Source organism: Paenibacillus sp. Soil766, assembly GCF_001428105.1.
Lineage (GTDB): Bacteria > Bacillota > Bacilli > Paenibacillales > NBRC-103111 > Paenibacillus_E.
In genome coordinates this window covers 275-57,945 of sequence record NZ_LMSJ01000020.1, presented here as the reverse complement: position 1 = coordinate 57,945, position 57,671 = coordinate 275, and the positions used below count along the sequence as shown (strand labels likewise).

Here is a 57,671-nt window from a genome sequence, read left to right as displayed (position 1 = left end):
TGCCTACGCCGTTATCGGACACTTCGAGATATAGAACGTCTTCCTTGATCCAGCAGCCGATACTGACAACCCCTTTACCTACTTTCTCTTCAATGCCATGCTTGATCGAGTTTTCTACGAGCGGCTGGAGAATGAATTTAGGAACCTTAAAGGTCATCAGGCTACTGTCAAAATAATAATTGACCTCAATTCGATTGCCATAGATGATTTGATGAATAGATAAATAACTCCGAATAAAGTCCACTTCTTCTTGCAGGTAGATGATATCCCCCTTCTTGCTAATGCTCTCTCTGAGCAGCTTACCTAGAAGGTAGATCATTTCACTGACTTGTTCATCCCCACGCAGCTTGGCTAAGCTATGTATTGACTCCAGCGTATTATAGAGAAAATGAGGGTCTATTTGCGCCTGCAGTGCTTTATATTCGAATTGCAGCGTGCGATACTCCGCTTTTTGCTTCAGCAGCTTCTCCTCATAGACCGTGTGGATTAACTCGCTGATCTTCGTAGCCATTGAATTGAATTTCTCCGCAAGCAGCCCTACCTCGTCTCTGCTCCTGGGAACGATGACCTTATGGGTGAAGTCCACGGAGAAGTGGGTCATACTCTGGAGCAGCAAGCGAACGTTTCCTGTTATGTTTCTAGAAATGATCACGGCGAGGATGAACGCTAGGAATAGCGAGACAAGAATGGTGCTTAATGTCCACAATTTGATAACTTCCGTGCCGCGTGTTAATTCGTTGACAGCAATGACTTGGATAATCATCCACTTGTCATAGGGTGTTGAAATTATAGTAGAAATGTACGTTTGCCCTTCAGATTGAAAACCCTGATTAAGGCTGGGATTCTGAGCGTACATCTTGTTTTCGATGAAATAGCGGGTCGGCTCCGAAACAAGCCTGTCAAACATCAGCGGCTCGAGTACCTCGTTCAAGATGACGATGTTCCCCTTCGTTAGTTCGTCTACATTGGTGTAGATGCTGCCGATCAAATTAATGTCTACACCGACGATAATGATACCCACATAGCGGCTAGACGTAACGTCATATACAGCCTTTTCCATGAAGATAACGTTGCTCTTTCCCGGAATCCAGGAAGTGCGGCCACGCTGATCTTTAATCCGCTCAATATCCAGATTCACCAATTGTTTATTGTAATTTTGTATCGCACTGCGTTCGAATCCGAATGGGTTGCCTGCCGTATCGATGACCATGACCGACAAGTAATCATCTTTGGAAAACACTAAATCTTTCATGAATTCACTAATTACCTTATTTTTCATATACAAATCTGATTCGCTTGCGTCCTCAGAAATACCCAGCGTCGTATTGAGTGTGGAATTGCGGAATTGTTGGAATACATGCTCCTCAATATCCTTGGTCCGTTTCTCGAGGTTAATTCCAATTTGTTCAATTAAATATTGAGAAAAAACGGACGTATTCTGTTTGATTACGCTTACAGATACATAATAATTAACGATGCTAATCATAAGCACCGTTACCAAAATCAGAACTGTAAAGGACAGCAGAAACTTCGTACGCAGCTTCAAACTCAGAAATTTGGAAATGACATTAGACAAACACTTCACCTGCATTCTGATGGAATGGCAAGTGCGTGAGCCAACAGCTCACGCACTTATTGTTAGCATTATAAACCTTTCCACGGTAATCGGCTATGGATTGTGTTCATTAATACTTATCATAATTAAGCTCCATCGTTGCAAATCCACAAAACTCCGGAAAGCTGTGCAGCACTTTATTAATCTCATCCTGGCTGTAGCCCATTTTGCGCAGATGCATCTGTTTAACCGTTTCAGCGGCATTCTGTGCAGATATGAAGTCATCCATATGCTCGAATAGCTTTGCGCCCCATTTCTGCCCAAACCCTACATGAAGGCGCTCGTCTGCAATATCATATTCGGATTGGATAGACGATAAAGGATCACCGTGCTTCATGAATGCAGTAATCGACTTCCGTTTCTTAATGAAAGAACAGGGCTCCATCACCATCGTCAAACTGGCATAGAACTCTGGAAACACCTGCTTCATCGTTTCCGGCGTCGGAGCTGTGGACGGATGCCAAGAGAAATCCTCCGTGCGATAGCCCATCTGCTTTAACCGGCGAACACCCATCTGACTGTGACGAACCTCATCCCACGTATGCCTTGCTACATCTAGGTAGAAATCTACTGGCATTTTCTGCACACCGTAGTACAGATAGGTCAGGCTTTCCACAGCCGACATTTCACTAGCATTGATGAAGATCATATGTTTCAAGCTATCGTACGTGGGCGATTTCGGATCGAACATGGCGCTTTTATATTGGGTCAGATCGACATGCGGATACTTCGGATCGTTAGCAGGCTTCAGAGGAATTGGGCCCGCTGGCTCGCTCACCGGATGGTCAGGCCAATCGATCTTGGTCCCTGAAGATGATTTCTCGAGCGCCTTCCATACGTGATCGATATAAACTAGCCAACTATGATACGCATCACGCTTCTGCCCATCTTCTACATAAGCAAACTTCACGTAAGGAATACCCCAAGAAATCATCTGCTCCTTATCCAGCTCGATATATCGCAGTTTATCAAACGTCGGTCCATCAAGGATCGGATCCAGCGTTTCATGAAATGCGGTATACTGCTCATAAAGCTTCTGAACGATGAACTTATAGCCCGCAGCAAATTCGATTAGCCCTCCCGCTTGTGTAATACGTTGACAAGCTTCTTGGAGGCAACTCGGCGTCCAGGCTTTATCATTGATATCCGCGCCAGGAAGCTCGCTGATTCGTTCACGCAGCTGCACCATATGCTGCGTGTGCAGATATGACAAGCGCACAAGCTCCCCTTTCAGATCCCAATCTGGGACTGATGAGACCCAGCCCATCGTCATTCGTGACAGCTCGAACTCCAACCAGAAGCACATCTTCAGCAGCTTCGCGGTATCTATCGGTCGCAGCAACGAGCCTCTATAGGAAGATGCAGCCTCAAGGAAGCTGTAATCCGTTACGTCCACTTCAATTCTCTTCGCCATTGATGATTACCCCCATAAGAAGAAATGACATACTTTCACTCTATCGTATAAACCGCACGGTACGCTGCTCCACACCCATGCCTTCTCACTAATACACCGGATCGTTTCTTAGCTGTTGTATCTTCATAGCCCTCGAATACATAAATGTCAGTACCCAAGCACCCTTCCATCCGAAGCGTTAACGTGCGTTCTGCCATAACCCACCGTATCGACCAGCTATCATCCGTCGTGCATACACGTAAATTCATGAGATGCTGATAACCAAACTCGCTCCCAATTGGTGCACATGGCTGCGTTTCGAACTCCGTCTCCATCTTCCCTTGGCAGTGAAACAGCCAATCGGTCTGATGTTTGTCTGCGCTGATGACCTCAAACGTATCCGAGAGGCATCCTTCTTGAAGTTGAATATCGCGCACATAATCGACACCAGGATATACCTCCTTGGCTTGGGCACGAATTCGGTTTCTCTCCGGATCGAATTGTTCCACAACTCCCCGTTCCGAACAGACCTGATCGACACCATCGACGATGACCGTATTATGGGCGATTGTCTTCCGCTGCCACTCTAGAAACAAGAAAGAGCCATAGCCATTTGAGGAAATATCGTGAGACCATAGGCAATCCGCGTCGAATAGCTCGATATTCATTAAATCAGGGTGCGCATGGCTCCGCGTATTCAGTCCGTATTTCATAAATAAAACTGTTTTCCCTGCACGTAACGAGCAAATATGAGAAGCAGGATAATTTTTCGTTAAGCGGATCAACTCTTCCCCAGCGTATTTCCCTTTGCCGAAAAGAAGACGCTGAACCCACCCCTCCGGAGAATTCTCGATCATCCCTCCATAGGCCATCGTTGGTCGGTAGTACGTCTCGTAAGATCTGGAAAGCGCGTACTCGAAGGCTGCATCTGGAAACAATTGATTCGCGTACTCGTACTGACCCGCATAGTGCGTCAGTGCGATATTCGGCCAGCCGTCATTCGGATTGGGGAAAACACCGTTATCAAACACAAGCTCAGCCGGAAACACATACATCCGTTTAACGATCTCTTCCATTCCCTTACATGTCACATGATAAATGCGGGCGAACAACAGGAAATAAGTGAACGGTTCTACACAATAGAAATGATAGTGAAATGAACCTTCGTACCAGAATCCTTCCGCTGTTACACCTTCCTGCAATTGCTGCAGCAAGCCGAATGGTCCTTCCAAGGCTCTCTCTACGTAGCTGCTATCACCGAAGAACATGCCCGTCATGCCCACTGCTGCCTTCATCCAACACGAAATGTTGTGAATATTCGTACAGTGGCTATCCAGCAGCTCTACCTGGGGGTCGAATAGATGGCTTTTGTAGCGCCGCAGCTCATCTGATCTTAACGTCTCCTTAATCATCTCCATTCCCTGCAGCAGCCAAATCATTCCGACCGCATCGCAGAGATAGATGCCGGCTATTTTGCCGGCATAGCCAGTGGGAACATCTACCTGGAGCTGCTCATAATGATCGCAATAAAATGACAGCACCCTGCGGATGTAGGCCGGATAACGATCGTCGCCTGTGAGCCGATACAGCACGCCTGCGTAAAAAGCATGTTTATGCGCTTCATCCCGGTACAAATAATTCCATGCTTGATCAAAGCGGGCCCCCTTGTTGGCGTGGCCGCAGCTTCGGCAGCTATTCGCATGAGGGGCCTCCCGCTCAAAATCAATCCTGCTCCCGCAAGCTTCACAGAAATAGTTGTGCCCCCATCCCGTAATTCTCTCTGGATCATCTGCATAATGATGGACCCACCATTCCGTGGTCTCAAGCAGGGTGTCATAGACGATCTTCGCCCAAGCTTCCGTCCGAATCTTCTCTTGAACAGCCTGCCAATCCTGTACATAGCTCACGTTAACACTCGTCCCCTCTATACTTCGTACAATTAACGATCGACGGTTTCGCCTAAAAACTATCGTGTCATTCCGATTAGTGCGCGATCTAGATCTTCGATAATCGAATCCGCACTCTCCAGACCAACTGAGATACGCATCAGACCGATCGGAATTCCTGACAAGAGAGATGTCTCCTCGTTGACCCATAGCCCGGGTGAATTGATGAGACTCTCGAAACCGCCCCAGCTTGGGCCTTCTTCGAAATAGCGCAAGCTTTTCATCATCTTCATAATCTGCTGCTTGTCGCCTTTAGGTACGAAGCTCATCAATCCCGAGTAACCGGACATCTGCCTGCACCCAAGCTCGTATTGCGGATGGCTGGGCAAGCCTGGATAGTAGACAGTGGATACTTGAGAATGACCTTCGAGGAAAGCGGCGACCTTCTTACCATTCTCCTCATGCTGCCTCATTCGAACCGTGAGGGTCCGCAAGCTCCGAATGAGCAGCCAGGATTGGTGCGGATCCATAACAGCCCCAAACAAACTTCTTTCGTTATTTGTAATCGTTTCTAGAATCTGCTTACTGCCTATGATGACACCACCTAGAATATCGCTGTGCCCACCCAAATACTTCGATGCGGAGTGAACCACGAGATCAATGCCATAGGCAAGGGGGTTCTGATAGAGCGGCGTCGCCCAGGTATTATCAATAATCGTCGCAATCCCGTAAGATTTCGCAAACGCAGAGATTGCCTGCAGATCCTGGAGAGAGAAAATGTTCGACAGCGGACTTTCCAAATAAATAACTTTCGTATTCGGGCGGATTGCTTGTTCGAATTCCTCGATGCTTTCCCCTGATACGAGCGTAACCTCACAGCCGAACTTCTTCATGTAAGTTTCTAGGAAGGCTTTCGCAGGCACGTAGGCCGCACGAGGGCATATGACATGGCTATCTTTCTCGAGATAGTAGGACAAGGCAGCGCTGATAGCCGCCATTCCCGAAGAGAAACAACGCGCTTCCTCTCCTCCCTCGAGCGCAGCGATTTTCATCTCAGCTATCTCCGTCGTCGGGTTGGCAACTCGCGTATACGTATACCCGTGATTAGCCGATTTCCTTGTGAACAACGTGTTTTGAAAAATAGGTGGTACTATGGCACCCAAATAACGGTCATAGTCGTCACCGAGATGAGCAAGAAGGTCTTCCTTACTCGTGATATCATCCTTGTCCATAGCTGACCTCCTCCTTACGATCTGGAGGCTAATAGCGGGAACATCCGACCCGCCAATGGTTGATTTTCCTGCAAGTTCAAATCCATCGTGATCGCATGCTTCTTCCCGTTGAAGGTCGTTCCGTCCGGCATGTAAATGATCGCTAGTGCACGCCTCGGTTTATCCGTGACATTCGAATGAGCATAGTGAAAGGTAAGTCCATTATGAAACGTACAACTTCCTGCTTTTAACGACACCTTCACAGGCTTCGCATTCTCATAATCGGTCCCCTTCACGAACTCGAATAAATCCTGTGGATTTGCCAAATCGATATGGTTCAGTTTACCGGCATTTTGTGATTTCGGTACGAACATCATGCAACCATTCGACTCATCCACGTCATCGAGCGCGATCCATATCGACATGGCTCCCTGTTCTGTCATCGGCCAATATGGGTAATCTTGATGCCACGGTGTTGGCTTGGAATCACCTGGCATTTTCCACAGGGCGTGATCGTGAAAGAGACGAATGCCGCTAGCCCCCGTAAGCTCGAGTGCCATTTGTGCAAACCGCTGGTTAAACGAATACTTATGCATACCCCCGTGGTCCCGCCAGACATTAACACGCTGGTTAAGCACGCGGTAATAGCTGCCGCCTTTTTTATCCGTTTGCAATGACAGCGCTCCCGAGTCCTCGATCATCACTTCTTCCATGTATTGACGAAGCTCAATTAATTCTTGCTCGTTCAGAACATTATCCACTTGTACGAATCCGTTTTCTTGATAAAATGCGCATTGCTCTGCGGTTAAAAGCGATTGAATAGCGTTGGTCATGGCAGCCAGCTCCTTTTGTACTTTCTGTACTATAATTTCACTTTATCATGTGGACAAGGGAGCAGACTTGGTGAATCCGTCAGAGTTTCAAGGTGATTTGCCAGCTTTCCTTCTATCTGGATATCCTCTATGATAAAAAGACAATGAAGCACTTATCTTCCTTTCCGGAGGTCTTGCATGATGACCCGATTTGCAAATGAAACTTACTTGGAAGCGTACGAATTCCCCTTTCATCTCGAGCAGTACACGTTCAAAAAAAAAGAATCCGTCCAGCCACATTCACACGAATTCATCGAGTTTGTGTATGTGGTAGAGGGATCGGGTCGCCATATCTATGCAGGAGCGGAATACCTTATTCAAGAAGGTGATGTCTTCGTCATCGAGCCGGATGTCGAGCATGCGTATTTCGTTGATGAACATCTCATCGTTTACAACATACTGTTTGCTCCTTCAATCTTAAGTCATGAGCTGCAATCGTTATCCAACGTAACGTCGTTCGTCGACTTTTTCTATGTGGAGCCTTTTCTGCGGCAATCCGTGCATTTCCAGTCCCATCTCAGACTGAATCCACACCAAAGGATCGAGATGAAACAGCTGCTTGATCGCATCCTTAGCGAATACACCGAGAAGATGCTCGGTTATCGCCTGCTCGTGAAGACCAGACTCATCGAAATGTTCGTATTCCTCAGCCGCTGTTACGATCAAATGCTGCATAAACCGATGACGGCGCTAGCCTCTGAGCATAAAATAATTGAGCGTGTTGCCGAGTTCATCGAGCTGCATCATGCGAATCCGCTGTCACTTGCCCAAGTCAGCCAGATGTGCGGCATGAGCCAGTCTGCTTTCACATCTCGATTTAAGCTCTACATGGGCAAGACATTCATTGAATTCCGTAATGAAATTCGCATACGGATAGCGAAAGAGCTCATGCTTTCTACCAATAACAACATTTTGCAGATTGCCCAAGAGGTCGGATTCGACGACTTAAGTTTTTTCAATAAACTATTTAAACAAATGCATGGAATATCACCGGGGAAATTCCGCAGGAGTCAGAAGGAGGATTAACCGCAGCACCTGCCTGAACAGAGCCCTTCGGTTTTATCCGATCACATGAATCTGAATATCCCAATCCGCCAATTGCTCATGGTGTGCCTCAACTTTAATATCAAGCGGAACAGTTACATGCATCAAGCATTTTCCCGCTTCCTTCGACCACGATACATCGATACGCCCATAAGACGTCGGAACGCTTCCTTCTGCCCAGAGCAGTTCAGTCACAGGCGGGACGATTCGAATTTTCCGGTAGCCCTCCTCTACTCTCTCAATGCCTAACAGCTGATTCCCAAGGACAAAAGCCGGCGCTGCCGACCATGCATGCGCATGACTCCTTGGGAATACTTGAAAGGTTTCCCACGTTGTCGTAGCGCCATATCGGATCATTTGACCCCAGTCTGTCTTGATCTGCGCCAGTGTGCGATCGAGTTCACCGAAACGTCTCCACACTTCAAATAAATAGAACGAGAAGAACGGAGAGCCAATTTGAACCCAATCCTCCGGCGGATTCAGCAACTGAGGTTCAATAATGCCTGCCTGTCGCTCTCCTAGGCAGTCCGCCAAATACAGTAACACATGTGTCTGCAGGCTTGTCGTCGTCGAAGGCTTACCGTTACGGTGGATACCGTCTAGGTAAACCTGAGCCTCATCGTCCCATAAATGCTCATCAATCGCTCGCTTCAACTGCTCTGCATATTGAAGCAGATCCCCCGCTTCGCCTTGAAGTCCCAGCGCTTCCGCCATCTCCGCTGCGATTCGGTGGCATTGCGCCAATTGCGCCTGCTGGGCAGTTACTACACCAACTGAGGGAATATCGATTGGCGCCCAATCGAGCATATTCCAAGAGCTCGTATCAAACAGGCCATCCTCATTGAGAAATCCCCTATACACTTCAAGTGTTAGCCTGATTTCGGGATAGATGGCCTCGAAGAATGTCTGATCGCCGCTATAGTCGACATACTCCTTACAGGCAATAATCCAACTGAAGGTCCACATCGGAATCGCCGCCTGCCAATCCGTAGGGAATAAGGCAAGCAGCAGCGGACTTTGACTGCGCGAACGCGGCACCATTTCCAAGCAATGCCTGACAAGCTCGTAGGAACCGAACAACTGATAGTTCACAAGTGCGCTCACTCGGCAGTCCCCTACCCAGAATACCTGCTCATAGGTGGGGCAATCGACGAATGTATCCTCCATGCACATATGCGACGTATGCCTGGATATTTCCCAAATATCATTCAACAGAGGATCTGAGCAGCGGAATAACGCTTTATCTGTGGCTGGGTAGCTAGATTGGTGCAGTTGGATTCGGTAAATCCGAATCTGCGTATCCGCTTGGCGCACTGTGACGATCACATACCGGAAGCCCATCCGGGTAAAGCTCTTGAACACCTGTCTACCTTCACGACATATGTACCGGAATGAATTATTGCAGCCGGATGTATAGGCATTAGCACCATTGATGCGGTTTTCGAAGCCGTAGACATCGATCACCGTCCCTTGTGGCGCATCAACTTCTAGTTCAATGGTTCCAACGTAAATTTTCCCGAAATCCAATACGATTTCAATATCCCCACCTTCCACGGTAACGGGAAGCACTGTCGGCAGCAGATGGTCATGGAGCATTCGTTCCAACTGGTTCGTAATGGGATAGTGCTTAACGAATCGTTTGCGCATCATCAACGAATAGATCATTTGGTTAACGAGCACCTGCCTAGGATGAACATTCTTACACATCTCATGGTACGCCTCGAATGCCTCCAAGGTGGAGCATGCCCCGATTTCCAGCAGCAGCGGATGCTCATGATTCAGACCCGTTCTCTTCTCAACGCCCCCGTATACAGGCTGAAAGCCATCGGCATACGACTCGATGGTCTCGATTGGGCCGATGGTTACGAATGAGGCATGCTGATCGCCACCCACAGGATGGGAGAATGCCAGTTCCCTATCGAAGTCGAATTCCATATGGCAGAACAAATCATTATGAACGCCGCAAATCTCCATCATAAATAGATGTTCACCAGCCGCAAGCTGTATCTCGTCATGATGAACATGCCAGCGGTCATCGATCTTGAATCGCCCCTGGACGCCGTTCCACTTGGAATGTGCGAACGTTAAACGACCGCGGGTTTCTGCCTCAGCCACCAGCCTAACGGCCAAAAATCCGCTGAATATCTTCGCATTGGCATCACGTGAGCCTGGATACAGATTATCCCGCATATTGACAGATATCGCTTGGCGGATGGGTACAATTTCACTCAGTGCGAGGAGCTGCTTCGGACTGACGATCTGTGTCGACAATGGCTCTATGACGCGGGGGTACAGTCCTCCCCAAGGCGCACCTCCGTAAGGAGCAACAACTTCACTCTGCATCCAACTCCTGTCATCGTAGTCAGGAAGTACCCATTGTTCGCTCAGCGCATTGGCATCGAATATTTCCATCCAACCCAAATTTACATTACGCTTAACGACATCGACTTCGTACCCCTCATGCCTGCAACAAAGCCATGTTTCATCTGTGCCAATCACTCGAATGCCTGCGGAGCCATACAACGATAATTCAGCAATAAGTCCCGCTTCATTCTCTATATATTGATAATTGGAATGGCCGTAATGCCAGACCTTTACGGCAATCACATTCGTGCCAGGCCGCAAGAGGTGCGTAAGTTCAAACTCATCGTAATACCAGTGATCCGCGGTAGAACGAATAGGACCTTCTCCAAGTTCCGTCCCATTTACCCATAACCTATATTTGGTATCCGCAGAGATCGACAGCATCGCTCGATTGGATACCTCAGACTCGTACACGAACGTTTTTCGAAAAATGATGTGCTCATTAATCGGTCTTCGGTCTCCTGACTTCCATATCCAATTCGCCTGTTCGAACATGAGGCTCTCCCCTTTTTCTATTGAAGTTATTCGCGTGCTTCGAATATCCGGGCTTCGATCCGTTCCGCCAGTTGGGCATGCAATGCGCGATCCGGGTGATTGATGCCATTGGCCAATCTAGCATGAGGTTCTTGCCCCTTCAGTAACCAATCCTCGAATAGCGCATATACGTCCACATAAGCCAGCTTTTCTTGCTCCAAATACGTCCTAAGCGCATGCGTATACAGCCTTAAATACCCCTTCTCTGCCACATTTAAGAAGCCAGGCAATACAGCTCTATCCTTCTCATGCATGGAATCGTTGTCGTGCAACATCATCATGTTTGGCGTAAGCAACAGGAGATCTGCTTCTGTATCTCGCTTCACAGTTCGCACGAACGCATCCATTTTCTCCAAATAAGACGCAAGCCCCGCCTCCCCAGCATGACAATCATTCACGCCGAAGCCAATCGTAACCAGATCCGGTTGATACGCAATCACATCTCGCTGCCATCTCGGCTCCGATTTCACAATCGTATCACCGGATACGCCAGCATTGATGACATTCAGAATAGTCATAGGATACCGTTGCACGATCCGCTTCTTAAGCAGATTGTGGTAGACTTGCTCATGCTCGATGGTAGCGTATTCCATACATCCCTGGGTCACACTATCACCGAAAGAAACGTAAGTGACAGGGCGGGCTCGGACATCGTCCGCTTTCTCCTTCAGGCGCTTCTGGAATCTGGCAAAAGCACTCATAACGGATCCACCAACGTATCCGGATTATGATAATTGCGTGGCCAATTGAACGGTTTCAATCGCTGCAATAGCTCTGTCGGCAATGGCTTTCCGTCCGACACTTTGAGATTGAGTTCCACTTCCTGAGGGTTGCGCATACCCGGAATGACACAGCTTACAGCCTCATCCGACAGACAGAATCGAAGCGCAACTTCGGCAAGCGTCATCGTCGCATCGTAGTCACGGATCATCCGTTTGATCGCATCCACCTTCTCCAGCGTCCGCAGGAAACGCTCGCCCTTGAAATAGCTCCGTCTAACATCGCCTGGCGCGAAGGTCTCGTAGGTTTCTGGTACCCAGCTGCCGATCAGCGAGCCTTCATCAAAGGGGACCCGGGCAAGAACAGCCACGCCATTCTTCTTACATGCAGGTAACAGTGCCTCCGCCGGCCTCTGTTCAAAAATATTATAAACAACCTGCTCAGCTTGGATCAGCCCAGCCTCGGCAAGCGCAATACCGTCCTGCGGACGATAATCGCGAATGGACACACCGAATTCACGGATTTTGCCTTCCTTCTGGAGTTCCGTCAACGCCTCATGCCATTCGCGATCCTCCAGCCCTTGAGGGAACCAACCATGCAACTGATACAAATCAATCGTGTCCACACCTAGCCTTGTCAAGCTGTCCTCGCACTGCTTGCGAATGTGAGCTTTGGGATAACGCCCTGCCATAGCGGGATCATTCTCATTTGGATGCGGCCATTGAACGGGCTGCACCTTGGTAGCGATATAAATATGATTGTGATGCCATTCCTTCAGTGCCTTACCGATGACTTCCTCAGAGTGGCCTTTTCCGTACATTTGAGCCGTATCTACCAGATTGATCCCCCGCTCCCATGCTTCAAGCAGAGTTTTAACTGAATCGCGGTCATCCACTTGTCCGAAAGCTCCGCCACCGCCAATCTGCCAGCCTCCGAAACCAATCTCAGATATATCCCATTGGGTATGACCAAATTTTCGATATCGCATAAGTTGCAGCCTCCTCCCATCAAATCACCTTTCAGTATAAGGCGTCTAGGAAGAGACTTTCTTGGTCGATCTGCCAGAAAAAACACGCTAAATTCGAGCTTCACAGCTCCTAAAGGATGCGGTAGAATGTAGGAAATTCTGGACATTCCATGTATCCCGCATCCGCGTGCATGCAGGGACGAAACGTATAGGAAGGAGAAATGAATGGCTATGCAAGGAGAAAATCATTCAAGTTTTACCGAGGATGGGGCGTGGTGTTTCTTCGCTGACCCGCGGGCAGTCCGTTATGTTGGGCAACAGGACCGTACCTATGTTGGTTGGTTAACGAAGCAGGGCCACGTCATGATCGGGACTTATGATCATCGTGACGGGTCCGTCAACTCCGTCATGATGAAGCCAAGTCTGCAGCAGGATGACCATGCGAATCCCGCGCTGTATATCCCTTCCGATGGACGTGCGATCATCTACTATTCTGCTCATAATGGGAAGACGATGTATTACCGTCAGATGGAAACGGCAGAGGATATCGCATCCTTTAGCGCCGAACAAGAACTTCCGGAGAATACGAGCGGCATGCACGGCTATACCTACCCCAATCCGATATATCTCCGTCAGGAACAGCAACAGTATTTGTTCTGGCGTGGCGGTAATTTCAAACCCAATTTCAGTTTCTTACCCGATACAGAGGGGATATGGTCAGAACCCCAAACCTTAATAATGGGAGACGGAGCCCGCCCTTACGTCAAGTACGCTGGCAATGGGGAGGATACCATCTGGTTCGCTTTTACCGACGGACACCCCAATATAGAACCGCATAACAGCATCTACTGCGCTTGCATCCAAGACGGAAACCTCTATCATGCGGATGGTTCAACCATTAAATCGTTAGCTAACCTGCCTATGCTTCCTCGTGAAGCCGATGTGGTGTTCGACGGAATCCTGCACGATGCGAAGGCTTGGATCTGGGATATCACAGTAGATGCTGATGGTCGTCCCGTCATCGTATATGTCGTCTTTCACGCCAATACGGACCACCGCTATTGGTACAGCTATTGGAACGGAGATTCCTGGGAGAATCATGAAATGACAGCCACCGGCTCTTGGTTTCCGCAAACCGAGCAAGGCGCCGTGGAACGGGAGCCCTTCTACTCCGGCGGTCTTATACTTGATCATGCCAACCCGGCCAACGTTTACCTGTCTCGTTCAGTGAATGGTATATTCGAAATTGAGCATTGGCATACGGCCGATTATGGTAAAACGTGGGTAGCAACTGCCGTGACCAGCGGTTCTTCACGCAACAACGTGAGACCCGTCCTCGCTAGGAGCAACGGCCAAGATGACGCTCTCCTTCTGTGGATGCATGGGGATTATGTGCATTTTACGAACTATGAGACGGCTTTGAAGATGAAGTTGGTTAAGGGGAAACGGTAGGTTACACAACAAATAAGCCCCTCATCCTTCTTATGGAAGGACGCAAGGGCTTTCTTCATGTTCTTATTTTGGCTCATTTCACCTCAACGACAAAAGGCACTGTAAACACTTCTCCGTTATGCTGGAATTGTCCCCACAGCTTATAGATTCCTGCTTCTGGGAAGGAAGTCGCGAATTTAGCAACAGGGCCTGTCGCCTTCTCCGCAAGGGGATGTACATGAATGTACTGCTCGGCATCGGCTGACAGAATCACAACATGACCTACAGCGCCTAAGTAAGGCTGCAGATTCGTGATCTCTTTGTTCGTCTGAGCATCTCGAATCGTAAAAGTAAGCGTCACGTCTTCTTTGGGCTTCGTGCTGCTCAGAGAAAGCTCAACGGCTTTACCGCTAACCTCTTGTCGTAGTTTGGCGTCCGCTTTAAGCACGGTATGCTCCGCCTCTTTACCGGCCACTTTGACCCATTGACTAAGCGTGGTGCTACTTCCGCCAGTAGGGATAAAATCAGCGATAAGCTTATAGTCCCCACCTGCATCGAAGCTTGCGCTGACCGTAAACTTGCCATTTCCTTGGTAGGCCGGATGGATGTGTTGAAACGACGATAGATTGTGATTAACTATAATCAAGTGCAGCAATTTCTCATGATTCACTTGATAATCAGTGACTGGTTTGCCGGTATCGTCCGTAATTAGGATCGTTAATTCCGACTTCTCCTTCGCTTTCAGACCTGTCGATCCGAACGCAAACGAAGCTTTCATGTTCGTGGATGCCGGCTTCGGCGTTTCGCCCCCGTGTCCACCGTGTTCACTTGCACCTGCTGGGCTGGAGGCTGCCTCATGACTGCCATGCTGGCTCTTGCCCGAGGCCTCTCTTACACTGCCGCATGCGCTCAGAAGCAGTACTGCGAGCACAGCTGAGATAAGTCCTATTTTCTGAATATTCACGCGCTTCTCTCTCCTATACCTTGGACAATTCGTTACGGATCTTCACACGTTGAAGACGTAGTGCATTAAGAACGACAGAAACCGAACTTAGTGCCATCGCTAGCCCCGCCACCCAAGGCGCCAATAAACCAAGCGCAGCAATGGGTATCCCTAACGTATTGTATCCGAGTGCCCAGACCAAATTTTGTTTGATGTTGCGCATCGTTTGGCGGCTCATGTAGATCGCATCCGGTATGCTGGATAAGTCACCACGCATCAACGTTACATCAGCAGCTTCCATAGCCACGTCCGTTCCTGTTCCGATCGCCATCCCGATGTCAGCCGTTGCAAGCGCTGGTGCATCATTAATACCATCTCCAACCATCGCTACTTTCTTGCCTAGCGCCTGAAGTTTCTTCACTTCTTCCGCCTTACCCTCAGGTAGAACTTCAGCACGGACATGCTCAATACCCACTTGAGCAGCAATCGCATTTGCCGTGCGCTCATTATCGCCAGTGATCATGATCACTTGAATGCCCATAGCCTTCAAACGGCTAACCGCGGCATGAGACGTTTCTTTCACCGTATCCGCTACAGCTACTATACCCCCGTACCCTTTATTAATGGCAACAAGCATAGCTGTTTTACCAGACTCCTCAAGCTGCGACATCGTGTCATAAGCACCCTGTGCATCTACACCGAGTTGCTCCATAAGACGTCGTGTTCCTATGAGCAGCTCTTTTCCTTCAACGACAGCTTTAATGCCATAGCCGGGGATGGCTTCGAAGGCTTCTACCGCGGGTAGTTCAATACCCTTCTCTCTAATCCCTGCAACAATGGCTTCAGCAAGGGGATGCTCCGAATTATTCTCCGCGGCGCCTACAAGTCGTAGGAATTCCGCTTCATCCCCCTCAGCATACACATCCGTAAGAGCTGGCTTTCCTTGCGTGACAGTACCTGTTTTATCTAAAATGACCACATCAATCTGATGCGTCTTCTCCAGATGCTCGCCGCCTTTAAATAAAATACCCAGTTCAGCTGAGCGCCCTGATCCCGCCATAATCGAAGTTGGCGTCGCTAAGCCTAGCGCACAAGGACAGGCAATCACTAAGATCGCTATTGCTTTCTCCAACGCACCTGCAAAATCCCCCGGCGTCACCACGAAATACCAGACTAGAAAAGCGATGAGTGAGATCCCCACTACGATAGGGACGAAAATCCCCGAAATGACATCGGCTACCCGTTGGATCGGCGCTTTCGAGCCCTGCGCTTCCTCGACGACTTTAATAATTTGTGCCAGCGCCGTTTCTTTCCCGACCTTCGTTGCTTGGATGCGCAGCATGCCATTTTTGTTAATGGTTGCTCCAATAACCGCATCACCAGGTACCTTTGCTACGGGCAGACTTTCGCCTGTGAGCATCGATTCATCCACGGAAGATAGACCTTCGAGCACTTCTCCGTCCACCGGTATTTTATCTCCCGGACGGACGAGCACGATGTCCCCCGTCATCACTTCTTCAATAGGTATGATGAGCTCTTGACCTTCGCGGATGACCAATGCTGTCTTCGCTTGCAGCCCCATCAAAGACTTAATCGCTTCCGATGTCCGTCCCTTAGCTAGCGCTTCAATCAGTTTCCCCATGATAACTAACGTAATCAGCACAGCGCTTGTTTCATAGTACAGAGACGGTCCGTGATGTACGCTGGCCCCCCTGATAACCCAATCGATCGTCAAATACAGACTATAAAAGTAAGCTGCTGACGTTCCTAGTGAAACCAGTACATCCATGTTGGCAGAGCCATTGCGCAGCGCTTTATAAGCACCTTCATAGAATTGTCTTCCGATATAAAACTGAACCGGCGTTGCCATAATTAATTGAAACCACGGATTCATGAACAACTCTGGTATCCAAATCCATGTGGTAAACGAAAAGTGGCTGACCATCGACCACAGTAACGGCAATGAGAGGATCGCAGATAAGAGAAGCTTACGCTTTTGCTTACTAATCTCCTGTTGTCTGTGCGCTGAGGGGTCGCCTTGCTCTTGTTTAGGAACTGCTTTGTAGCCGAGCTTCACCACCCGCTTCTGCATATCAGATATCGTAAGCTCGGCTGGATTGTACACGACATGGGCCGTTTCCATCGCAAAATTAACCGTAGCCGTCCTCACACCAGGCAACTTGTTCAATGTCTTCTCAATTCGCTGAGCACAGGCCGCGCAGGTCATGCCTTCAAGCTGCAAATCAACGGCTTCCTTCGCCGTATCATAGCCTAGTTTCTGTATCCTTAGTTCCATCTTGGCAGCATCGATGCGACTGGGGTCATAAGTTACCGTTGCTCGCTCCATCGCGAAATTAACATTGGCTTCCGTGACCCCTTCCAGCTTGTTCAAACCCTTTTCAATCCGATTCGCACAGGCGGTGCATGTCATACCTGTGATCTGCAGTGATGTTTGCTTCATATCTGTTGCAGTATCAGCAGTTTGCATCATCTACACCTCTTTTAGTTGACGTCGTAGCCTTGATCTTCAATTGCTTCTTTAATCGCATCTTGCGTCAGCTTAGTTTCATCAAATTCCACATGGACCGTTCCGCTCGCTAAGTCCACTTTCCCTGTAGCGCCTATTGTTTTCAGAGCTCCCTCAACAGAGTTTACACAGTGATTACAAGACATGCCTGCTACTTTTAACGTTACATTTGACATTCTTCATTCTCCTTTATATGTTTTTTACTTAGTATACCCCCCTACCCTATATTTGTCAAGTCAAAGACATAACGTGTCTGAGGGTTCCCCATTGCATTGCCATCCACCTACGTTCCCACAGTGTTGCAGTTGTATACCAATTTCGATTATAGCTGACTTTAAGAGGATGATTTCGTACCTTTGAGCATATCCTATTCCATAAAGCACCTTCGGAATATCCTGCCTAATTGGTTTAAAAACAATAGCTTCGTGTAATTAAACACAGGAGGTGTTTTAATATGAAGATCATGATCACAGCTGCAGAGGCTATAGAAAAAGGGGTGTGGTTAGAGCTCCTTCGTCTCTTCGGTAGAGATGCAGATGAAGACATATGGCCTCAACAGGAGTTTATTCTAACGGAACAGCAAGCGCTTCATTTGAACCTTATCAAGAAATAACTCACATAAGGACCTCATCTATAGGATGAAGTCCTTTTACATACATTGGCAGGACATCTCGGTCCCTTATTTCATCAATTTATTTATCGTCGTTAGTAACTCGATTATAACTTCTTCATCGCCTTCTTGAATGCGATCAATGACACAGCTCTTCATATGATGCTCAAGTAATTGCTTACTTACCCCATTTAACGCGGATTGGATGGATGAAATCTGATTCAGCACATCATCACAATACGTATCCTTCTCAATAAGCCCCTTAACCCCACGAATTTGCCCCTCGATCCGGTTCAGTCGGGTGATCAGATTACTCTTGGCTTTCTCTGAATGGTGGCTCTTGCGTTCGCTAGATGTTCCACACATCTCGTGTGTGTTGCTCTCTTCTGTCATCACAATCACTCCCTAATGATTGCATTCTATCATAGCCCCCCACCCTATGCAAAGGGCAAAAAAATAAAGATTGTGACTACAAAAAGAAGCCGCGGGCGGCTTCTCCATTCCCTACTTTTTGAAATCCTTCGACCTTGACTCCAAGAGCTCCCTTTGTTCGTTCGTTAACTTATACACCTCAAACAATTTCCCCGAACGCGCTTCCTCAAGCAAGCTCATCAACCACAGCTTCTCCGTTTCACCAAATTGAATGAAACCTTGGATCATGAGCAAACTTCCGCGAGGGAGGAAATCCCCTTTCAGCTCCAATACCGCTTGCATGCGAGCTATGCGTGTTTCACACACGTCTAGCTGCTTCATGATGAGATCCTCAATCATAGCGGGGTCACCGTGGCGAACAAACGGCATGGCGAGGAAGAGCGGATGCTGTGGATACGAAGTTAGCTTAAACTGCTCCTCGAGCAGCTTCAAGAAGGCTTCGCGTCCACGAGTCGTGATTCGGTAAATGGTCTTATCTGGCCTGTTATTTCCTTGAATCGCGACAACTTCTGCCGCTTCGATCTGGCCATCCTCACGTAGTTGATCCACAGCATAATAAAGTGACCCGTCCCTGAGCTTGAAGCTTTCGCTCCAGTTGCGCTGCTTGATGGTTTGCCGAATCTCATAGGGATGCATGTCCCGCTCCATTAGCAAACCTAGAATTAAAAGCCTGATCGACATGAGGTCTTATCCTCCGTTATAAGAAGGCTCGGGCTTGCCGCCGCCACCTCCACCACCTGGAGAACCAGGTTTACCTGGACCACCTTGTGTACCAGGGCCGCCTGGACCTCCAGGAGCTCCCGTTTTATTCAACTCTAAGCGCGCGCGTCCCATCAGAAATACAAAAATCAGCGCAACCAACGGCAGAAGGAGCGACCATTGAAAAATAGCAATGACCGAGTTTGCAAATTGTTGCAGCATCACTTGCACAACATCCGCGCTAAGGCCCATTTGTTTCTGAACGGTTGGATCAAGCAGCGCTTGACCGCCTTTAATCTGTTCAGCCAACTGAGGATTCAGATTCGGCAACAGCTTAATATCCGTTTGGAACACAGATTTCTGAATGGCACCGAAAACGGTAATACCAAGCGCAGAGCCGATTGTGCGGAAGAACGTAATCAAGGACGATGAAGTCCCTTTATATTGCGGAGGCACAGCATTCAGTGTTGAAATGTTCAACAGGGAGAAGGAAACCCCGATTCCAAGCCCTACGATGATCATAAAGAGTGAAATGACGAGACGGCTTGATGCCGAGTCCATCACGAAACCGAGTAGTGAAATACCGATAATTAGTGTCAGCGCAGATACCAGCATAACGTCACGATAGCGGAACTTCGTCACAACACGCCCACCAATTTGACTGCTCGCCACAACACCAAGCATCATCGGAATCATGACCGTGCTCGTTTGTGTAGCCGTTTTGTGGAATACGCCTTGAATGAACAGCGGAATATAAGAAGCCGCAGCGATCATCACGCCGCCATAAAGCATCGAGATGACCATACTGCTCGTGAACACCTTATTTTTGAATAGACTCAGCTTAATGATTGGATCTTTCGCAACTCTTTCAGCAAGGAAGAAAGCAATAAGGAATACAACGCATGCGATGAAAAGAGATATCGTTTTCACAGAGTCCCATGCCCATCCGTCCGTTCCACCAAGCTCAAGACCGAACATCAGGAAAAGCACACAGCCTGTAAGCGTAATCGCACCGATCCAGTCGATCGATTGTTTACGTGTATTTTTATTCTCATGATACGCATTAGCAATGAAAAGCAGAGAAAGAATACCTAGAGGAACATTGATGTAGAAAATCCAGCGCCAGCTGATATTATCCGTTATCACTCCGCCTAGAATAGGGCCAAACACGCTTGAAATACCGAATACAGCACCGAAGAGCCCCATCATCTTGCCGCGTTTCTCAGCTGGGAACAAGTCGAAAATAATCGTAAATACAATCGGCATCAGCGCCCCGCCGCCAATCCCTTGGATGGCACGATAAATGATAAGCTGCATCATATTTTGCGCAGTTCCACAAAGGATGGATCCAAGCATAAAGAGAACAAGCCCGATTATAAAGAACGACTTGCGCCCAAACATATCCGAGAGCTTACCGAAGATCGGTGTGGAGACAACCATAGCGATCATATAGGCGGAATACACCCATATAAATTTATCCAACCCTCCAAGTTGTTTAATAATCGTGCCCATAGCCGTCGATACAATCGTCTGATCGAGCGCGGCGATAAACAAGCCGAGAAGCAGACCTGCGATGACAAGCTTTACATTACTGCGATTAGCGTCCACAGATTTTTCAATCCTTTCATTTCAAAGTTTTACTCAAATTTGATTACCTTTTGTAATTATACTCAAATTTGAGTTAATAGCAATATGAAATGAAAAAGAGCCGCGCAATTTTATTCCATCATCATATAAATCCAAAAAAAAGAGAGGGACTTATGTCCCTCCCAAAATTAATTCCTCAAGTTAGAAATTTGACTAACAATTTGGCTCAAAGCCTCTTTAATTGGTGTTGCTGGGCGACCAAGTAATTTCTCCAAATTGCCGCGAAAACCTCAGCATTCGTATTAGGCGGATACTACTCTTCCGATAAATAATTGGGGGAAACATCAACGATGATTTAATCCATAAAATGCAACTTCAACCAGTTGTTTTACCAACGTATCGTGCAATGGTTCTCCCGTAACAAGCAGGCGATAAAAAAGAGGACCATAAATCAAGTCAACACAGATCGCTAAATCAAGCTCCTTTCTCAATTCTCCTCGTTCTACCCCTTTATTCAAAATCGTAAGAGCTTCTGACCTGCGAGGCAGGATATAGCGAGACCGGCAGGCTTCAATTAAGACAGGATCCACTTGACCCTCGCCGATTAGCGCTGCAATCATATGCCCTTCTTGACTAACCATGAATTTACATAAGTTTGTAGTATGGATTAACACGTCTTCGAATACGTTACCAGAATCAGGGACTGGCAGCCTGTCGGTTGCCGCGTCCAAGAAACCATCCATCACCACAGCGGCTTTATTAGGCCACCATTTGTAAATAGTAGCTTTACTGACTCCCGCGCGTTCCGCAATCTTCTCGACCGTGACACCTTTGAATCCATGCAGCAAAAGAAGTTCGTAGGAAGCAACCAGAATGGACTTTTGAGTATTCGGATCTCGTGGTCTTCCTCTTTTCGATGACATCATAGTCTCTCCTTCATTCGTAAATATCTATAACTTAGTATAATAAGTTTCTTAATCTGGATAAAGTTATAAATACCCCTATTTACAAAACGATACGTTCAGTATATATTAATCTCATCCGAATAAGCAAACGGACCGTTCAGTAATTAGCATTTTTTTTTCATAACTGACAAAGGGTGATGACTATGATGCAATCGAATGTTCATGATTCCAACAGCATTTCAAAAGGCATGATGTTTCTTCTAGCCGCGGCATGCGGTCTTATTGCTGCCAACCTCTATTACTCACAAACACTTGTTGGCCCCATCAGCTCGGATTTGGACCTTCCTTCCGGAATCGCGGGGCTTATAGTAACCATTACGCAAATTGGTTATGTCGCTGGCTTACTATTCATCGTGCCTTTGAGTGATATGCTAGAGAATCGCCGACTTATCGTTTCCCTGCTCGTTTTTATAGTGCTCGCCTTACTTATTGCTGCCTTTTCCAAAGGGTCACTTCTGTTCATGACCGCAGCTCTGATGATTGGGCTAAGTTCTGTTGTCGCGCAGATTCTTGTGCCCTTCGCCGCTTATTTATCAACCGAAGAGCAGCGTGGCAGCGTGGTCGGCAATGTGATGAGCGGGCTCTTGCTCGGCATCATGTTGGCGCGTCCGATTGCAAGCTTAATCGCTGGCGTGTGGGGGTGGCAAGCGATCTTTGCCATATCGGCTGGAATCATGGTACTGTTGGGGCTTTTGCTGCTTCGTCGGTTGCCTGAACGGCGGCCGGGGAAAGGTCTAACCTATGGACAACTGGTGGCTTCTCTACTCCGATTATTCAAACAAACACCTTTACTCCGACGTCGTGCCTTCTATCAGGCTAGCCTATTCGGCGCATTCAGCTTATTCTGGACGACAGTTCCATTGCGGTTAGCGGACGAATACGGGATGTCTCAGCAGGGGATAGCGTTGTTTGCCTTAGTAGGTGTTGCCGGAGCTATTGCAGCTCCAATCGCAGGAAGGTTGGCTGATAAAAACTGGACCCGAGCGCTTACGCTCAGTGCCATAACAATGGCTGTTCTATCTTTCATTATGCTTGCACTTGTTCACAGTAAATCCAATGTTTCACTCATCTTACTTGCCCTTGCAGCGATTACATTAGATATGGCTGTTTCTGGCAATCTCGTTGTCGGACAACGGGCGATCTATTCACTGGGGAATGAAACGAGAGGGCGGCTCAACGGCCTTTTCATGGCCATCTTCTTTATCGGGGGAGCCGTAGGATCGTTCGTAGGTGGCCTAACCTATGCGCATGGGGGTTGGGTGATAACCGCTTGGATCGGTGCCTTGCTTCCTTTCCTTGCACTGTTATACTTTTTCACTGAATCCAAAGCTACTGCTTAAAGTACCGGACAAACTCAACTACTAAGAAGAAGGCATATGGACTGCAGCAATTGCATTCCATATGCCTTCTTATGCCTTCTTATGCCTTCTTCTAATATTGAATATATTATAATTTCGGCTAAAAAAGGGCAAACATACCGAAGTTAAGTTTGACATAAACTTACTATTCGCATATTATATGAGCATATAATCATATGTTAATGAAAGAAGGGTTCACGATGAGTGAATATCGAGTGAACGGCCTCTCTTGCGGTAATTGTGCAATGGGACTGGAACAGCAGATAAAAATGCTGGAATACGGTGAGTCTGCAACACTTAGTTATAATTCCGGTAAGTTAAAACTTGATCCCCGCGTCTCTTTAACAGCTGTAGAACGAATTCTTAAATCAGACAATGCTTTTATTGATCGTACTCATGAGCATCATAATCAGCATACACATGAGCATAGGGATCATGATCATAAGCATAATCACTCTCATGATCATGGCGATGGACACTCACACAGTCATGATCACGGCAGTTCTAACAAATTAATGAAGCTGCTTATTGTATCCTTTGTTATTTATGTCGCGGCATTTATCTTTAACAATCAATTAAACGATGCTGAGCAGATTGGCATGTATGTTATTGCTATCGTATTAAGCGGATACTCCACTTTTATCAAAGGGCTTAAAAACTTATTCGCTCTACGTTTTAATATTGATACGCTAATGACGATTGCCCTTATTGGTGCTGTTTCCATAGGTGAATGGAAAGAAGCCACACTGGTCGCCATTCTCTTTGGGCTGAACGAACTGCTTGAGGGGCTTGGTATGGAAAAAGCTCGCCGATCTATGGAGACGCTGCTCAAAGTAGCACCCAAAGAAGCCATTCTATTGGAAAATGGCATTGAATCCGTTGTTCCTATTTCAACCTTAAAAGTTGGAGACTTGGTAGTTGTAAAACCAGGAGAGAAAATTCCGTCCGACGGTACGGTAAGAGAAGGAAAAAGCTCGGTCAATGAAGCCGCTATTACAGGCGAATCTTTACCCGTTGAAAAGGCTAGTGGAGAACCCGTCTTCGGCGGGAGTATTAATAACGAAGGCGTTCTTCATATCCGGATTGAGAAGGCATATAAGGATTCCTCATTGGCCAAAATCTTGCACCTTGTTGAAGAAGCACAAGAGACCAAAACACCTACCGAATTGTTCATTAATAAGTTTGCCAAATACTATACCCCCATTATTATGGCGATTTCAGCCCTTGTTATCTTAATTCCGCCACTTCTACTTGGTGGCGACTGGAGTAAATGGGTTTATCAAGGTCTAGCGGTGTTAATTGTGGGTTGCCCATGTGCGCTTATCCTATCTTCTCCAATCGCCATCGTCTCCGGGATTACCCGAAATGCGCGCAACGGTATTTTGATTAAAGGCGGCGTGTTTTTGGAGCAGCTTGGCAAAATTGATACGCTCGCTTTTGATAAAACGGGCACTTTAACAAAGGGTGAACCACATGTCGAAAAGACCATAGTGTTTGATGAAGATCAATTCCTTATGGTCGCAGGATCTATAGAAAAATCATCTTCCCATCCTCTAGCTAAAGCAATCATGAAGAAAATTAACGAAAGCGCAATTGATGTGCCAGCACCGGATGAAATCCAAACTGTTTCTGGCCGCGGCATCGTGGCGCTCGTACAAGGAAAGCGATATTGGCTCGGCAATGAAAAAAGTATGGAGCATATTGAAATTCCTAAGGATATTCAACAACAAATTAACGATTTGAAGGAACAAGGGTTAACACTCGTAGTCGTTGCTGACAATCAACAAGTTCTCGGCATGTTCGGCATAAGTGATGAGATCCGAGAAGAAAGCAAGTCTGTTATTGAAGCCCTGCATCGTGCTGGCATAAAACGTACGGTAATGTTAACTGGTGATCATCAAAAGACAGCTGAAAAAGTAGCCAATATTGTTGGCGTGACTTCCTACTTCGGCGGACTTCTCCCTGAAGACAAAGTAAATAAAATTAAAGAGCTAGCTAAAAACGGTCGTGTCGCGATGATTGGCGATGGTATTAACGATGCCCCTGCCCTGGCGTCCGCTCAACTAGGCATAGCGATGGGAAAAGGAACCGATAGCGCTATTGAAACTGCGGATATCGTGCTCATGCAGGATCATTTAGGGAAACTTCCTGAAGCCGTCTCTATTTCTAAAAGGGTTAATTCCGTCATTCGATTTAACATCATCGTTGCTCTTGGATTAAAACTTATTGCCTTGTTACTCACAATTCCAGGATTGCTTACCTTATGGATTGCCATCTTATCTGATATGGGCGCTACGATCTTTGTTACGCTGGTCAGTTTAACCGTATTGATACAGAAGAAATCATGAAAAAAGCGGGGATTGTTTATACAATCTCCGCTTTTTTTATCTTGAAATTGCCTTTAATTGTGTTTCATGTGTTGCAGCATCTGTAAGAAAATTTGCTCGATATGTTCATCATCTAATGAGTAATAGACTGTTTTCCCTACTTTACGACGTTTAACAATTCTAAGATTACGTAAATATCTCAACTGATGAGAAATAGCAGACTGACCCATTTCTAGGACCTGAACAATATCGTGAACACATAGCTCTCTATTTAACAAAGTGTGAATGATCTTCAACCTTGTGGGATCCCCAAGTGCCTTGAATACCTCAGCTACCCCTGTAGCAGTTTGCTCCGATATCAGTTGTTCTTTCAATACATCAATATTTGAAGTCCCATTACAAGTATCCTCACAAAGATCTTGAACAGGTTTTGGCATGATTTCTTCCATAATCGCTCTCACTTTCTGATCATAACATTTACTCTTATTATAACAGAAAATAAGGGGACGGGTTTGAAGTGGCTCTATATCTACTAAAAGACGAACTGTTCTGTCGGGGACTGGAGACCTGCGGTGCTTACCACAATACCCGCTTCAAACATCGCTTTAACATAATGTGTCCAGCTTGCAACATATGCCTCCTTGTGAATCGGATCGATCCGTTTGGCGAAATCTTCCATCGATTCATACAACTTTATTTCAGTCTAGCACTTTATACAAATATCATGTTACCAAAGTTGTAAAACTTTGTTCAAACCGTATTCACACATTATGTGAAAATAATCACATACATAGCGTAAGATAGCCTTATAAAGCGAAAGCAATTTATTAACCGGTAGGTGATGCAACTTGGACCGCTCTCGAAAACATGAAAAACGATTGATGTACCTTATGTTCGGCGTTGCTTTTATCATGTTACTGTCTTTTATCCGCAAGTTTTTTTGAATATTAGAAATTACAAGGAGATGAGCCCATGCCTACCTACGATTCTGTCTTTTATAGTCGTTTACTCACCGAGACTACGTTGGCCTTTCATATCATTTTCGCTACAATCGGTGTTGGTGTTCCCGTCATGATTATGTTGGCCGAGCTAGCTGGCATTAAACGTAAAGACCCTTATTATTCCCTTTTAGCTAGAAGATGGGCCCGCGGATTCGTTATCACTGTGGCTATAGGCGTTGTTACGGGGACGGCTATTGGTCTTCAACTTAGCTTATTATGGCCTAAATTTATGGAGATTGCTGGGCAAGCCATTGCGCTCCCCCTATTTCTAGAAACGTTCGCCTTCTTCATCGAAGCTATCTTCTTAGGCATCTATTTATACACATGGGAACGATTAAAACCTATGCATCATCTCTTACTTCTCGTGCCTGTTGTCATCGGCTCCTCTGCTTCAGCATTTTTCATTACCACCGTAAATGCCTTCATGAATACACCTCAAGGATTTACGCTCAAAGATGGCCTAATTACGAATGTGCAACCAATACTAGCCATGTTTAATCCTTCTATGCCTACTAAAGTGGCACATGTTCTTTCCTCATCCTATATGACCAGCGCATTCATCTTGGCTGCGATAGCTGCCTACTCCCTTCTTAAGAAAAAGGGAGACACCTTGTACGCTAAAAAAGCTTTAAAATTAACCGTCACAGCTGGACTCGTGTTCTCTATCACTACAGCATTGATTGGAGATTTATCAGCTAAGTTTCTAGCACAAAATCAGCCCGAAAAGCTAGCTGCAGCCGAGTGGCATTTTGAAACAACAACGAATGCTCCACTCATTCTAGGCGGTATTCTGACTGATAATAATGAGATTAAATATGCGCTAAAAATTCCATATGCTCTTAGTATTTTGGCAGGTGGAACTCCTGGATCTGAAGTAAAAGGTTTGAACGATATTCCGGAAGATCTTCGCCCTCCGTTATATGTGCATTATTTCTTTGATGCCATGGTCGCTATCGGTATGTTTGCGATTGTTGTTGGCCTTATTCATATGTGGTATTCACGGAAAAAATCCCGTAAACCCTATCCTAAATGGCTCTTATGGCTGATCGTTGTATCCGGTCCGCTTTCCATGCTAGGTATTCAATGCGGGTGGTTTTACGCAGAGGTTGGTCGTCAACCATGGATTTTACGAGGCTATATGAAGGTTGCAGATGCCGCTACAACAGCACAAAACGTCGATAAGATGTTACTTCTGTTCTGTTTACTTTATCTTGTTCTTGCCTTAACCGCAGTGAAAGTACTATCGAATCTTTTCAAAAAGAACGATGGGGCAGATGAACTGATGGCACTCGGCATTTTCGCGGGGAGGACAAAAGAATGAGTCTTGAACTAATCGGGATTACCGTACTTTGGATTTTTCTATATGGCTATGTCATTGTGGCATCGATTGATTTTGGTGCAGGTTTCTTCAGCTACTATTCCGTTATCACGATGAAAAAGCATATCATTCATAAAATCATTGATCGATATTTGTCACCCGTCTGGGAAGTAACAAACGTTTTCTTAGTTTTCTTCTACATTGGTATGGTAGGCTTCTTCCCTGAAACAGCACGTTATTATGGCACTGCGTTACTTATCCCAGGTAGTATTGCGATCGTTTTGCTCGCCGTACGCGGGGCTTACTATGCTTTCAGTAATTATGGATCCAAAGATAACAAATGGTACATGCTCCTCTACGGTGCAACTGGTTTGCTTATTCCTGCAACCCTTTCTACGGTTTTGACCATTTCAGAAGGTGGCATCATCACCGAACAGAACAACTTCATTTCTCTAGATTGGCAAAAGTTATTTGGGAGCTTCTATACGTGGTCCGTTGTATTGCTTTCACTGGTTAGTGTCCTTTATATTTCAGCCATGTTCCTTTCCTTTTATGCCTTCAGAGCCAAGGATCTTCCTGCTTTTAAAATATTAAGAGGCTATGCTCTCTTTTGGAGCTGTCCTACTATTATTGCAAGTATCCTTGTTTTTTTCACGATCAACCAGCAAAATCCAGATCATTTTCAAAATATGCTTAACCTAGGTTGGATGTTTGGAGTCTCTCTTCTCTGCTTTATTATTGCAGTCTATTTCCTATGGAAGCAGATCAAACTTGGTATAGCGTTCATCTTCGTTCTTTTGCAGTTTGCCTTTGCTTTCTTCGGCTATGGTAGGGCTCATTTACCCTACATCCTATATCCTTATATCACCATTCACGAAAACTTTACGAATCAAACAATGGGAACAGCGTTGGTCATTGCTTTTATCGCAGGGATTGTTATTCTACTACCATCTCTATACTTACTGATGCGTCTCTTCCTTTTTGACGCTGATTATGTTCAAGGTAAACTTATCAAGAAGGGAGATTAATTTCATGGAAACCATTCTAATTCAATCTGCTCCAATGTTTGTTCTCTTTTCACTCGTATTCATGGTTCTTTGGGTAATTAGGGCAAGTGATGTGACAGAATAATCACACCTAAACTCTGCATTTAACCGGCTCATAATGGACATGAACGTCAATCACTTCTGAAGATTTCTTTAATTCATTCTCTACATTCGTTGCAATCTCATGTGCTTCATGAAATTCCAGTTCCCCTTTAATCGACAAAACAACATCAACAACTGTATTACTGCCATAATTCCTTGCCCGGAGCTCCTTAACAAGCTCAACGCCATCAACCATTTGAACCGTATCTTTATAAGCTTGTAAGGCTTTTTCATCATACCCATCAGACAAGTGATGGGAAGCTTCACAGAAGATGTCCCATGCAGTCTTGCAAATCATTAATCCAACAACTATCGCTGTCACAGGGTCCAGCCATGACAATTGAAACTGTGAACCCATGATTCCGATCACCGTACCCATACCGACTAATACATCTGATAAATTATCTTTAGCGGCCGCCATTACGGCTTGACTATTTATCTTTTTGGCAAGATTCCTATTGTACCGATATACGAAAAACATAATAATTGCGCAGAATAGACCTGTCCAAACAGAAATTAGATCTGGAGACTGCTCATTCGTTCTGAAGACAGACATGACTGCCGTAAATAAAACTTCTAAACCAACCGCCATCATTATGAAAGAGGCAATTAATGAGGCTATCGTCTCTGATTTCCAGTGACCATAGGGATGATCCTCATCCGCTGGTCTTTGAGCTAACCTCAATCCTATTAGCACAGCAATGGAAGCCACGATATCCGTTGCGTTGTTTAGACCATCAGCACTTAAAGCTTCTGATCCTGATAAGTTTCCTATTATTAGTTTAAGTAGAGAAAGACATATATAAGCAATAATGCTGACAATTGCTCCGCGTTCACCCATTTTTAAATTTTCAAATCTCTGGTGCATCGGGTCAGACACCATAAGACCACATCTCCAATCAAAGTTTTCTAAATATCACTACACTTTTTTCCTTTATTAACAAGATGCTGCCCGTTTACTTCAATGGAACAAGGGACAGCCGCCTGTCGCGGCGATCTGACCCTTGTTTATGCACTATCGTTCCTCATTAATTAAGCGTCTTTTGAAGCATACAAAGTGTTTGCAACTCTCACTAAATCTCCATATTCTACTTTCAATTCTTCAAATGCTTTCAGTACTTTAGCAGGAATATCAACGTGTGCAATATAATTTTTTCCGTTAGGCCCATATCCATTAGTATCATCTAATAATCTTGGAATTTCCCCCATCAATAAAGAGATATATCTTTCTATGTCCCACATACCCCAAATATCTGTCGGTTCAATTACCAATTTTTCGCTTTTCACTTCAACTCTAACCTTGTACGCGGCAAAATTTATTACTTCAACTTTTGAATCTAGGAGATATTTACGAAAACCAGCATCCATCCTACATTGCATTGTTGCGTCCTGGACAATAACAATGTTGTTAGGGAAGAGATTATTTTGTTTTATAACATCTAGCGCGTAAGTAATGTTATTTCCACAATTCGTTGAATTACGCTCGATCAAAATGTTGCCAATTCCATACTTTCGTTTTATATATTCACTCATAATATCCGCTTCCATTTTTTCCATAGTTTCTATTTCAGGAATATTAGTATGAATTGCTCGACGTAAACTCTCTGTTGTATGTCCCTCCCCACCAACAATCATAAAGTTTTTGGCAATATTATTTGAAACGGCTTGACCTACTACATCACAGCCGTAAGCTACACTGGCACCAAATAAAATAAGCAGATCCGTTTGTGTAATTTGATATTTCCCCTCTAAAGCATTACTCGTTAAAGTATCTATATCCCGTTTCCCAAGAAAGTCACTTAATACATTTAAATTGTCCGCAATTTTATATAGATCCATTTTAACGACCTCCATAAATAAAATTCTTTCGCAGCTCTATATTAACATTTTGTTCAAGTATTCTGTCCGTTTATAGTGTAAAATTGATCCGGCGTGAACGTGAATTCGTTTGCCCTCCGTAACTGGCATCATTCAACTCTATATTCAAATTACTATCCGTTAACGAAAACGTTTAGTCTAATCATACTTATAGCTTGATTTTCAAATACCTCATGCATCATCTTATAGCGAAATTCCAGCAACAATACTCCAACGCAGCTGTACAGACGCAATAGGGCCCGGGACCATGAACCATGTCCCGAGCCCTTTTTGCTATCCCTCTATTGCAGCCGCTCCAGCAACGCATTGTCGAATCGCGCCTGCGCATTCGTCGCCCTGAACCCGAAGCCGCCACGCGGCAGCGTCGTGTCGTAAGCGCTCAGCTCAAGCGTCCCATTCACGTAAAGCTTCAGCACACCGCCCTCTACGGTGGCCTTCAGCGTGTAGTACGTGCCGGTGGAGATCGTGTACGTCTTCTCCGCAAGCACGGTCGACGCCGAGATGGCCTGCAGGCCGCTCAGCACCTTCTCGATGCGCAGCTTCGTGCCGCTGCCGCTGTTGTACAGAAGGAAGCGGTAACCGTCGTTGATGCCGAGCGAGCGGGCGACAAGTCCGGCGCTGGCCGGCGTCGCGCCCCAGGCGACGACCTTCACCTTCGCCTGTCCGCTGTAGGCGTACAAGTCGTTCTGCTGCCGCGTCCGCACCTCCGAGTGACCTAAGCTGAGCGAGTCGGTATACAGCTCGGAGTTGTCGATCGACCAAGGCCCGCGGTGGATTTCCCAGTCGTCTCCGATAATCTCCGTCACTTTGACATTGTCGAAGTACACATCGCGTCGATGCGTGCTCAGTCCGACATACCCTTCGGTAATGTCCCTATCGATCGCCGTCAAATAGAGGGTCCCGTCGACGTACAGCTTGAGCGTATTGCCGCTAATCGTGCCCTTCAGCTTGTACGTAGTTCCGGTCGCCATCGTGAACGGCGTGGTCGCGAGCACCGTAGTCGTGCCGGCAAATACCTTCTCAATTCGCAACGAAGCGGTCCCACTCAGCACGTAATAGCGGAATGTGTACGTATTGAGCTCATCCTGGTACCGGGCCATCAGATGGACCCCGTTCGTGGCGGTCGTAGACGACACCGTCGTCACGTCCGCCTCCACGAGCACGTCCGTCCACTTAGACGTCGTGACCGTCTTGGCGTTCACGCTGGCGTCGTCCGTCTGGCGATATACTTTGCCCGCGCCTTGCGTCACGACGCTCCATGTCTCGTTTATTGGCTGCCAGCCGGTCGCCGAACCGTTCTCGAAGTTATGCAGCTCGTTCGTCAGCGGATCGTCTCCGATGATCTCCGCTACCTTGACATTGTCGAAGTACGCATCACGTCGGTGCGTGCTCAGTCCGACATACCCTTCGGTAATGTCCGTATCGGTCGCAGTTAATAAGAGTGTCCCATCGACGTACAACTTGAGCGTATTGCCGTGGATCGTGCCCTTCAGCTTATACGTAGTGCTGTTGTTCATTGTGAACGGCGTGGTTGCGAGTACCGTAGTCGTACCGGCCACTATCTTCTCGATCCGCAACGATGCGGTCCCGCTCAGCACGTAATAGTTGAACTTGTACGTATTGAGCGCGTCCTGGTACCGGGCCATCAATTGGACCCCATTCGTAGCGGTCGTGGACGACACCGTCGTCACGTCCGCCTCCACGAGCACGTCCGTCCACTCGGACGTCGTAACCGTCTTGGTGCTCACGCTGGCGTCGTCCGTCTGGCGGTACACTTTGCCCGCGCCTTGGGTCACGACGCTCCATGTTCCGTTAACCGGCTGCCAGCCGGTCACCGATCCGCTCTCGAAGTTATAGAACTCGTCCGTCAAATCGTTCGTCGGCGGATCCTCGTCGAAGCTATCCGCCAACACCGTCGAAGCCGTGCTCGCCCCGGCCGCCGCTACGGTGATGAAATTCCCCGCCTTCGTGAATGCAATGCCGGACCCATTGAATGTCACGGACGTCGCCGCAGGCGCGTAAATCGTAACCGCATACGCAAGCTTTTCACTGCTGGCCAGCTGCAGTGTCGTGCCGCTATACTTCACTGACAAGTTCTGAACCTTTCCAGTTGTCGAGAAGAGATTCGTTGCTCCGTCCGTCAACAGGCTGCCTTCATTAATTGCAAACTGGCTCAGCGCGCCGCCCGACGTTTTTTCGATATAGGCCAACTCGCCGTTGTAGCCATACGTTCCGAAGCTGCGGGTCGGGTGCGTCGTCTCGTGCGACAGATAGTAGGTGCCCACATTCCCATTGTTTCCGGAATCGAGATTGATCGTCAGCGAAGTAGCGGTGTATGGATTGACTCCCGCCATCGAGAGGCGTGACACCGTCACATTGTGGTTTTGCCCGGTATCCTCAGGGAAAATCACCGTGTCGTAGGAGGTGCTGCCCGACGCTGATTTGGTGTAGGCCAAGTATTGGGCTGCCGAATAGGCGGCTTTAGTGTCCGAATAATACCCGTTCCGAACCGCTGCCGTAATGGAAGTCGGATCGGCCGGCACGATCTTCACGTTAGGCTCCCCGGCGAACTGCGTCGTCGCCGCCTTCGTAGTCCCGTTCAGGCTGAGCGTATTCGGGCGGAAGTGCCACAGCTGCTCGTACGTGTTCGCCCCCGACCCGCCCGTCATCACGTCGGAAACGATCCAGTAGTTCGGCTTGACGAAGAATACTTTGCGGTTTTGGCTGATCGGCGCGTAATCGTCGTGTTGGCCGTCGTAGAAGTCGAAGCCGTCGTTCGTGATCCATTTGTTCAGTTGGCGGCTCCCCCTCAGGCTTTGCGTGGTGTTGTTCACCTCGACCGTGTTGTGGGCTTCCGTGGTGTCCCTCAGCCACTCCCCCACCGTGCTCGGCATATCGTAAGTGTAAACGCCCGGGTCGGCGATCAGCCGCTTGCCGTAAGCGTACATAACGAGGCTCAGGTCGTCCGGATGGCTGTGGGAACCTCCGTAATCCGTATCTCCATTCTCGATGAACATATACTTGTCGTTGTCGCTCCAGCCCGTTCGCATGATCGCGGAGCTATTCGGATAGACGACGGATGTATGATCCGGCACTGTCCCACTAGCACGATCAGAAGCGATGTATTCAAAATCTGACCGACCGTAAATCGTCGCATAATCGTCCAAGACTTTGTGGGGAGCGAAGTTCTTTTCAGAGGAATCCCCGATCATCGGCCCTTCCTCTAGGTTCGGAAAAAGCGCGTCCATCGTAAATTCGGCGCTCCGCTCGAGCAGCTCTTTGGAGTCCTTCAGCACGTCGGAATAGCCGTTTAGCTGCCCCAATTGCTGAATCGTATTAGCCAGCTGCAGGGCATACAGATGGTAGTTCTCCGTAGGCTCATAGTTCATGCCGTCACCCTTGATGTTTTTCTTGATGTACTTGCTCATCGCGCCTTCACCGCGCATCCGCCAGTTTTCCGCATCCTTGAACTCGGGAAAGTAGACACCGGTGACGTACATCGAGCGGGCGATACTTGCGTACCAGTTGTTGCCTACTGTCGATTCGATGTTCGTATACGCATAGTCGGCCATTTGCCAGATGTGCTTCAGGTATGCCGCATTGCCGTTCGAATCAATAGAAGGACTATTCCGGAACACCGAGTAGGCCATGTTCCAGCTGGCCAGACGCTTCGCCATGTCCAGAAAAACTTCTGAAGCGATGTTCGTATTGCCTTTGTCAGTAATAAACTCCAGGGCGAATTTCATCCATGTATCGGAATACAAGATCCGCTTCGGGTCGCCAGGAGAAAGCGCATTGTACCCGGGAGCGAGAATGGAGTACATCAGGAATTCATTCACTCTGTTGTTGAACGAGCCGTCCGACCAGGAACCGCCTGTCCATGTCTCATCCCACTGGATGCCGCCGGATCCGCTGAAGTTCTTGGTCTCTCCGATAATCGTGAAAATGTAGTTGACCAAATCGTCCGGGCTGGATTCCATCGGGCCTCCGGAAGGAGTCGTACCGACCGTGAAATAGACGGGGGCGGTGCGATTTTGAAAATAGCTTAGCAGGTTTGTCTTGGCGGCCGTGTAGTTGGAAGCGGCAACGTTTGCCTTTACAGTCTCCAGACCAGGATAATCGAGATTGATTTTGGAAAAAAAGATTGCGTCAGTCATGTTGCTGGGGTCAGAATAGGCTCTTGCTGTTTGAGGATGAAAGAGCAATACAGTAAGTGCAGCGAGAAGGGCGAATAACAGCAGTAATGTTGGCTTGAATGCCTGTAGGCGAGGTGCCTGGTCCATTTAGAATACCCTCTTTCTCTCAGTGGGTGAAATTAGATTTATATTATTATATAGGTTATATAGTAATATATTGGGAATTAAAAGCGCTTTCAATTATCCCGATAAAATAACGCCATCGGAAATCAGGTCATAACCAGTACTATATTTTTCTGATCCATATTCGGTATTTCATCCCCTGTTCATATAGTGAAGCTCAGTAATTATAACCCCCTGACTTTTATTTTTTTTGCAGGAAATTTGTGATTTTACAAGCAGTGTAGGCGAGGGCGCGTGGTCCATTAGAATACTTTGGCATTAGAATGGGTGCATCTGGACGGCGAGCATGATCTGTGATGTCGGCTTAGATGTTGGCGATTTATTAGCGACCGGACTATCACCTCCTTTATCCGAATACTCAAGCACTGCTGCGCCATCTCTCCTTACTGCACACCTACCCTCTAACTATTTTTTCTGCTTTCCCTATAAACGCTCGGAGTCACACCCTCATATTTCTTGAACAGCCGAATGAATGTACTAATACTATAGAACCCGGCAAGATCGCATATATCCTTGATTAAGATTTCGTCATTCTGTAGCAACTCAATTGCTTTATTCACGCGAAACTTATTAATGTAGTCCGTAAATGTTTCCCCGACCTGTTCCTTAAAGTAACGAGATAAATAAGAAGGATGCATATCAAACTCATCCGAAATCGTAGTAATGCTTAGGTTATGATCCCGGAACTCGCGATTAATAAATTCAAGCATGTTCTCCTTGAGGAGGAAATTACGACTTCTCTTTTTGGCATGAACATGATCGCATACTTTTCCTAGAAACACGATCATCCGATCCTTCATTGCCGTAACTGTAACACCATTCATCAACTCTTCAACTGCCTTCATATTATCCATGTAAAGTTCAGTCTGATCCAAATTCACTTCAAAGGCAGCCTTCATCATCGTGCTGATGATATCGAACATTAGACAACGCACCATGTCAATGGACAAGCCTTTATCGGTAAGATTATGCGTTATGACCTCATCCAGTATCTTCTTGGCGTGCTCGAAATCACCAGCTTTTACATGATTGATCAATTGCTGTTCATTCTCAAGAGAATAGACATACGAACGATTGAAGCTCTGGATCTGATCATAAAATATGACGGTTTGGGTACCATACACCATTTTGTATTCCATGGCATCTAAAGCTTCCTGGTATGCGGTCGGCAATTCGGATAAGGTTCTGCGAACCGTGCTCACAGATACAGTAAAGAATATATGGAATCTACCACCAATGAACCGCTGAGCCTCTTCCGTGATACGGGTTAGTTCTAGTTTCGCTTCCTCAGGAGACACATCCACATCCAAATTAATTATACAAGCAAGCATTTCATCAATTTCAGTCATCCAACCCTGGTACTTCTGTCCGACCATCTCCTCAACGATGTTGGAAAGTATGAGATGAACTAACTCTCGCTTCTTCTCTGCATCGGTATCGTCCTTGCGAAAGATTCCACTAAAGTCCTCCAAGTAGAAAAGCAGCACGACGAAATGATCGGATCGTGGCTTCATGCCATAGTCCGCCATAGCCTCAAGAACCGGAAAGTCCTGCCCCATACGTCCCTTCAGAATTCGAACGAGCAAATTAGAGCGCAGCACAGTTTTCTGTTTCTCGATCATCCGATTCATCTGGTTGTTGATGTCCATCGTATTTTCAATCGCTTCTTCTAAAAAATCGTATTCATTGACGGTAACACCGTGGTTTAGTCTAGAGTGCGCTGCAACAGATCGTACAAGTTGTTGTAACGGATAATAGTTGTGTCTCGCTACCAAAATGGCAAGGATGGCTCCAACTGCGATGGCTATAAACAATGTTATTACGGTTAGGTTGCGTACATATTCAGCTTTTTGGCTATATAACTTCGAAGGAAGAACGTACACATATTTCCAAGTTGTGCTTTTGGACTGGATGTAGGAGATAATTACATCCTCGCCGTCCCATTGACGTTGAATGGTACCGCTTTCACCAATCATGCCATCAAACATGTTTGACATTGGTTTGGTTTGTTCAGATGTAGCAAGCAGTTGATCTGCGCCGTTTAGAATATAAACCTTCCCTTGATTATAGGATTGAACATTTTTTATGGCAGCTATCAAGCTCTGACTATTCAATTCAATCACTAGGGTAGCAAGATGACCACTTCTGTCTTCAAAAGGCAAAGTTTGAACGAACAAGACTCCTTCGGTTTTCTGTCCATGATCGGTTTGCATGGAGAAAAACTGACCACGATACGTCTGATCAAGAAAGCGCCTCCATTCCTCATAGGACAACCCTGAGCTCGCTTGCACTGTATTGTAAAAAATCTCCGGTTCATAGTAGGCGGACTCTGTTAGTACGAAATTGCTATTGTGGAAGTACAAATAAAAGCGATTGGAGTATCGGTTAGAGCTGTTGTACACCTTGAAATCAGCTAATGCATTCACAATCTCTATCCGATCTTCTGGACCGATTGCACCTTGTGTTCGCATAAGCTGACGAACCTTGGAATTAATGGAGATGACTTCACTTAAGCGATAGGCATACTCAATTTGATTGTCAATATCTTGTTGGAACTGTGATAGAAGGGATTTGTTTGCACGATTGATCTCTTCTTCAATTACATGCCTGGTCTGAAAATAAGTAACAAGCATGATCGCAATCGGTATGAATAGTACGATTGCATACGATCGTATCCATCTTGATATGACGCTATTTTTTTTCAGACCAAACACTGCAATCACACTCCGCCGCCATAATTGTTTTTACATAGCTGTCATCCTTTGATTGATCCTATCATAACACCTCTTACAAAGTACCTTTGTAAAAAAGGATAAATGAACAGGATTGGCAACGTTGCCACCATAATGGTAGCATATTTAATACTTTCTCCGACAGTTTCGATTTCGCCTGCCGACGATTGACTAGTCATGTATTCCGTACTGTTTTGAATCAGAATCTCTCGAAGTATAAGCTGGAGAGGGAACATGTCGCGATCTCTCAGATACAGCATGGAAGAGAACCAGGCATTCCAATGTTGAACCCCGTAGAACAAGGTCATAACTGCTAGTACAGGAAGGGATAAAGGGAGAACAAGTCGCACAAGAATGGTGAGATCATTTGCTCCGTCCATCTTCGCTGATTCGAATAAACTCTCAGGAATGGCAGCAAATGATGTTCGAAGTATAATTAAATTCCATGTTGAGATGGCTCCTGGGATAATTAGAGCAAACAAACTATTGCCCAAATGCATCCAATTATTCACAAGCAAATAGGAAGGTATCATTCCTCCAGAGAAAAACATAGTAAAAACAATAAGCATCATAAGCGTCTTCGTCCCTGGAACCCCTTTGCGGGATAGCACATACGCCCCCAAACATGTCAAAAATAAGTTAATTGATGTGCCTACTGTTACAACAAAAAGCGTATTCCCATAACCGCGAAGGATATTTGGATTCTGGAATACAAGCTTATAGGCCTTCCATGTAAATCCTTCCGGCCACAATAAGAATCCTGTGTGTGTCATGAGCAGTCTGGAATCGCTGAGCGAAGACATGATCACATATATAAAAGGATACAAGGTAATGAGGATCATCACACTCATGAATAAAATGTTAAACCATTGGAATGCGATTTCACCATTTCCTCTTCGTATCGTATTTAGATTCACTTACAACTCCCCCTCTCACCATAAGCTGCTTTCGCCTAATCTTCGACTAATCTTGTTGGCTGTGATGAGCAGCATAAAATTCAATACGGACTGAAACAATCCTACGGCTGTAGCGTAGCTAAATTCGAATGATGTGCCAAGTCCTTTACGATAGACGAAAGTACTAATGACGTCAGCGGTTTCATAGGTGTTGGGATTATACAAGAGAATGACTTTCTCGAATCCCACATCGAGCATGTGCCCTATTTTTAGGATGAAAAGGATAATTATGATTGGCGCGATGCCAGGCAACGTAATATTTAGAGTCTGTCTCCATTTCCCTGCTCCGTCAACCCGAGATGCCTCATACAATTCTGGATTAATCCCAGTGATAGCAGCCAAATAGATAATGGACCCCCACCCAACACTTTGCCAAATATCGGAAGCTATATAGATCACTCTAAAAAATTCGGGATGCGATAGCAACGAAGTCCGATCCATACCGAACCAAACAAGGATATCCATCATGACGCCTTCTCTTGCTACGAACTGATTGATCATTCCGCAAATGACAACAAGGGATATGAAATGAGGAAGATAGGTAATCGTTTGCACCGCTTTCCTAAAAAAGCGTCCTCCTATTTCATTGATTAATAGCGCAAAAAGGATTGGCGCCGGGAAGGTGAATACAAGCGAATAAAAATTCAGCAGCAGGGTGTTCTTTAGAAGCCTCCAAAAATAAAAGCTCTCGAAAAAAGTCGCGAAATGCTGAAATCCTACCCAGGGACTGCCAAGAAACCCTTCCGCAATTCGGTAATCCTTAAAGGCGATAATGGCTCCATACATGGGTACATAGTGAAACAAGACATAATAAACAACAACGGGTAAGATCATGAAATATAAATATTTATGCTTGTAATAAACCTGCAGCACGTTTCTCATGGTGCACGCTCCTATCTGTCTCATTAAGGAGTTCAGGCAGAGTACCGCAGCAATTTGTGTGCTCTGCCTGAAGCAATCTTTCTCTATTTGCGCTTATTATATTGATCTAGTGCATTTTGTTGGATCGCGATGGCTCTTTCAATCTTGAGTGACTTCATTTGGGCGATATATTTATCATAATTGGCAAGCGGCTCGACTCCCATAATGAATTTCAGGAACATTTCGCTCTGATACGTCTTCACTTCGGACATGATCGTGGACAACTCACTTGCTTCTGCAACAGCTGGCGTCACGCGAGGCAACAGGACGGCTGTTGCATTTTTCTGATGACGGCTGAATATCACCGAGGCGTCTTTCTGACTCTGAAGTGGGTAATACTGATCAATGTAGCGATCGTCACCGACGAATCCAGGGGAAGGTGTAGAAACTCGCAAATATTTGGCCATGGCCTCACCAACCGAGAGCTTATCCGGATTTTTCATAATCAAATCAGTATACTTAGGGTATCCGTTCACCATCGTGTAAGTTAATCCTTCTACCCCAAATGATTTCAAAATATGACCCTCATTGGAATAGTGATAATCCAACCACTTGGCAGTTTCAACCGGATATTTATTGGAAGGTGTAATACCTGCGCTTCCTGCACCCCGGTAATCGAAAGGTTTGTTGATAAAACGTGGCTCTTCTCCCTTACGAAGTACTGGATACGGTGCTCCTGCAAGATCGTATGTTCCTTGCGCAGCGTTCAAATATTTCCCCATCCCGCTGCCGATAAAGGCAAAGAATGCACCTGAGCTACCATTTGACGCTTTCGCATCTAAAGACTTGGCATCTTGAGTGGCAAAATCCGGGTCAAGCAGACCTTCCTTGTACCAGGCGTTTAACTGAGCCAAATAGTTTTTATTATTGGATTCATAGGGCCCGTATTTGACTTTGCCGTTCTCTTGATAAAAATCCCATCCAATTCCGTAGGCACCGTTAAACAGTTCACGACTAAAATCGGTGAGCCTCAAAGTAAGTGGCGTTTTTGCATTTTTCTTTTCTTTAAATTGTCTTAACACATTCGTCCAATCATCCATTGTTACCGGTACTTCAAGCTTGAGTTCATTCAACCAATCTTTTCGAAGCACCATCCCGCCAGATACAGCGTTGTTTCCAATCCCGATTCCAGGGAAGGCATAAATAGTACCATCATCTGTACTAATCTCTTTCTTAATCTCAGGATGCTCTTCTAAATACTTCTTTAAGTTTGGCGCATTTTTATCGATGATGTCATTAAGCTTGATAAGCACTTTATCGGAGAGCGCCTTCGCAGGACCTCCTGGATAGGTGGTAAAATCTCTTTCAATGATGTCAGGCAAATTCCCTGAGGCGACTAACAAGTTAAACTGTTCGTTCTCGCTGCCTACAGCTGGATGTTGAAACTCAATTTTTACATTCGTCTTCTTTTCCATTTCTTTATAAAACAAAGATTCACCAAAGGTTTTCAAGGATCGGGTAACATCAGCAGTAACCGCCGTCCAATATGAAAGCTTGATTGGAACAGCTGTTGATGCCTGTGTGGTAGAGGATGGAGCCTTTGATGGAGCCTCTCTATTGCTATTGCTATTGCTATTGCTATTGCTATTAGATGAACATCCAGCCAGAAGGCTTCCTACCACTGCCACAGTCAAAGTAATTACGGACAATTGCCTTTTCATTGAAATGACCTCCATTTTATTCTATTGATTAAGATCGTTAATTTTCTTCAGAGTATACTCTGAATGGACAAAAATCTATTAGCAATCCTAAAATCAATTTGCATTTGATGACATTATGGGGCAGACCCAGCATTTCCAACCTTAGATTCCCAAGAGGCTGCTGTTTTACGCACAATATTTCGAATGGTATCGGCCATATCGTAATTAACATCCTTGGATGGCTTCAGGGTTACAAAAATAGAGAAATTAGGATCTTCCACAATTGGGACAATGTTTTGTAGAAGATTATCTCGAATTTCCGGATGCCGATCAGCGATACGAATGAGTGCCATCAAGGAAAAGGAGAAGTACTGAAAAAAGTATTCATCGTTGTGATTAATAAATTCAATGTCTGTAGATTGATTAATAAACTGCTCTCGTTGCTGCATAATTTGCAACAACTCCGGAACGATCTCCACGTCACCAAGCCTGCCTAACAGATAGATTGCAGCGTATCCTCTCACCTGATTGTACTTTCGGCTAGTTTTAGGAACATAAGGATCTCGCACTCTCATACATTCCCTTAAATGTGGTATTGCTGCTTCATCTCCCTGCAATGCCAGTGCGAAGGCAACGTTTTTGCTCATATTTTGTTGATCTGCAGTTGTATTGCTTAACCATTCTTTAAGCGTTCCATTAATGGCCAACCCGAGCCTGCGAGTGGACCATATTGCGACACCTGGCTTATCACCGGCCAGCCCATCCTTAATATGTTCAAAACTCGTTAGCCAAGTCACTCTTTTATTCGTATCATCTTCCCCAACTGACATGCCTTCTTTCATGCCTACGTGATTAGAAGGCCGCAAACATTCGTTTTCTAAAAGCAAGGGACGCAGTTGATCATAGGGTAATTTTTTGACCGAGAGCCCAAGATCTAACGCTAGATATGCGATCAAAGCAGCTGCTTCACCACATTTCTGCATGTCACGCTTCATCCTCACACAAGCCGCCAGATCATGATCAATGGCAATGGATCGACCTGCTACAAGCACATTGTCGAAGCCTTTGGGAATAAGCGCACCCAATGGAATGGGGACTGATATTGTAAGACCCCACAAGCTAGCTGCTACTGCCCAATCCTGCTGCAGTTCACTCTCAAAGGCGATGTCTTTACTATGATTGTCAACATTCGAATAAGCATAAAAGAGTGGTTCAGCAGAAAGACAATCTTCAACGATATCGGAAAATATTACCTGCTCTTCACCGAGAATGAATCGTCCTTCTCGAATGCCAAGTTGCGGTGCGAGCTTCAAGTACTTCTTTAATTCGTTAAATTGGTCTGGCAAGTGGGTAAATATACATCCAGATTGGAGAATGGCTTGAGTAAGCTCTTCTTGGTTGGTTTGATCCACATATCCATGGTCGCTGTAAAAATTATTAACCCATTTATCACTAATGGCCATAACAGGTAGGGAGAAGGGTTGCATTTTTCCATCGAGCTGCCTGCCGCTTCCATACATCTCTGCACCAATAATGGAGCAAACATCTGCTTCACCAGTCGCATCGATCAAGATTCGACAACTTGCCTCCTGAATTCCTGTTGGTCCGATCCAACGTACACCTCTAACAGATGTCCCTTCCATGTAAACCCCTACAACCACGCTTTCATATTGAACCGTGACTCCGGCATCTAGGGCTCTGCGCTCGAGAACATACTTTTTAACCTCAGCGTTGACCCCACGAGACTTCGTGTAGCCCATCCGCTCAATCTCTCGGGTCTCCTCATCAATCGATTCGAACACCCCACCCAGAGAGCCATAATAATAGCCAATAATCGCCCCGTTTGTTCCCGCACCTCCCATCGAGTTAAGTCGTTCCAAACCTAACACGCGGAGCCCTTTGTTAGCGGCCGTAATCGCGGAGATTGCTCCAGCCGTTCCCAGTCCGGCAACAATGACATCAAAGTGATTAGAAGAATCAATTCGATATTCGTTCAATTTTACAGCTACGGAACCTTGCTCACGATAATCAACGTTCATGCTGCAGCACCTCATCTCCGTATTGAAAACCCTTATCCATCGCGTGAAGAGGATTATCAAACCCACATGACGGCATCCATACCCAACCTTCCCCTAGCTTCGCCTGCTGAGCATGAGTCCGGACTGTAAACACGTCTGCAATTGCAGCGATTGTCCAAGGTCTGAGCGGTTCGGGTCTCGATATCCAGTAGTGATGTAATTGATCCCGTGCCATGTCCCAGCTGGATGTGGCTTCAACTGGAAATTGCAGATAGGCTTCAGATGCAAACAAACCTCCAGTTAGAAGTTCCGCATGCTCTATAGGGACATCCAACGATTCTTCTACAAAGGTTGCTGTTTCCCGATGCAGCACAGCCCCGATGAACTTGGAACCGAGTGGCACCTTTCCTCCGACCGAACGACACTCCGAAGTAGTATCTATGATTTGGTCGACGCTGATATAGCCAACCCCGGTTGCATCAAGCAGCGTCACCTCATAGCCGGCTTCCGAACGCGGCCTCACATCCAGAACCTCGGTCATTAATCGAAGTGACTGCCGAGAATCCAGCAGCAGCTTGTATACTGAAGGCGCCAATCCTCCTATGTGCACCCCACCTGCCTCATTCAACAAGTTCCGACTAACCCATTGTTCACGCAACTGTTCGGTCAATATTGACTGTGGAGTTCGGTTCCAATTGTGACCTGGGCGGTAGCTATTGATAAATTCATGTCCAACTAGCATCGTCCGCTCCACTAGTAATGCTTGCGATCCTAATTTCTGGGCCAATCCAATACCTGCAAAAGTGGCCCCGATCACCAGAACTTTAGCCGTTTCTTCCATCTTGCTCCTCCTTATCAATGACTCGTTTCTGTTTGTTCGGCTTCAGTATAGGGAGTGAACCGACTCTATGGCAATTTGCAATTTGATTTGTTCTGCTTACTTCATGACAATGTCATCAAATGAAAAGCTCCACTGAATTTGCACATCACTGGGAAATTCGAAAAAGAACTTGGTTTCCGGATGATTAGCCACAAACATCGCAAAAACGCAAACCACTCGATTTTCTCACACCATATACGAACACTCATTCTTGTTATTTGTCACATACCGAACGCGCATTCGATATGCAAGCGTTTTTTTGAACATAGGCACAATAACAAAAAAGCCTAAGGATAACTTTCCCTCGGGCAAATAAGTGGGGCATTTTTTCAATAACCTCTGTCGATTGAGTTCGGTTAAGACTAAGTTAATTGTCTTCCTTGGAGCAGCTACTGTATAGGCTGAGTCGCGAGATGAATCTTCTAAGCAAGCTTTCTTACATCAATTTCATCCAGTTGTGTATTTTTTCTATAAGTTGGCATTCCGCTTCGTCATCCTCCCAAGTGAGCAACTAACCGCACTCCAAATTTTTTCAGCACCTCGTCACTAGGTGAATTTGACTCTTTAGTGCTGTTATTTTACGGGACTGCAAGATTTTAATTTTCATGGTAGTTCTTTGATCAATAGAGGAGCTGCCGCTAAGCAAACCTCTTAATCAACAATAGTTCTTGTTAGCAGAGCTCACAACTGTCCGCTTAGAATATAGTCAAGGATTACTGATTAAATCGGTATAAATATGAATGTAAAATTATTATAAGCCTACACTTAAACTAATTAATGCAAACACTTATTTTAGTCCAAAAAAAATAGCCCCGATGACTATAATAGCTCACCGGGACTAACTTATTTCACCAGACAGTAGTAGAACCTCTAAGACCTATCCCTACTCTACAGTCACGCTCTTCGCCAAATTCCTAGGCTTATCAACGTCATTCCCACGCGCCAACGACGCATAGTAAGACAACAACTGCAAAGGAATTACGGACAACGCAGGCGTCAATACATCCAACGTTTTCGGGATAATGAACGTGCTGTCAACCGACTTCTGCAGCTCCGTTTCACCTTCAACAGCAATACCCAACACGTTCGCGCCGCGCGCCTTCACTTCTTTAATGTTGCTCACTGTTTTCTCAAGCAATTCATGCTGTGTCGCTAACGCGATAACCGGAATATCATCCTCGATCAACGCAAGCGTACCATGCTTCAACTCACCAGCAGCATACGCCTCGGAGTGAATGTAAGAGATCTCTTTCAACTTCAGTGAGCCTTCCAATGCTACGGCATAATCTAAACCTCTGCCGATAAAGAACAGATTGTCATGCTTCGCCATCTCATCAGCAACAACCTTCAAAGCTTCCGCTTGCTCTAGAATTTCGCTAACCTGTTCAGGAAGCTCCTTCATAGCTGCAATCACTTCCGCGATTTCCTCAAGTGTTTGCGTGCCAAGCGTTTGCGCCAAGTGCAAGCCCAAAAGATAGAACCCGATCAATTGCGACGTGTATGCTTTCGTCGAAGCTACCGCAATCTCTGGTCCTGCCCATGTTGTAATGATATCGTTCGCCTCACGCGCAACGGAGCTCCCTACAACATTCGTAATCGCCAACACGTGTGCGCCACAACGTTTCGCTTCACGCAGTGCGGCCAACGTATCCGCTGTTTCACCGGATTGGCTCACAACAATCACGAGCGTATCCTTTGTGATAATCGGGGAACGATAACGATATTCAGACGCCACATCCGTTTCCACCGGAATTCGCGCCATTTTCTCAATCACATACTTCCCAACCATACCGGCATGGAACGCCGTTCCACAAGCCACGATATGCACACGGCTAATGTTACGAATCGCCTCAGCAGTAATCGTAAGTTCGTTCAACGTCACACTCTTACCGTCAGGCGATATACGACTACCCATCGTATCGCGGTATGCCTTCGGTTGGTCATAGATTTCTTTCAACATGAAATGATCAAATCCGGCTTTTTCCGCCGTAACAATGTCCCAATCGACATGGAACATTTCCCTGGAAATAAAATTCCCCTCTAACGTCATTAATTCGACAGAATCCCGTGTTAATAACGCCATTTCGCCATCATTTAGAATGAACACATTGCGTGTATACTCTAGAATCGCAGGAATATCCGAACCAATGAAATTCTCGCCTTCGCCAATCCCGATAATAAGCGGGCTAGCTTGACGCACAGCAACAAGGCGATCCGGTTCGAACTCTGTGAGGACACCAAGTGCAAACGCACCTGTCATGTGCTTCACAGCCTTCTGAACAGCTTTAAGGATATCTCCCTCGTACAAACTCGCGATCAAATGCGAAATAACCTCTGTATCCGTCTCCGATACGAAAACATGGCCTTTCGCGATCAATTCTTCTTTCAGCGTAATATAATTCTCAATAATCCCGTTATGCACAACGGAGAATTTCAAAGAATTATCGGTGTGTGGATGCGAATTCACGTCCGAAGGCTTACCATGTGTCGCCCAACGTGTATGTCCGATGCCAACGCTTCCGTTCAAAGGCGTTTCACCCAACTTCGACTCCAAGTTCGCAATACGGCCTTTGGCCTTCTTAATTTGCAGCCCATCCGCCGTATACACCGCTACCCCAGCAGAATCATAGCCTCGATACTCTAGCTTTTTAAGGCCATCCAATAAAATCTCCTGAGAATTACGCTTTCCAATATAACCAACAATACCGCACATAGTTACAACCTCCAAATTTTTATAAGCCGCATCGTAAAGGGCTGTTTGTCAAGGATCTCACTCTACAATTCAACAAAATTAAATAAACCATCTATAAGGGCGTTCATTACGTGTACATTTCAATAAAGATAATAGATGTTGGATACTTGTCTGCTCGGTCGCCCGAACGATTTTGCTCTCCAACTTAACGGCACTCCTCGTGCCGGAAGGTCCCCGCCGAATGTTTCGAACACCTTCACCTCGTCAACTCACCGCGTAGCAGCAGCCGTTAAGCTGCATTTCCGTCCCGCTTGTGAGTTCTGGCGCTATTTGTTGCGAATAACCTCTGCCCTGCCTTTCCTTCTTAAGTAACTTCATCATATGCATTTTCACTTAGCAATGCAACTTGTTTTTGGCATGCCTGATCCCCCATCTCGCCATTTCCCAGCAAAATGAGGGACTAAGCCGCCTATAATTAAACTAGTTGCTCCTGAATGACCTTCGCAATATCGTGCACATACGCTTCGACTTGTTCCTTGTCTGGGCCTTCGGCCATAACACGAATCAAGGACTCCGTACCGGATGGACGAACCAACACACGACCGTTATCCCCAAGCTCATCTTCAACTTTGCGAATCGCATCTTCGATGACCGCGTTATCCTTCAACTTACTTTTATCCGCTACACGGATGTTAACAAGCAATTGCGGGAATTTACGCATAATCCCTTTCAATTCACTCAGCTTACGCCCCGATTCAACTAGGGTATTCACCAATTGTAACGCAGTCAGAATACCATCACCAGTGGAGATGTAATCCAGGAAAATCACATGGCCAGACTGCTCCCCGCCTAGATTGTAGCCGCCTTTACGCATTTCTTCCATCACGTAGCGATCGCCTACAGCAGTTTGCAGAGCCTTCAAGCCCGCTTTTTCGATGCCTTTGAAAAAGCCAATATTCGCCATCACCGTCGTCACAATGGTGCCGTGGTTCAGCTTCCCTTTGCGATTCAGCGCATCGCCAAGGATGCTCAAGATGAAGTCGCCGTCGACTTCATCGCCTTTCTCATCGATCGCGATCAGACGATCCGCGTCGCCGTCAAAAGCCAGCCCGATGGCTGCGCCATGCTTAACCACCTCGGCGCGAAGCGTCTCTGGGTGGGTGGAGCCGCAATCATCGTTGATGTTGCGCCCATTCGGCTCTGCGCCGATGGTGATCACTTCCGCTCCGAGCTCGCGGAAAATCAAAGGCGCCAGCTCATAGGCCGAGCCATTCGCACAATCAAGAACAACCTTCACGCCGGCGAAGGACGCAGGCACCGTCTCCTTCAAGAACGCCGTATATGCGTACTTCGCATTCGGCTCATCCGAAACCGTACCAATCTCGCCGCCAACCGGGCGAGGCAGTTCATCCACAGCTGCATCCAGCAGCTGTTCAATCTCAAGCTCCGTCTCATCCAATAGCTTGAAGCCGTCGCCTCCAAAGAACTTAATCCCGTTGTCCTCAACTGGATTATGTGAAGCGGAGATCATAACGCCCGCGTCTGCGCCTAGCTTTTTCGTCAAATAAGCAACCGCTGGCGTACTCACCACACCAATACGAATCACCTCAACACCAATCGATAACAATCCTGCTACAAGGGATGCTTCCAGCATCGGCCCCGAAATACGTGTATCTCTCCCGATCACGACTTTCGGATGCTTCGCCTGTCTTGTTAACACATACCCGCCGCAGCGTCCTACCTTATAAGCTAATTCTGGTGTGAGTTCGCCATTCGCGACTCCACGCACACCATCTGTACCAAAATATTTCCCCATTTTTGTATTCTCCTCTTTCTCTATTCCCCATTATGGATTTGCTGCTTTTACATTTTTCTCGCTGATTTCTACGATCGCCTTCACTTCTTGCGGAAGCCCTAGCTTCACAAAAGTAGGCATATTTAAAGTTACTTTCAATTCATGCTTACCAGGTGGTAAATTACTAACATCTAGTATCGCTTGAATATCTTGAACTTTCAATTGATCAATAATGGCAGGAGCACCTTCTACCGTAATATTCAAGGTAGCCGAGGCTGGCTGCGTTACTTTGGTTTCGTAATTTTCATTAGGACCAATAATCGTAATCGGTACGTTCTCTACAGCTTTCGTAATCGAAGGCACAACCTCGACATGGACCGTCACCTTCGCAGGATCTAATTGGGTTACTTTATTCCGGAGAGGAATGTCCAGTGCAAAATCTTTCGTTTCCTTCAAATCCTGCAGACTAAGTTGCGGCCCTTGATAGAATTCAAGGCGGTCTACGACATCTTGTGTTCCGTATACTGTCACCTTATCAGGGGTTTGCGTGATCATCGCAATGGCAAAACCTGCTGGCGGTTCACCACTTACTTTGATCTGCAACGGAATCGTTTGGAACGGGCTTGTGATAGGCACCTCGACATCGACAACCGAAGGATTGATGTTAAGGGGTACTTCTTTGCCTTCCTTGTCAAAAGCCTGCAATCTGACCTGTTTCGTAACCGCTGATTGTGCTTTATCCACAGATACCTCACCGCGGACATTCTCAATCTGATCGAGTTTACTCGTTTGTGCCGTAATGTACACCTTACCTGGCTTCACAATAGGTTGTCCCGCTTTGAGGCCTGCTGCAGGCGTTCCTTTGACATTAATGACGACAGGTACCTCTTTCATCTGCAGCTCTTCAATCATCACGTGGACTGTTCTAGGAACGATCTCCACATCAACATCCGACGGTATCCCTATCGGTGAAAGGGTAACCTGATGGTCGCCTTTACCGACCTGCGTCAAATCCAGTTGAATCTGATAGGTGTTGCTCGCCGTCACTTTTTTAACAGCCGATTCCTTCCCTTTCAGTATTACCTGTACATTGGCAGGAGTCATCGACGAGATGAAGTAATGCGTTTCATCATATTTGGTTGTAATGGAGACGTTATTAATCGTTTCTACTCGTTCACGCAGCGCAGTATTCCCGGATATATTCGTTTCTTCCATATGGACGACTACCCATAGCAGAACCCCGATTACAAGCGCAACGATCCGTACCACATTGGTATTACGTAACCATTTATCCATTCGAACGCCCTCCCCACCATTTCATGAAAGGGTTCTTATCATTTGCTTTAGCTTTAGGCTTCAACTCTTCAAATAGCTTAGATATCAAAGATTCCTCTTTAATATCCCTCACGATATGGCCATTCATGGTTAATGAAATTTGACCCGTCTCTTCCGAAACAATCACACACATCGCATCTGAAACTTCACTCATACCGATCGCTGCACGATGGCGGGTCCCCAGTTCTTTTGAAATAAAAGGATTTTCGGATAGAGGCAAATAACAACCCGCGGCCATTAACTGCCCTTGCCGAATAATCACTGCGCCATCATGAAGAGGGGTATTTGGGATAAAAATATTAATTAACAGCTCTCCGCTGATTTTGCTCTCTATCGCAATACCGGATTCGACATAGTCAGTAAGTCCCGTATCTTTCTCAAAAACAATTAAAGCTCCAATTTTACGTTTGGCCAAATAATTCGCAGCCCTGATCACTTCGCTGATCCGTTTGTTCACATCTTGGTCTTCCTCGGAAGAAGATCGGCTGCCGAACAGCTTTCCTCGACCTAATTGTTCCAAGGCTCTTCTTAGCTCCGGTTGGAAAATAATGATGACCCCTAGAACCCCAAACGTAAAAGCTTGATTCACCATCCATTGCAATGTACTTAGCTGAAACCAAATACTAATGACCCAGGTAATGACGACCACGAGGATACCCTTCATCAATTGAATAGCCCTTGTCCCACGCACCACTAGGATCAATTTATAAATCACATAGCTAACGATGAGTATATCGACAATATCCTTAGCCGAGATGCTCGTGAGCAAATCCATTGTATTCTCCCCCAGGCGACTTAACAAAGTTCTCTCTATATAGGAATCATAACATAAACCTAGGTATACTTCTATTTATCTAGACGCATTGCGCGAGAATTGGTTCATTTTTCCTATGTATGAGTAAAATCTTCTATCGATGTAATTCAAGGATGTGCGTCCGTGTTTTAAAGGTAGTTTTTATCGCCAATTAGAAAGAACGTTTTCTAGACCGAAAACTTATACTTTCTAATGTGGAAAAAAGAAGAAAGCCCCCTATAGTCTCAGCTATAAGGGGGACATTCCGTTATGGTGTGATTTTACCTACGAATTCACCTAATTTGTACCAAACCCAGCTCAATGCTTCATCGACTTGTTTGACTTCTCCAGATATGTGCGCCGTTGAGGCTAGGTTGACTGAACCATCGATCACGACGACATTCCCTGTTACATCGCCTTCAACCTTCAGTTCTCCGCGTTTGACCACAAGATCACCTTTTACAGTATGTCCTTGCGGTACAATCACGGTATCCCCTTGAATAACGACATCCTGAAGGTTACTTCCCTGCACCATGAGATTCTGATCGTCATCCCACATCGAGATAAAGCTTCCGAACATGACCGTTCCGAAAACCACAGCAACTGATACTGCAGGGTGTCTGCGAATCCAATCCGTCCAGGTATTCTTCTTTTTCATCGGTGGTAAGCCGCTCATAATCTGTGCAGTTAAGGTATCAGGTACTGGGATGGAGGGCAGCATTCTAACCAAAGCGTCCGTTTTCTCCAACTGTTTGAAAGTATTATGACAAGCCTGACAGGATATCAAATGTTCTTTCAATGGTAGAGCTTCCGTCTTTGGTAAATCACCGTCGAGATATTCATGTATGAGCGGGAGGGCTTCTTTACAATTCACGTTTGCAGCCACCCCTTTCTTCAAATGTTAGAACTTATGTTTCCTCATAAGTTGCCTAAACTTCTAGATAAACGCACACGTCCTCGTAAGCCGGTCTAGCCGTTTACTGCGGACTTTTGCATGTTGTGATATACCATACGTTTCGATTTCAAATATGTTTCAGATTCGAACAGGATTTGTATTAACAACTTGTTCCTCCTGCTCAAGTCTTTTTCGTAAGTACTCCCGGCCCCTATGGACACGGGTTTTGATCGTAGTGACGGGCATGTCGAGCACATCACTAATTTCTTGCAGTGACATATCTTGCAAATACCTGAGAATGACAACCGATTTATATTTCTCCGGCAATGTCTCAATCGCCCGGTGTATTTGAGCCTGCGTTTCCGATACAATCAGCTGCTTCTCTGGTGTATCTTCATCACTAGGCAGCATGGCATAAAAATCATTGCCTTCCCCATCTGTCATTTCCGCATCTAATGAGTACGTTTGTTTTCTTCGGCGCAGCTTATCAATGCATAAGTTTGTCCCGATCCTAAAAATCCACGTCGAAAACTTCTGATTCTCATCATATCGATGTAAATTCGTATACACGCGCAGGAACGTTTCCTGCACAGCATCTTCAGCTTCTTGCTTGTTATTCAGCATGCGGTAAGCCAAATGAAAGATCTTGTCTTTATAGAGCTCCACGAGCTCTGCAAAAGCATTACGATCCCCATTACTGGCCAGCTTAGCCAGTCGTGCTTCAACAAAGTTCAATTGGTTTTCCTCCGGCTTCTCGACAATTCAACATCCACTACATTTACCTCTACTACTATATACGCAGAAATTACGATTTGTTTTCAGAAATTATAATTCCACCTAGAATCAGGGCCATGCCTCCCCATTGTAACCCGCTAATCGGTTCCCCGATGAGTAGATAAGCTGCAAGAATAGCTACCGGAAGCTCTACAGATCCGAGCATAGCAGCGAGAGCACTTCCGATCTTAGGAATTCCAATATTAAATGAAATAGTCGGTACAACTTGTCCTAGTAACCCGAGCAGCAATCCCCATAGCAACAGCATACCACCATTGTCCTGAACAAAAACCGTCGGTGGATACAAGATATACATAATCGGCAGCGCAGCCGTCAGCATGATGGCAGAATTCATGAGCGGAGGCAGTGAACTTTCGACTTGTCCTGTGAAAAACAGAAAAATACTATATGCTAACGCAGAGATAAGTCCATATAGTATGCCCAGAATACTGAGCTCTCCCCAGTTCGTATCAAACACATTAACCGCGAGAATCGTCCCTGCCAGAATTAGCGCGATCGCAATCCCTTCCATCCGTTTAGGCAATCTCCGTTTCACGATACAATCCATGGCAATCGTCATCCACGTAAATTGAAAGAGAAGAATAATGCATAAGGAAGCATCTAACTCTTGCAGCGCAACATTATACACGACCGTCGTTAACGACAGTCCGAAGATTCCAATTAACCCTAGCTTAATCCAAGGACCCCTGAAGGGATTCACCCACGACTTTCTGTGAAAAAGAATCAATACCCATACGAAAACTGTCCCCATCGTCATCTGAGCAGGTGTAATTTGTCCATCTGTGAAACCTTGATCATAGGCCATTTTGATAAAAGAAGAAAGCAAGCCGTAGCTTGACGCCCCAATGAGAACAAGAACTATCGCCAACCATCGCCCCATGCTGTCGCGCCCCCCTGACTTGGGCAATTCCCGTAATTGCAGGAAAAGCCGAGCTGCCTGCATTGCTGCAAGCCCCCGACTTTATCATCCTGTTGTTTTTCTTATGTTGTCATAAAGATCAGCCCGTATTCCGAAGTCCCGCGGCAATCCCATTGATGGTAAGTAGTACTTCACGAAGTAAAACCGCATCATCTTCATTGTTTTCTCTTAGTGCGCGAAGCTCTGTAAGCAGTTCAACCTGCATGTAGCTAAGCGGATCCACGTAAGGATTACGCAATTTGATCGATTCTTGAATGACAGGAACATTATCCAGAATCTCTTGTTGGCCTGTAATTTGCAAAATAATCGAGGACGTCAACTCATACTCGTCTTTGATCAGATTGAAAATTCGCTCAGCAATCGCGGATTCCTTCACCAAGCTGCCATACTCCTTCGCGATGAGAAGGTCTGCTTTCGCTAACGCCATTTGCAGATTGTCAATCATCGTGCGGAAGAAGGACCACCCCTCATACATCTCTTTGAGGACTGTTAGGTTGCTTTCATTGCCTTGAGCAAAGCTTTGCAGGCCTGTACCTGCTGCGTACCATGCTGGTAGCAGGTATCTCGTTTGCGTCCATGAGAATACCCATGGAATCGCACGCAAATCTTCGAACTTATCGCTATTTTTACGCTTGGAAGGACGCGAACCAATATTCAGCTCGCCAATTTCCGGCAGCGGTGTAGATTCTTTGAAGAACGTTAAGAAGTCCTCGTCTCTGAAAATAAGATCTTGATACTTCGTCTGCGCTTGCTCCGAAATACCGCGCATGATGTTCTCCCATTTGTCCTCCTGTGGGAGTCTTTGCGGAGAACGGGATAGCTTAGAAGCTGTGATCAACGCAAATGTTGCTTGCTCCAAGCTGCGGTAAGCAATCCCTTGCAGGGAGTAACGGGAAGACAAGACTTCGCCTTGTTCCGTAATCTTAATGCCGCCACCCAGCGTTTCAACCGGTTGAGCTAGAATGCTTCGGTTCAATGGCATACCGCCACGACCCAATGCACCACCACGACCATGGAAGAACTTCAACTTCACGCCGAATTTCTTCGCAGCCTCAGTGATATCTTGAAGCGCCATACGAAGCTCCCAGTTCGCTGTAATCACGCCACCGTCTTTATTACTGTCGGAGTAGCCCAACATAATTTCATGCAGTGGGTTTTCAGCATCCAGGCTTGCTCGGTAAGCAGGTATTGCTAACAACGTGCTCATGATACCAGGTGCCGCGTGAAGGTCGTCAATCGTTTCAAAAAGCGGAACAGACTGCACGGTACTCGTAACAGTTCCGTCGCTCTCTCTGCGGTATAGGCCCGCCTCTTTAGCAAACACAACAACCTCAAGCATATCACTTGCACCTTGCGTCATTGAGATCAAGTAACTGTTAATACAATTACGTCCGAATTCTTTCTGTGCTTTACCTACCGTACGATAAACATCCAAGCATTCCTTCGTGCTATCCGTGTAGTCCAAGTACGTAGAAGTTAAAGGACGCGGATCATTTAAAACATTCGTGAGCAATGTAATTTTCTCATCTTCCGAAAGCTTGCTGTAATCAGGTGTAATGCCCATTTTCGCCAAAATTTCAGTCATCGCATTCTCATGCTCTTTACTGTGCTGTCTGATATCCAGAGCAGCTAAGTGGAAACCGAATAGCTCAACTTGACGTATTAACTTCTTAATATATTTATCCGCTACATAATCTGCAAAATGTGCACGCAAACTTATCTCCATAGTTTGCAAATCTTGAATAAACTCTTCAGGGTTGTTGTACTTCTGTGCAGCCGATACATTTGCGTTACCCGTATTATGAATCTTCTCGATCATATATGTCGTCTTAATGCGGTATGGTTCTTTCTCATTGCGCCAAACATCCTGAACATTCCCCATCGCTTCGCGATCGCATTGAATCGAATTGATCAGAGTTTCGCTCACATTCACAATGTTTTTGCTAAAGCTCATGTGTGCTAATGATTCTCTCAAGATTTCCTCATACTTTTGCAAAGCCAATTGACGGTGCAGACCAAGTGTTTCCCACGTCACATTCGCTTTAACAGATGGATTTCCGTCACGGTCTCCGCCGATCCAAGAACCAAATTTCAAGAAGGATGGCACATGCCATTTGTCTTCTGGGTAGTATTTATTTAAACAACGCTCAAGCTCATGATAAACTTCTGGCAGTACATCGAATAGCGTCTCGTCAAAATAGTACAACCCGTTGCGCACTTCGTCGATTACCGTCGGTTTACGATCACGCAGCTCGTCGGTTTGCCACAAATTAAGCACTTCACCCAACAACTTCTCGCGCAATTGCTCACGCTCACGGTACGTTAAGTTAGGGTTGTCCAGCTTCATCATATCATCAGAAATGCGCAGATTAATATCAAGCACTGCACGACGCATAGCTTCCGTTGGATGAGCCGTCATTACGAGCTCTAGAGAGATCGCTTTAAGTATTTCTTGTACCTCAGAATAAGGAATATTCGTATTCTTCAGCTCTTGCACGATGCTCTCAATCGAACCTGGTTGTACAGATTCCCCTGATGAGCGCTCGTAGTCACGTTTACGGCGAATACGATGGTTTTGCTCAGCAATATTAACTAGCTGGAAGTATATAGCGAAAGCGCGGATCACTTGATGGCGAATTTCCGGATCTAGCGAAGATATCGTTTTCTTAAACTCATCATAGATCTCAATGACATAGTGTGCTCTTAATGACTTGCTCATTTCACGAATTCTTTCAACGACATCCAGCAGATCATTTCCGCCCTGATGTACAAGAACTTCGCCTAGTATGTGACCAAGGAACCGAATATCTCTACGCAGCAGGTTATTCGTACTTTGTTTTTGTTGGACGATCTCACTCTCTATCATGACTCTCCACCTCATCTATTCACTATGATGCATTAATGCTTCTCTCTGCAAAAGCTCGTCGCTATAAAAACTCATTTCAGAATATTTTACCACAATCTGATCGCTACACATAGTATTAAAATAAAAAAACCGTACGTTTTTCCGTGGTAATTAATGTATTGATAAGATTCTACCCATCTTTGTTCTGTATTATCTCCAAATTAGAAATAGTTAGACGGTATATTGAGCTACTCATCCTTTGTATAAAAACACCCGAAGGTGGTCTTGTTCATGTATGTTGGCGGTTGGAATACTTCAACTACTTAATCAAATTTGTTTCCTCCGGAAACGCCTGGTGGTATAGTTGGATGCTCGTCCTAAGTGAGTAGAATCAATGTAGCTGCTCGGATGGTCGAACTCTTGGTTCCCTAGGTTAAAAAAAAAGCCACCCGAAGGTGGCTCTTGCTAAGTAAGCGGGCGGCGGGAATCGAACCCGCGCGATCAGCTTGGAAGGCTGAAGTTCTACCATTAAACTACGCCCGCGTAGTTAAGAAAAATATGATCGGGACGACACGATTTGAACATGCGACCCCCTGCTCCCAAAGCAGGTGCTCTACCAAGCTGAGCTACGTCCCGATACGTTTATAACTTATAATGAAGAATGGCGCGCCCTGAGAGATTCGAACTCCCGACCTTTTGATTCGTAGGAGCTAAGGGCGCATAAAACTTTGGAGCGGAAGACGGGGATCGAACCCGCGACCCTCGCCTTGGCAAGGCGATGCTCTACCGCTGAGCCACTTCCGCAGGGTACCTCAATTGTATGAATACAAGTGAGGATTTAATGCGCGTAGAGGGACTTGAACCCCCACGGTCACCCGCTAGATCCTAAGTCTAGTGCGTCTGCCAATTCCGCCATACGCGCATGYTGTAAATAARGCAAATGGTGAGTCATGTAGGATTCGAACCTACGACACCCTGATTAAAAGTCAGGTGCTCTACCAACTGAGCTAATGACTCATGTATTGATAAAAAATGGCTGGGGATCAAGGATTTGAACCTTGGCATGACGGAGTCAAAGTCCGTTGCCTTACCGCTTGGCTAATCCCCAATAAAGAACATGCCGTCGAGAGGACTTGAACCCCCAACCTACTGATTACAAGTCAGTTGCTCTACCAGTTGAGCTACAACGGCATATAAAGTTAATGGTGGAGGCTGACGGGATCGAACCGCCGACCCTCTGCTTGTAAGGCAGATGCTCTCCCAGCTGAGCTAAGCCTCCATGGGATAAGGAATTAATGGTGACCCG

General features: G+C 46.1%; 42 protein-coding genes, 9 tRNA genes and 1 rRNA gene (2 of these 52 running past the window's edge). 8 read left to right on the top strand and 44 right to left on the bottom strand.

Annotation, left to right across the window (positions count from 1 at the left end; translation table 11 throughout):
• The 5 genes from ASG89_RS16070 to ASG89_RS16050 all read right to left on the bottom strand — a co-directional run.
• A protein-coding gene (locus ASG89_RS16070) for a sensor histidine kinase (protein WP_057311714.1) crosses the window boundary here: on the bottom strand, positions 1–1,576 show its 5' portion. 215 nt of this gene lie to the left of the window's left edge; the window shows 1,576 of its 1,791 coding nt (coding positions 1–1,576); its start codon is at positions 1,574–1,576; the stop codon falls past the left edge of the window.
• 109 nt (positions 1,577–1,685) lie between these two features.
• A complete protein-coding gene (locus ASG89_RS16065) occupies positions 1,686–3,029 on the bottom strand; it encodes a DUF455 family protein (RefSeq protein WP_057311713.1) in 1,344 nt (447 codons plus the stop codon).
• A 35-nt stretch (positions 3,030–3,064) separates the two neighbouring features.
• On the bottom strand, positions 3,065–4,915 hold the full coding sequence (locus ASG89_RS16060; protein ID WP_057311712.1) for a heparinase II/III domain-containing protein: 1,851 nt from the start codon (positions 4,913–4,915) through the stop codon (positions 3,065–3,067).
• 59 nt (positions 4,916–4,974) lie between these two features.
• Positions 4,975–6,126: a trans-sulfuration enzyme family protein gene (locus ASG89_RS16055; RefSeq protein ID WP_057311711.1), complete on the bottom strand. Its 1,152-nt coding sequence runs from the start codon at positions 6,124–6,126 to the stop codon at positions 4,975–4,977.
• A 14-nt stretch (positions 6,127–6,140) separates the two neighbouring features.
• Positions 6,141–6,938 (bottom strand): phytanoyl-CoA dioxygenase family protein, encoded by a 798-nt coding sequence (locus ASG89_RS16050; RefSeq protein ID WP_057311710.1) that lies wholly within the window; start codon positions 6,936–6,938, stop codon positions 6,141–6,143.
• Positions 6,939–7,115: 177 nt separating this feature from the next.
• On the opposite strand from ASG89_RS16050, the gene ASG89_RS16045 reads away from it, so the two are divergent.
• Positions 7,116–8,003 (top strand): helix-turn-helix transcriptional regulator, encoded by an 888-nt coding sequence (locus ASG89_RS16045; RefSeq protein WP_082593302.1) that lies wholly within the window; start codon positions 7,116–7,118, stop codon positions 8,001–8,003.
• Positions 8,004–8,036: 33 nt separating this feature from the next.
• Here the strand turns inward: ASG89_RS16045 and ASG89_RS16040 are convergent, their stop codons facing one another.
• From ASG89_RS16040 to ASG89_RS16030, 3 genes are read right to left on the bottom strand one after another with little or no spacing between them, the layout of a single operon-like run.
• A complete protein-coding gene (locus tag ASG89_RS16040) occupies positions 8,037–10,880 on the bottom strand; it encodes a family 78 glycoside hydrolase catalytic domain (RefSeq protein ID WP_057311708.1) in 2,844 nt (947 codons plus the stop codon).
• Between the two features lie 26 nt (positions 10,881–10,906).
• Entirely contained in the window at positions 10,907–11,620 is a 714-nt protein-coding gene (locus ASG89_RS16035) for an SGNH/GDSL hydrolase family protein (protein ID WP_057311707.1), read from the bottom strand.
• Positions 11,617–12,627, bottom strand: a complete 1,011-nt coding sequence (locus ASG89_RS16030) for an aldo/keto reductase (protein ID WP_057311706.1) — start codon at positions 12,625–12,627, stop codon at positions 11,617–11,619. Before ASG89_RS16030 ends, ASG89_RS16035 begins: the two co-directional genes overlap by 4 nt.
• Before the next feature lie 204 nt (positions 12,628–12,831).
• Between ASG89_RS16030 and ASG89_RS16025 the strand changes: the two genes are divergently transcribed.
• Positions 12,832–14,058: a BNR-4 repeat-containing protein gene (locus ASG89_RS16025; protein ID WP_057311705.1), complete on the top strand. Its 1,227-nt coding sequence runs from the start codon at positions 12,832–12,834 to the stop codon at positions 14,056–14,058.
• 73 nt (positions 14,059–14,131) lie between these two features.
• On the opposite strand, the gene ASG89_RS16020 is transcribed toward ASG89_RS16025, so the two are convergent.
• The 3 genes from ASG89_RS16020 to ASG89_RS16010 are packed head-to-tail and all read right to left on the bottom strand — an operon-like array spanning position 14,132 to position 17,683.
• Positions 14,132–15,001, bottom strand: coding sequence for a hypothetical protein (locus ASG89_RS16020; protein WP_235549787.1), 870 nt, complete (start codon positions 14,999–15,001; stop codon positions 14,132–14,134).
• Positions 15,002–15,014: 13 nt separating this feature from the next.
• Positions 15,015–17,441, bottom strand: coding sequence for a heavy metal translocating P-type ATPase (locus ASG89_RS16015; protein ID WP_321166511.1), 2,427 nt, complete (start codon positions 17,439–17,441; stop codon positions 15,015–15,017).
• A gap of 41 nt (positions 17,442–17,482) precedes the next feature.
• A complete protein-coding gene (locus ASG89_RS16010) occupies positions 17,483–17,683 on the bottom strand; it encodes a copper ion binding protein (RefSeq protein ID WP_057311703.1) in 201 nt (66 codons plus the stop codon).
• A gap of 278 nt (positions 17,684–17,961) precedes the next feature.
• Between ASG89_RS16010 and ASG89_RS37150 the strand changes: the two genes are divergently transcribed.
• Entirely contained in the window at positions 17,962–18,120 is a 159-nt protein-coding gene (locus ASG89_RS37150) for a hypothetical protein (protein WP_200963488.1), read from the top strand.
• Positions 18,121–18,186: 66 nt separating this feature from the next.
• Here the strand turns inward: ASG89_RS37150 and ASG89_RS16005 are convergent, their stop codons facing one another.
• The 4 genes from ASG89_RS16005 to ASG89_RS15990 all read right to left on the bottom strand — a co-directional run bounded on the left by ASG89_RS16005 (position 18,187) and on the right by ASG89_RS15990 (position 21,758).
• Positions 18,187–18,510: a metal-sensitive transcriptional regulator gene (locus ASG89_RS16005; RefSeq protein ID WP_057311702.1), complete on the bottom strand. Its 324-nt coding sequence runs from the start codon at positions 18,508–18,510 to the stop codon at positions 18,187–18,189.
• A gap of 111 nt (positions 18,511–18,621) precedes the next feature.
• Complete coding sequence (locus tag ASG89_RS16000) at positions 18,622–19,230, bottom strand: PadR family transcriptional regulator (protein ID WP_057311701.1); 609 nt, start codon at positions 19,228–19,230, stop codon at positions 18,622–18,624.
• A gap of 6 nt (positions 19,231–19,236) precedes the next feature.
• Positions 19,237–20,856 (bottom strand): MDR family MFS transporter, encoded by a 1,620-nt coding sequence (locus tag ASG89_RS15995; RefSeq protein WP_082593300.1) that lies wholly within the window; start codon positions 20,854–20,856, stop codon positions 19,237–19,239.
• Positions 20,857–21,179: 323 nt separating this feature from the next.
• The gene (locus ASG89_RS15990; RefSeq protein ID WP_057311700.1) at positions 21,180–21,758 is read right to left on the bottom strand and encodes a TetR/AcrR family transcriptional regulator; all 579 of its coding nucleotides are present in this window, start codon (positions 21,756–21,758) and stop codon (positions 21,180–21,182) included.
• A 185-nt stretch (positions 21,759–21,943) separates the two neighbouring features.
• Here ASG89_RS15990 and ASG89_RS15985 point away from each other — a divergent pair, with 185 nt between their 5' ends.
• Both ASG89_RS15985 and ASG89_RS15980 read left to right on the top strand, forming a co-directional pair.
• The gene (locus ASG89_RS15985) at positions 21,944–23,140 is read left to right on the top strand and encodes an MFS transporter (RefSeq protein ID WP_057311699.1); all 1,197 of its coding nucleotides are present in this window, start codon (positions 21,944–21,946) and stop codon (positions 23,138–23,140) included.
• 218 nt (positions 23,141–23,358) lie between these two features.
• A complete protein-coding gene (locus ASG89_RS15980; RefSeq protein ID WP_057311770.1) occupies positions 23,359–25,506 on the top strand; it encodes a heavy metal translocating P-type ATPase in 2,148 nt (715 codons plus the stop codon).
• A 53-nt stretch (positions 25,507–25,559) separates the two neighbouring features.
• Here ASG89_RS15980 and ASG89_RS15975 read toward each other — a convergent pair whose 3' ends face one another.
• Together ASG89_RS15975 and ASG89_RS36435 are read right to left on the bottom strand one after the other, a co-directional pair.
• A complete protein-coding gene (locus ASG89_RS15975; protein ID WP_057311769.1) occupies positions 25,560–25,922 on the bottom strand; it encodes an ArsR/SmtB family transcription factor in 363 nt (120 codons plus the stop codon).
• 95 nt (positions 25,923–26,017) lie between these two features.
• On the bottom strand, positions 26,018–26,176 hold the full coding sequence (locus tag ASG89_RS36435) for a hypothetical protein (RefSeq protein WP_157276677.1): 159 nt from the start codon (positions 26,174–26,176) through the stop codon (positions 26,018–26,020).
• Positions 26,177–26,457: 281 nt separating this feature from the next.
• On the opposite strand from ASG89_RS36435, the gene ASG89_RS15970 reads away from it, so the two are divergent.
• The 3 genes from ASG89_RS15970 to ASG89_RS38660 are packed head-to-tail and all read left to right on the top strand — an operon-like array spanning position 26,458 to position 28,935.
• Complete coding sequence (locus ASG89_RS15970; RefSeq protein WP_057311698.1) at positions 26,458–27,807, top strand: cytochrome ubiquinol oxidase subunit I; 1,350 nt, start codon at positions 26,458–26,460, stop codon at positions 27,805–27,807.
• Complete coding sequence (locus tag ASG89_RS15965; protein WP_057311697.1) at positions 27,804–28,832, top strand: cytochrome d ubiquinol oxidase subunit II; 1,029 nt, start codon at positions 27,804–27,806, stop codon at positions 28,830–28,832. Before ASG89_RS15970 ends, ASG89_RS15965 begins: the two co-directional genes overlap by 4 nt.
• Positions 28,833–28,836: 4 nt before the next feature.
• Positions 28,837–28,935, top strand: coding sequence for a cytochrome bd oxidase small subunit CydS (locus ASG89_RS38660; protein ID WP_414813271.1), 99 nt, complete (start codon positions 28,837–28,839; stop codon positions 28,933–28,935).
• Positions 28,936–28,941: 6 nt separating this feature from the next.
• On the opposite strand, the gene ASG89_RS15960 is transcribed toward ASG89_RS38660, so the two are convergent.
• The 27 genes from ASG89_RS15960 to rrf form a co-directional block, all read right to left on the bottom strand.
• A complete protein-coding gene (locus ASG89_RS15960; protein ID WP_235549786.1) occupies positions 28,942–29,835 on the bottom strand; it encodes a cation diffusion facilitator family transporter in 894 nt (297 codons plus the stop codon).
• 149 nt (positions 29,836–29,984) lie between these two features.
• Complete coding sequence (locus ASG89_RS15955) at positions 29,985–30,791, bottom strand: ElyC/SanA/YdcF family protein (RefSeq protein ID WP_057311696.1); 807 nt, start codon at positions 30,789–30,791, stop codon at positions 29,985–29,987.
• Between the two features lie 320 nt (positions 30,792–31,111).
• Entirely contained in the window at positions 31,112–35,113 is a 4,002-nt protein-coding gene (locus tag ASG89_RS15950; protein ID WP_057311695.1) for an alginate lyase family protein, read from the bottom strand.
• A gap of 437 nt (positions 35,114–35,550) precedes the next feature.
• The gene (locus ASG89_RS15945; RefSeq protein ID WP_157276676.1) at positions 35,551–37,863 is read right to left on the bottom strand and encodes a helix-turn-helix domain-containing protein; all 2,313 of its coding nucleotides are present in this window, start codon (positions 37,861–37,863) and stop codon (positions 35,551–35,553) included.
• A gap of 41 nt (positions 37,864–37,904) precedes the next feature.
• Complete coding sequence (locus ASG89_RS15940) at positions 37,905–38,732, bottom strand: carbohydrate ABC transporter permease (protein ID WP_082593323.1); 828 nt, start codon at positions 38,730–38,732, stop codon at positions 37,905–37,907.
• 81 nt (positions 38,733–38,813) lie between these two features.
• The gene (locus ASG89_RS15935) at positions 38,814–39,719 is read right to left on the bottom strand and encodes an ABC transporter permease (RefSeq protein ID WP_057311692.1); all 906 of its coding nucleotides are present in this window, start codon (positions 39,717–39,719) and stop codon (positions 38,814–38,816) included.
• Between the two features lie 83 nt (positions 39,720–39,802).
• On the bottom strand, positions 39,803–41,419 hold the full coding sequence (locus ASG89_RS15930; protein ID WP_057311691.1) for an extracellular solute-binding protein: 1,617 nt from the start codon (positions 41,417–41,419) through the stop codon (positions 39,803–39,805).
• A gap of 113 nt (positions 41,420–41,532) precedes the next feature.
• Positions 41,533–43,437 (bottom strand): FAD-dependent oxidoreductase, encoded by a 1,905-nt coding sequence (locus ASG89_RS15925; RefSeq protein WP_057311690.1) that lies wholly within the window; start codon positions 43,435–43,437, stop codon positions 41,533–41,535.
• Positions 43,427–44,257 (bottom strand): hypothetical protein, encoded by an 831-nt coding sequence (locus tag ASG89_RS15920; RefSeq protein ID WP_057311689.1) that lies wholly within the window; start codon positions 44,255–44,257, stop codon positions 43,427–43,429. The genes ASG89_RS15925 and ASG89_RS15920 overlap by 11 nt, the downstream gene beginning before the upstream one ends.
• A 922-nt stretch (positions 44,258–45,179) precedes the next feature.
• On the bottom strand, positions 45,180–47,009 hold the full coding sequence (gene glmS / locus ASG89_RS15915) for a glutamine--fructose-6-phosphate transaminase (isomerizing) (RefSeq protein ID WP_057311688.1): 1,830 nt from the start codon (positions 47,007–47,009) through the stop codon (positions 45,180–45,182).
• 454 nt (positions 47,010–47,463) lie between these two features.
• The gene (gene glmM / locus ASG89_RS15910) at positions 47,464–48,804 is read right to left on the bottom strand and encodes a phosphoglucosamine mutase (RefSeq protein ID WP_057311687.1); all 1,341 of its coding nucleotides are present in this window, start codon (positions 48,802–48,804) and stop codon (positions 47,464–47,466) included.
• Between the two features lie 30 nt (positions 48,805–48,834).
• Positions 48,835–50,079 carry a YbbR-like domain-containing protein gene (locus tag ASG89_RS15905; protein WP_057311686.1) on the bottom strand — a complete coding sequence of 415 codons (1,245 nt, stop codon included), beginning with the start codon at positions 50,077–50,079 and terminating at the stop codon, positions 48,835–48,837.
• Complete coding sequence (gene cdaA / locus ASG89_RS15900; RefSeq protein ID WP_057311685.1) at positions 50,072–50,893, bottom strand: diadenylate cyclase CdaA; 822 nt, start codon at positions 50,891–50,893, stop codon at positions 50,072–50,074. The genes ASG89_RS15905 and cdaA overlap by 8 nt, the downstream gene beginning before the upstream one ends.
• Before the next feature lie 286 nt (positions 50,894–51,179).
• Entirely contained in the window at positions 51,180–51,785 is a 606-nt protein-coding gene (locus ASG89_RS15895) for a zf-HC2 domain-containing protein (protein ID WP_057311684.1), read from the bottom strand.
• Between the two features lie 159 nt (positions 51,786–51,944).
• Positions 51,945–52,541, bottom strand: a complete 597-nt coding sequence (gene sigW / locus ASG89_RS15890; RefSeq protein ID WP_057311683.1) for an RNA polymerase sigma factor SigW — start codon at positions 52,539–52,541, stop codon at positions 51,945–51,947.
• Positions 52,542–52,611: 70 nt separating this feature from the next.
• Complete coding sequence (locus ASG89_RS15885) at positions 52,612–53,481, bottom strand: DMT family transporter (protein ID WP_063867926.1); 870 nt, start codon at positions 53,479–53,481, stop codon at positions 52,612–52,614.
• Between the two features lie 118 nt (positions 53,482–53,599).
• Positions 53,600–56,386, bottom strand: coding sequence for a phosphoenolpyruvate carboxylase (gene ppc / locus ASG89_RS15880; protein WP_057311681.1), 2,787 nt, complete (start codon positions 56,384–56,386; stop codon positions 53,600–53,602).
• A gap of 451 nt (positions 56,387–56,837) precedes the next feature.
• Positions 56,838–56,908 (bottom strand) — tRNA-Gly (locus ASG89_RS15875).
• A 19-nt stretch (positions 56,909–56,927) separates the two neighbouring features.
• Positions 56,928–57,001: transfer RNA gene (locus tag ASG89_RS15870), tRNA-Pro, on the bottom strand.
• Between the two features lie 26 nt (positions 57,002–57,027).
• Positions 57,028–57,085, bottom strand: a tRNA-OTHER gene (locus ASG89_RS36430).
• A 9-nt stretch (positions 57,086–57,094) separates the two neighbouring features.
• Positions 57,095–57,169: transfer RNA gene (locus tag ASG89_RS15865), tRNA-Gly, on the bottom strand.
• A gap of 38 nt (positions 57,170–57,207) precedes the next feature.
• A tRNA-Leu gene (locus ASG89_RS15860) sits at positions 57,208–57,287 on the bottom strand.
• Positions 57,288–57,306: 19 nt separating this feature from the next.
• Positions 57,307–57,382: transfer RNA gene (locus ASG89_RS15855), tRNA-Lys, on the bottom strand.
• A 16-nt stretch (positions 57,383–57,398) separates the two neighbouring features.
• Positions 57,399–57,473: transfer RNA gene (locus tag ASG89_RS15850), tRNA-Gln, on the bottom strand.
• 10 nt (positions 57,474–57,483) lie between these two features.
• Positions 57,484–57,556, bottom strand: a tRNA-Thr gene (locus tag ASG89_RS15845).
• Between the two features lie 12 nt (positions 57,557–57,568).
• A tRNA-Val gene (locus ASG89_RS15840) sits at positions 57,569–57,644 on the bottom strand.
• A gap of 26 nt (positions 57,645–57,670) precedes the next feature.
• A 5S ribosomal RNA gene (gene rrf / locus ASG89_RS15835) occupies position 57,671 on the bottom strand (it continues 115 nt past the right edge of the window).

Bases quoted from the DNA above. Each gene is read 5' to 3' on its own strand.
- ASG89_RS16065 (WP_057311713.1), bottom strand. From the start codon at position 3,029: ATGGCGAAGAGAATTGAAGTGGACGTAACGGATTACAGCTTCCTTGAG.
- ASG89_RS16055 (WP_057311711.1), bottom strand. From the start codon at position 6,126: ATGGACAAGGATGATATCACGAGTAAGGAAGACCTTCTTGCTCATCTC.
- ASG89_RS16050 (WP_057311710.1), bottom strand. From the start codon at position 6,938: ATGACCAACGCTATTCAATCGCTTTTAACCGCAGAGCAATGCGCATTT.
- ASG89_RS16045 (WP_082593302.1), top strand. From the start codon at position 7,116: ATGATGACCCGATTTGCAAATGAAACTTACTTGGAAGCGTACGAATTC.
- ASG89_RS16040 (WP_057311708.1), bottom strand. From the start codon at position 10,880: ATGTTCGAACAGGCGAATTGGATATGGAAGTCAGGAGACCGAAGACCG.
- ASG89_RS16035 (WP_057311707.1), bottom strand. From the start codon at position 11,620: ATGAGTGCTTTTGCCAGATTCCAGAAGCGCCTGAAGGAGAAAGCGGAC.
- ASG89_RS16030 (WP_057311706.1), bottom strand. From the start codon at position 12,627: ATGCGATATCGAAAATTTGGTCATACCCAATGGGATATATCTGAGATT.
- ASG89_RS16025 (WP_057311705.1), top strand. From the start codon at position 12,832: ATGGCTATGCAAGGAGAAAATCATTCAAGTTTTACCGAGGATGGGGCG.
- ASG89_RS16015 (WP_321166511.1), bottom strand. From the start codon at position 17,441: ATGAAGCAAACATCACTGCAGATCACAGGTATGACATGCACCGCCTGT.
- ASG89_RS16010 (WP_057311703.1), bottom strand. From the start codon at position 17,683: ATGTCAAATGTAACGTTAAAAGTAGCAGGCATGTCTTGTAATCACTGT.
- ASG89_RS37150 (WP_200963488.1), top strand. From the start codon at position 17,962: ATGAAGATCATGATCACAGCTGCAGAGGCTATAGAAAAAGGGGTGTGG.
- ASG89_RS16005 (WP_057311702.1), bottom strand. From the start codon at position 18,510: ATGACAGAAGAGAGCAACACACACGAGATGTGTGGAACATCTAGCGAA.
- ASG89_RS16000 (WP_057311701.1), bottom strand. From the start codon at position 19,230: ATGTCGATCAGGCTTTTAATTCTAGGTTTGCTAATGGAGCGGGACATG.
- ASG89_RS15990 (WP_057311700.1), bottom strand. From the start codon at position 21,758: ATGTCATCGAAAAGAGGAAGACCACGAGATCCGAATACTCAAAAGTCC.
- ASG89_RS15985 (WP_057311699.1), top strand. From the start codon at position 21,944: ATGATGCAATCGAATGTTCATGATTCCAACAGCATTTCAAAAGGCATG.
- ASG89_RS15980 (WP_057311770.1), top strand. From the start codon at position 23,359: ATGAGTGAATATCGAGTGAACGGCCTCTCTTGCGGTAATTGTGCAATG.
- ASG89_RS15975 (WP_057311769.1), bottom strand. From the start codon at position 25,922: ATGCCAAAACCTGTTCAAGATCTTTGTGAGGATACTTGTAATGGGACT.
- ASG89_RS15970 (WP_057311698.1), top strand. From the start codon at position 26,458: ATGCCTACCTACGATTCTGTCTTTTATAGTCGTTTACTCACCGAGACT.
- ASG89_RS15965 (WP_057311697.1), top strand. From the start codon at position 27,804: ATGAGTCTTGAACTAATCGGGATTACCGTACTTTGGATTTTTCTATAT.
- ASG89_RS38660 (WP_414813271.1), top strand. From the start codon at position 28,837: ATGGAAACCATTCTAATTCAATCTGCTCCAATGTTTGTTCTCTTTTCA.
- ASG89_RS15960 (WP_235549786.1), bottom strand. From the start codon at position 29,835: ATGGTGTCTGACCCGATGCACCAGAGATTTGAAAATTTAAAAATGGGT.
- ASG89_RS15955 (WP_057311696.1), bottom strand. From the start codon at position 30,791: ATGGATCTATATAAAATTGCGGACAATTTAAATGTATTAAGTGACTTT.
- ASG89_RS15950 (WP_057311695.1), bottom strand. From the start codon at position 35,113: ATGGACCAGGCACCTCGCCTACAGGCATTCAAGCCAACATTACTGCTG.
- ASG89_RS15940 (WP_082593323.1), bottom strand. From the start codon at position 38,732: ATGAGTGTGATGATCCTCATTACCTTGTATCCTTTTATATATGTGATC.
- ASG89_RS15935 (WP_057311692.1), bottom strand. From the start codon at position 39,719: ATGAGAAACGTGCTGCAGGTTTATTACAAGCATAAATATTTATATTTC.
- ASG89_RS15930 (WP_057311691.1), bottom strand. From the start codon at position 41,419: ATGAAAAGGCAATTGTCCGTAATTACTTTGACTGTGGCAGTGGTAGGA.
- ASG89_RS15925 (WP_057311690.1), bottom strand. From the start codon at position 43,437: ATGAACGTTGATTATCGTGAGCAAGGTTCCGTAGCTGTAAAATTGAAC.
- ASG89_RS15920 (WP_057311689.1), bottom strand. From the start codon at position 44,257: ATGGAAGAAACGGCTAAAGTTCTGGTGATCGGGGCCACTTTTGCAGGT.
- glmS (WP_057311688.1), bottom strand. From the start codon at position 47,009: ATGTGCGGTATTGTTGGTTATATTGGAAAGCGTAATTCTCAGGAGATT.
- glmM (WP_057311687.1), bottom strand. From the start codon at position 48,804: ATGGGGAAATATTTTGGTACAGATGGTGTGCGTGGAGTCGCGAATGGC.
- ASG89_RS15905 (WP_057311686.1), bottom strand. From the start codon at position 50,079: ATGGATAAATGGTTACGTAATACCAATGTGGTACGGATCGTTGCGCTT.
- cdaA (WP_057311685.1), bottom strand. From the start codon at position 50,893: ATGGATTTGCTCACGAGCATCTCGGCTAAGGATATTGTCGATATACTC.
- ASG89_RS15885 (WP_063867926.1), bottom strand. From the start codon at position 53,481: ATGGGGCGATGGTTGGCGATAGTTCTTGTTCTCATTGGGGCGTCAAGC.
- ppc (WP_057311681.1), bottom strand. From the start codon at position 56,386: ATGATAGAGAGTGAGATCGTCCAACAAAAACAAAGTACGAATAACCTG.